A 57349-nucleotide genomic window follows, 5' to 3' on the forward strand; every position below is an offset into this window, starting at 1 on the left:
TAGACCCAGATGCAGGAATTGTTACATATGAGGATACAGATATTCATAAACATCCTGAAATTAAACAAAAAGTTGTATATGTTCCGGATTCTACTAACATACTGAACGGATATACAGTAAAAGAAATTGTGAAGTTTTATAAAGCCGTTTATACAGCGTTTGATGAACAATATTTCTATGAACTATTAGAGCGTTTCAATTTACCAAACAAACGCATTCGTAGTTATTCAAAAGGAATGAAAGCATTACTCGCTATCATTTTAGCTTTTTCAGCTAAAGCAGAATACATCATTTTAGATGAACCGACAAACGGACTTGATCCTATTGTAAAAAGACAAATCTTACAAATTCTCGTTGAAGAAGTAGCAGAGAACGAAATTACAATTTTAATCTCTACCCATCATTTAGATGAAGTTGAAAAAATTGCGGATACGATCATCATTTTAAAAGATCATACAATCAATTCTATTACTGCACTAGACGATGCAAAATCACGCTACGCAAAAATTCAAGTTGCTTATGAACGCTCTCTACCTCAAAAACTAGAAAACTTAAGCAATATTAAAATATTAAATCAAACAGGAAAAGTGTATACGATTTTAATCGAAGAAAATGTTGCTGCAACACTGGAGAAGTTTTATAAAGAGCAACCAATACTCATTGAAGAATTAACAATGTCACTTGAAGATGTCTTCGTTACGACACTGGAGGGGGATGGGTATGTTTCATAAAGCGTTATGGATGTGGAATTGGAAGCGCGGGAAGTATGCTGTGTTACTATTTTTCTTGAGTACCCTTTATTATTTATCTTATAGATACTATAAAGCAGCTCAACAACAACTTGCTAATTATTATAAATTGCAAGAAAAAGGCACGTTCTATTATGATTACGCATTTTGGTCAGGGAATAGTAGTTTTTGGTTAACTATTTTTATCATTTTTTTAGCTTGTCTATTAATAGGATGGGAACGTAGCAACCAATCTAATACCCTACTTATGGCAATGCCGTTTAAAAGAAAAGATGTTTTCTTATCTAAATGGGCTTTCGGTTCATTCTGTATTGTAGGCTCATTCCTTATAAACTGGATTCTTATGTACTTTATTTATAAAACAACAATTCATTTTGATTATCAATCATTTGGGCCATTTCATCGATACTTTCTTTATGCGATTGTTTCATATGTTGCAGTCTATACAGCTGCATTATGTATCGGTACCTTTACTGGAGGCGTTGTTTCACAAGTCGTTTTTTGTATTCCTTGGTTACTAATGGGACTTACATTTATTTCATTACTATACAATTTTACAATAAATCATTTTGATGCTACAAATAATAGAAACTCTCACTTATATGAAAGTCTTTCTGAAATCAATAAAAAAACAAATATTGTTGCACCGATATATAATTTTTCTATTAATTACTACTATAATCCGGAAGGACGTAAAAAAGAACACGATCCAACTACTTTAAGAGATCCAGCACACCATACTTATTATTCACCTAAATCGGTGCTAGTTCCTATTTTCTATACAATATTCTATTTACTACTTGGCACATATTTATACAAACGGTCTCCAAATGAAAATTGTCAAAAGATATTTATTTTCCAAAAACATTTACGAATATGGATATGGGGAACGACAATCTACTTCGCATTACTGGGTGGCTATAAAATAAATCAATTTAGTTTCTTGTTTAATTACTATATCGGTATGCTTTTCGCCGGAATCATCACTTATTTCGTATTATCACGCCTAACAAATTATAAAGTTTTTTAAAGGAGAGATCCTATGTTTCAAAAAGCACTATGGCTCCGAACGTATCAACAAAGTAAATATATGGTCTGGCTATTTTGGCTCGTCAGCTTCTACAATTTGTCATATAAATACTATATGGCTTCTATTGAACAGCAATACTTTCTAAAGGAAAATAAAGAATGGAATTATGTATATCATTACCAGTTTGATTTATCACTTATGGACCCTGTCATATTTCAAAGCGGTGCGCTTATCGTTCTAGCCTGTACTTTAATCGGCTGGGAAAGACAAAATAACTCCATTGATTTTCTTTGGTCTATGCCTTTTAAACGTTCACACATTTTTATGACGAAATGGTTGTTTGGTATTTGTAACATTGTAGCAGCTGTCAGCATAAACTGGGGACTATTTGCTATTATGAAAAAAATGACTTTTCATAATAAATATCAGGTGTTTTCCCCATTTCATCCTTATTTTATATACATGTTAATTGTATTAATTGCTATTTATACACTTGCATTATGTATAGGCACAATTACTGGGAATATTGTCTCACAGGGATTTCTCACTGCCGCTATATTCATGTTCCCATTGTTACTTCCATCTCTTATCTCGGGAGTCATCGCTGTTCATTCAAATATAGATTTTCATGAGAATAATAGTAATATGCACCGTGTTATGGAAAACATACGTATTTCCGGTCCAGCAGAAGATTTTCGTATTAAATTTAATTATGATCCTCAAAGTGCTTATACCGATAATGATGGAGTGCGTCATAATGCACCAAACTTTACAAAAGTCCCTTCAGCAAAATTATTGATTGCACCTATTACACATATAATTATTTTGTTGCCACTTGGTATGTATTTATATGTTCGTTCAGTCAATGAGCGGAATGGTAACTTCTTATTATATCCAAAGCTTCAAAAAATATTTATGGCATGCGCTATTTTCTTTATTGGAATTATTGGCGGTTTAATGATCCCTGGATCTCAATCATTGCTTAATTTTTACATTGGATTTTTTGGAACTAGTTTAATTAGCTATTTTCTTCTACCTAAAATATTGAAATGGAAGTTTTCATGGAATTTCAAATAAGAATAACCTCCTCTCAAAAGGAGGTTATTTCACATTCTCTCTCCTATCCCCATACACCTTCTCTTCCTTCATCCCAAACCCATCACCATTTTGTACAATTTGGTCTGTCGGTGCGACTACACTTTCAGCAATCCTCCACTCCCCACGTTCTTTCACAAATACTTGGAGAAAGTAGTTCATCCCATTTAATTGATATGGATTTTCTTTTTTCACATGATAGCGTACAGCAATGTAGTAAACTTGAATATTTTCTTTTCCCGCTTTTGATACGTATTGTGATAATCTTGGAATGTACATAGATGCTTTCTTAAATGGCAATTGCTTCGCTTTAATAAGCGATGAACTCGTCACATTACGCAATGTGTCTTGATTGCGGATATTATCACTATGATGAAATAATACTGCATTTTGCATGGAGCGAACCCATAATTTTGAATATAATACAGGGTTATCATTTTCAATGTATTTCACTTCTTTTTGTACAACTTGAATAGGTGTATCAGCATACATTAATGTATTAAAGCAGAAGAAACTTCCAACTAGCATGATAAGTGCAAAAAAGTGTTTCATAATTTTTCCTCCGATCTTTTTAATTAAAGTATCGGAGTTTCAAAATATTTTTATTCAAAGAAAAAGGATAGGAAAGCTCTCGCTTCCTATCCTTATTTATTATAATACGCGGCCAAATAGCTCTAATACCATGTCTATCTCTTGGTCGCTCCAATCTTTAAATTTCTCTTTATAGTACTCTTTACGTACAGCCTCAAGTTTTTCAGTCACTTCTTTTCCATGTTCTGTAATTTCTAGATACACAATACGTCGGTCTGAATTAGAACGTTTTCTCGTTACAAAGCCTTTTCGTACAAGACGATCTGTTACAGCAGTAATATGGCTGGATGTTACGTTTACTTCACTTGCAATTTGTGATGCCATTTGTGGACTCTTCAAAAATAATGCACGTAATACAGAGAATTCATTATATGGCATATGTTCTGAAAAACGTGTATTAATATCATTTTGTAATAAACGTATCATCTTTCGAAATGATGCAGATAAATCTAAAATCAGCGCTTCTCTTTTTTCGTTCACTAGCCTCGATCCTTTTTTATCATATTTGTACATATTATAATCTATACATGCCTATGTTGTATATGTTTTCTTTCCTTTCGATTCTCAATTATGTAACTTTTTACATACAATTTTCTCTCTTTTGCTCATATATATATAGAAAGGATGGTGAGCGAGAATGCACGGTGGGATGAATCCATATTTACCTGATATGCGCAGTAGTGGGGGTAAAGAGGCAACAATTACAGTACAAGGTGAAGGAATTATACGGGCAAAACCAAATGTTGTAGTGCTAACAATTGGAATTAGAACCGACAATAAAAATGTAAAGCAAGCACAGGAAGAAAACGCAATACAGTCTAGACAATTACTCGATGCACTCAAGCAGCTAGGGATTGCAGATAAGGATATCGAGACCATTTCCTATACAATTACTCCCCAATACGAATATGTAAATGATAAAGCATTATTACAAGGTTATCGTGTAGAACATTTGTATGAAATTACCGTTTTAAACGTACAAAAAGCAGGGGAAGTATATGATATAGCTGTTACAAATGGTGCGAACGTAGCAAAAGGTTTACGTTTTCGAGTATCTCATCCCACTAAATATTATCAGCAAGCACTCCTGCAAGCCGTACAACATGCAGTAGAAAAAGCTCGTACCATTGCAAGTACATATAATCTAAATATTAATCCCGTCCCGCTCTCACTCATTGAAGAGTCAGCACAATTGCCGCGTGAAGTGATGGCCTACGCTACTTTACACGCACAGGCAGCTCCACCCATTCAATCAGGAGAACTAGAAATTATCTCTTCTATCCGAGCCGTTTTCACTTATTTATAATGGTTTTTTTAAGTAACCGCTATCATTTTTCTTGTTGTAAAAACACTATGTTCTGATATAATAAAGGACGGTGAGCTCTTTACAAAAGGGATATCACGGGTGGGAGAGGGATATGAAAAAGAAGGTTTAACATGAAAGGAATACTTGAAAGAACATTTAAATTAGACCTACACCACACATCACCGAAGCAAGAAATATTGGCTGGAGTGACGTCATTTTTCACAATCGTTTATATCATGATTGTAAATGCGTCAATTTTATCAGATGCCGGTATTCCGCTTGAAGCAGGAATTTTGGCAACTGTTTTCAGTTCATTTGTCGGATGTCTAATGATGGCATTTTGGGCAAATGCACCTGCCATTCTTGTACCTGGTATGGGTGTAAATGCATTCTTCACGTACACTGCTGTTCATACGCTCGGATTAACTTGGCAAGAAGCATTAGCAGCCGTCTTTATTGCTGGTATCATTTTTGCAATTGCCGCGTTTACACCAATTGCTCGCACGCTTTCATTATCAATTCCAAAGTCATTAAAGGAAGCGATTACTGTCGGCATTGGTTTATTCTTAGCTTTCATTGGATTGCAAAAAGGTGGTTTAGTTGTTTCGAATCCGAACACTGCTGTTGCACTAGGAAAATTAAGTAGTCCTGTTGTTCTCGCAACATTGCTTACTCTTATTGTGGCACTTGTTTTATTTATTCGAAATGTACGTGGGAACTTTTTATGGACGATTGCAATTGGAACTGGTATTGCATGGCTATTTGGTCTTGTTGATACAAGCCAAGTAGGAAGTAGCTCATTTTCATTCGCTAACTACGGGGATGTATTTGGAGCTATGTCATTTGGAAAACTCTCTTCCTTACCGTTTTGGATTGCAACATTCTCCTTAAGCATGGTGCTTATCTTTGAGAACATGGGACTTTTACACGGATTATTAGAAGATGATCGTAAATTCCCACGTGCTTATCAAGCAAATGCAATTTCAGCAATGACATGTGGTCTATTTGGTACAAGTCCTACTGTTTCAACAGTAGAAAGTGCCGCAGGTATTACGGCAGGTGGTAAAACAGGTCTGACGTCCATCATTACAGGGATGTTATTCTTTGCGTCACTGTTTGCTCTTCCATTTGTCAAATTAATTCCTAATAGTGCCATTGCGCCAATTTTAATTATTATTGGTGGTCTCATGATTACAAACATTCAGCAAATCCCTCTAAATGATTTTTCAGAAGGATTTCCAGCGTTTTTAATCATCGTTATGATTCCACTCACATATAGCATCGCTGATGGCATTGCGTTCGGATTTATTGCTTATCCTATTTTAAAGATTGCTCTTGGAAAGCATAAAGAAGTCGCACCGTCCATGTATATCATTGCATGCCTATTCTTAGCCATGTTTGTGTTACACGCCATTGGCTAGTAAAAAACGCCGGGAAATTCCCCGGCGTTTTCTTTACTTAAACCAACCTTTTTTATAAAACCACACCATCATTCCTCCGCCAATTAAAACCATAAGAGCTAAACAAATAAAATAGCTATATTTCCCAGCTAGCTCTGGCATATGCGTGAAGTTCATTCCATATACCCCAGCAATAAATGTTAACGGCATGAAGATCGTCGAGAAAACCGTTAATGTTTTCATAATATTGTTCATATGATGTGAGTTCAATGAAAAATAACTGTCCCGAATATCTGCTGTTAATTCTCGGCTAGCTTCAATCATCTCTGTAAGCTTTAGCAAATGATCATGTATATCCTTAAAATAAATTTCATGATCGCTTATCCCGTAAAAACGAGTTGAATTTAAAATACGATATAATAGGTCACGCATCGGTACAATTGTACGTCTAAGCTTAGATAAGTCTGTACGAATATCAAATACCTCTTCTAATACACTTCCTGCTGTCTCACCTGTTAAATTGTCATCAATAGCATTCAAATGATCTTCAATGTAGTAAACAGGCGCAAAGTAATCATCAACAATTTGGTCAATAATTGTATGTGCTACATGTAGAGGGCTCTTCTTAATACGTTTTCTCTCACCAAGCGTTTTCCACACTCTTTCAATCGCATTATTATGTGAGAAATGAAAAGAGACAATATAGCGATCACTAACAAATAAGTCAATTTCGTGCGGTTCTAATCCATCTTCTCCAAATGCATGAAGAACTAAAAAGTTATATCCATCATAGAAATCTACTTTTGGCCTCTGTACATATTCTACGCAATCTTCAATCGCAAGAGGATGGAATTTAAAATGGTCTTGTAAAATATATGTATATTCTTCTTTTGTTGGCTTATATAAATCAAGCCAATACCATATGATATCTTCTCTCTTCGTTTCTTCTAATGAAACATCGTATAACACTTCATCTTCTTTCGTTATTGCACAAATTTTAATCATAACTTCACCCATTATTATTATAAACAAAAAACAACAAAAAAAGCCAAGGAGAAGGCTCCTTAGCTTTTTTACTTTATTTTGTTACGATGCCATGCACTAGTTTCGGTGCATCTACATGCGCTGTCGCTATTTTCATGTTCTCATAAATTTTTGCTTTTACATCTTCTACGTTTTCGCGATTTGCGTAAATTGTAACAAGTGAGTCACCTTTTTTCACGCTATCGCCTACTTTTTTGCGAAGCATAAGTCCAACTGCTAAATCAATTTCAGATTCTTTCGTTGCACGTCCTGCACCTAAAAGCATTGCCGCTGTTCCAATTTCATCTGCAACAATTTCGGATACATATCCGTCTTCTTTTGCTTCTACTTCGATTTTATACTTTGCTTGTGGCAGCTTAGAAGGATCATCAACAACAGAAGCATCTCCGCCTTGTGCCGCTAAGAACATCTTAAATGCTTCTAACGCTTTTCCATTGTTCATTACTTCAATTAGCTTTTCACGCGCATCTTCTAAAGATGAAGCTTGTCCAGCAAGGTACACCATTTGACTTCCAAGCGTTAAACATAACTCTTCTAAATCTTTCGGTCCCTTGCCTTGTAATGTATCGATTGCTTCTTTTACTTCTAATGCATTACCAATTGCCTCGCCAAGCGGTTGACTCATATCGGAAATAACAGCCATCGTTTTACGACCAACGTTATTACCAATGCGTACCATTGCTTCTGCTAAACGCTTTGCATCTTCGTCTGTTTTCATAAATGCGCCTGCACCTGTTTTTACATCAAGTACAATTGCATCTGCACCAGCTGCAATTTTTTTACTCATAATAGAGCTTGCAATAAGCGGAATAGAGTTTACTGTCGCAGTTACATCACGAAGTGCATATAACTTTTTATCAGCAGGTGTTAAGTTTCCACTTTGTCCGATAATCGCAATTTTATTTTGGTTTACAAGACGAATAAATTCAGCATTTTCAATTTCCACATGGAATCCTGGTACTGCTTCTAATTTATCAATTGTACCACCTGTATGTCCTAAACCACGGCCAGACATTTTTGCCACTGGTACATCTAAAGCAGCCACTAATGGACCTAATACAAGCGTAGTTGTATCACCAACACCACCTGTTGAATGCTTATCTACTTTTACGCCTTCAATCGCTGATAAATCAATTGTATCGCCGCTATTTACCATAGCCATTGTTAAATCAGCACGTTCTTGTTCATTCATATCTTGGAAGAAAATTGCCATTGCAAGTGAGCTCATTTGATAATCTGGAATATCACCGTTTGTATAACCCTCAACAATAAAATTAATTTCTTCTGTCGTTAATGCATGTCCGTCACGTTTTTTAGCAATTAGGTCCACCATTCTCATTGTGAATTCATCCCTTCATTTGTTTTACGATTGCTTTTACAAGCGCTAAGAAGTTTGCTTTTACACGCTCTGTTGTTTCAATTACTTCCTCATGATTAAGCGGTTGATCTAAAATACCAGCTGCCATATTTGAAATACAAGAAATACCAAGTACTTTCATCCCAGCATGACGCGCTACAATAACTTCTGGTACAGTTGACATTCCGACAGCATCGCCGCCAACTGTACGGATCATACGAATTTCTGCTGGTGTTTCGTATACTGGACCTGTCATCGCAACATATACGCCTTCTTGTACTTTAATATTTAAATCAGCTGCAACTTGTTTCGCCATTGCACGAAGATCTTTACTATAAGATTCAGACATATCAGGGAAACGTACACCCATTTCAGAATCATTTGGTCCGATTAATGGATTGTATCCCATAAAGTTAATATGATCTGAGATTAACATTAAATCTCCTGGCTCATATGATGTATTTACACCACCAGCTGCGTTTGTAACAACAACTGTTTCTACACCTAATTCTTTCATAACACGAACTGGGAATGTTACTTTTTGCATATCGTATCCTTCATAGTAATGGAAACGACCTTGCATTGCTACAACTGTAACCCCTTGAAGTGTACCGAATACTAATTGGCCAGCATGACCTTCAACTGTAGATACAGGAAATTCAGGAATTTCATTGTAAGGTACTGTTACTGCATTTTCGATTTCGTCTGCTAATACACCTAGTCCAGAACCAAGGATTAGTCCTACTTGTGGCGTTTCTTGGAATTTCTCTTTTAAGTATGAAGCTGATTTTGTAATAAGTTCACGATTCATTTCATTTTCCCCCTTATTTTTTTAAGTCATTTAAGAAACTTGTTCCGTATTCTGGCATTGTTACACCAAAGTTTTCTGCTACAGTTGCACCAATATCAGCAAATGTTTTGCGAAGTGGTAATTCTTGTCCGCCATCTTTCATGCTTGGACTGTATACTAATAATGGTACATATTCACGCGTATGGTCTGTACCATGGTGAATTGGATCATTACCATGATCTGCTGTAATAACTAATAAGTCATCTTCTTTTAGTTTTTCAAATACTTCTGGAAGACGTGCATCATATTCTTGTAGTGCTTCTCCGTATCCTTGAGGATCGCGGCGGTGACCGAACATTGCATCAAAATCAACTAAGTTTACGAAGCTAATACCTGTAAAGTCCATATTTAATGTATCTACAAGCTTGTCCATTCCATCCATATTAGATTTTGTGCGAAGAGATTCTGTTACGCCTTCTCCATCGTAAATATCAGAGATTTTACCAATTGCAATTACATCATAATCGCTATCTTTTAATTCGTTCATTACTGTACGACCAAATGGTTTTAATGCATAGTCATGACGATTTGGTGTACGTGTAAAGTTTCCAGGCTCCCCAACGAATGGACGAGCAATAACGCGACCTACCATATATTTTTCATCCAGTGTTAGTTCACGTGCAATTTTACAAATGTTATATAACTCTTCAAGTGGTACCACTTCTTCATGAGCTGCGATTTGTAATACGCTATCAGCAGAAGTATACACGATTAAAGAACCTGTCTCCATTTGTTCTTGACCAAGCTCATCAAGAATAGCAGTGCCAGAAGCAGGTTTATTACCGATAATTTTACGTCCTGTTTTTTCTTCTAACTCATCAAGTAATTCTTTTGGGAACCCTTCTGGGAACACTTGGAATGGTGTATCAATGTAAAGGCCCATGATTTCCCAGTGACCTGTCATTGTATCTTTCCCAGTAGATTTCTCTTGCATTTTTGTATAATAACCAAGTGGTTTCTCTACTTTAGAAATTCCTTTCATTTCACGGATATTACCAAGACCTAATTTCATCATGTTTGGCATTTGTAATCCGTTCATATGTTCAGCAATATGCCCAAGTGTGTCAGAACCTAAATCACCAAATTTTTCAGCATCCGGTGCTTCTCCAATTCCTACAGAGTCCATTACGACTAGGAAAATACGTTTATATTTATTCATAACTACACCCTCCTATATGTTCAGTTCCACTTCTTGTAGTATGTTCAAAACGCTGTAAAGTGAAACTGCTATTAGTGAGAATTCTCTTTATTTCCCACTAACGAAAAATACTTCTTTTAGTTATTCTTCAACCTTCTTCGCCTTACTTTCAAGCGAAGTGAAAATTTCCTGGTTTTTCTAAGTCAGATGTCAGACATCTGATACAGGTATCATAACATGTTTACGCTTTCTTTTTAATACATTTTCGTAGAAATTCTTATTTTCTTCACACTTTCTATTGTAATCCATTCTGCAGAGAAGCGCTAATAAAATTATGACTTATTTCGTAATATTAAAATAAAAAACAGCTCTAAAGAGCTGCTTTTTATTTTACTTCTACTGTTTCTTCTTTATGTTCGTGAAGTTCGCCTTTTTTCACATGAACTTTTACTTTATAAGTACCAGCTTCTTTAAACGTATGTTTACTTTCATACTCGCCTTTGTTACCTTCTTTAGCTGGAATAAACTCATGCTTTTCAACGCCATCTTTCCAAATTTCAAGCTGTACTTCTGCACCAGTTAACGCTTCCTCTTTTTGTTTCAAATGAACTTTCATTGTTGATTCAGCATTTACTTTTATATCACCAGCCATAAGGTGAATCATTGTATCACTCTTATGATCACCGTGCCCTGCCTCATGACCACTTTCTTTCTTTGTATCCTCAACTTTTGCATTTCCTACAGCAACTTTTACTTCTGGCATCACATGCATTTCACGTGCGTTTGTATGTGCAATGATATGGTATACACCGTCAGATGGGAATGTTTTCTCAACTGCATAAACACCTTTTCCTTTATGTTTACCGTCTAACATTTCATGCTTCTCTTCACCATCTTTCCAAATTTCAAACTTCACATCGTCAGCATCCGTTACTTTTTCTTTTCCTTGTGTAACAAGTGCCTGTACTTCTGTTTTTTCATTTGGCTTAATTTCTTTCGGATTTGTTTGAACTGCTACTTTAACTTCTTCAATCTTGTCTTTTTTCGTTGATTCTTCTTTCTTTGTATTACAGCCAGCCAATGCTAGCATTGCGATAAATAAAGTAATTACAAGTTTTTTCATATTTATTTCCTCCTTCATACTTTACTTAGTATAGAGGAAATGCCTGGCCATATTCTAGCCTTCTGCTGAAAACAATGTACGAAATGTTTGTGAAGTTTTTGTGAAGTGCTCATTTTTATTTTCAAAATGCATTCTATAATTACTATATAAATCCATTNNGAAAAAGGCCCTGACCGCCTGATGCTCTCTCCCACCTAAAAAGAAGGGTTTTATGTCGGTTTTTTAATTGATGGATATATAAATTCGTTTACTAATTAACTCTGGCAATATATATCCATTTTGATTTTCCAACATATAAGTCGCGGCTATGAAGAACAAAAGGGGACCGCTGCTTATTTTCTCTCTTTGTTTTCGTTTGGCATGGAGCAGGGAAAGAAAGGTTTTATATCGTTTTTTCAATTTGTACTTATATAGATAAAAAAATAAAAAGAGCATAATATTTATGCTCTCGGGTGAAACTGTTTATATACATCTTTTAATCTCGTTTTTGAAACATGTGTATAGATTTGTGTTGTGGAAATATCAGCATGTCCAAGCATTTCTTGTACAGCACGCAAATCTGCCCCATTTTCCAATAAATGCGTAGCAAAAGAATGACGCAACGTATGCGGTGTAAGTTCTTTTTCAATATTCGCTTCTTTTGCTAATCGTTTTAAAATTTTCCAAAAACCTTGACGAGATAAACGATTACCATGATGGTTCAAAAAGAGTGCATCCACTGTTTTTTTTCCCATCAACTCTTTTCTTCCTTTTTCAATATAGCGCTGAATTGCCTCTGTAGCTAAACTTCCTAGCGGGATAATTCTTTCTTTATTTCCTTTTCCCATGCAGCGAACAAATCCCATCGTTAAATGAACATCCTCTAAATTTAGTGCGATTAATTCTGAAACACGGAGCCCTGTTGCGTACAATAATTCTAACATTGCCTTATCTCGAACACCGAATGCATTTATCACTTTTGGTGTTTGAAGTAATGCTTCTACCTCACTTACTGATAATACTTTCGGTAATTTCCGTTCTCCTTGTGGTGTTTCAATATGTACAGATGGATCATGCTCAACAATCCGTTCACGAAGTAAAAATTGATGAAATGAACGGATAGATGCAATATGACGTGCTAATGTTTTTGAAGATTTCCCATTTTCTTTTAAATACTGCAAAAAATTAACAATGTGTATCCGCGTCACTTCATGAAATGTTTTTGTTTGCTCCACATTTTGTAAATACTTCACATAACTTTTTAAATCTCGTTCATAGGATACAACTGTATTTTTTGCCAGCCCTTTTTCAACAATCATATAATGAATAAAATCTTTTAATTGATCTTCCAATCTACACTACTCCCCATTTTCATAGAAAAAAATCATTCTATTTACGAAAGCATCCTTTGCTGGTTCCTCATTCCCTGATACTTTTTCTACTGTCTCTTCTTTTGGTTTTTCATAACGGTGGTAACTTTCATATTCTTCATTTATCCATAGTATAGCGAAATAAAACAAAATCGTACAACTTGTAAATAATAAAAATACTTTCACTCCATCATAAGTTAATTTCAAAGCTCGGCGCATTGTAAATTCCTCCAAAGTATATGTTATTACAACATATGCCAAGCTTTCAGTGATTTATACCTCATTCAAATAAAAAACCTCTTCCTAGCTAGATAGGAAAAGGTTATTTTTCATTCGTTTCATTTTCTTGACAATTTTTACAAATCCCATGGAAAGTTAAACGATGATCTTTCACCTTAAAGCTCCAGTCTCGCTCTACTTTTTTCTCCACTTCACCAAGTAAATCTTCTTGTATTTCTTGTACAGCACCGCATTTTGTACAAATTAAATGATGATGGAAACGCTGTGCACCTTCTTGACGTAAGTCATAGCGTGAAACACCGTCTCCGAAGTTAATCTTATCGACAACTTTTAACTCAGATAATAACTCTAAAGTTCGATAGACGGTTGCTAATCCGATCTCTGGCGACTTTTCTTTTACAAGGAGGTAAACATCTTCTGCACTTAAATGATCTTCTTCATTTTCCAGCAGCACACGAACTGTTGCTTCACGTTGTGGTGTCAATTTATAGCTCGCTGCATGCAATTGCTTCTTAATTCGTTCAATTCTCTCTTCCATTCGGTACTACTCCCTCCTCGCCACTCTTACACCATTATATCAAAAGAAGGGCTTCTGTCAAAAGAAAAAATAATCAAAATAAGTTGATAATCATTCTCATATAGTATTTATTTTTTATTGATAACCTCCACGACTTCTTTCATTAAGACTGGCGACGCATATGCTTCAATACTAGAAGCGATCGCTAATATCGCACCAATAATAAGAAAAAAGCAAGTGTAGCGGATTAATAACGGTAGTAGTGGCTCGTTAATTTTTCGAATAAATTGATGCCTAATCATTCGTAAAGAAAAACTTGCAGCAATTGTTGTCATTACAAGAAACGCTGGAATAATGATTAAATTTTGTGGTAATACAGAGACAAATGCTAATAATAATCCATTCCAGCCATGCTGACTTACTAAAAAACCAACTGTAAATCCAACAACGACTCCTTTTAAAAATAATAAAATAAAAATAAGTGGTAATCCAATAATAGAAATCCCTAACAGCCAAATAAATCCAATGTATTTTAATTGTGAAAAGTAACTTTCTCGAAACATTTCACCTGCAATTGCAAACTCGCCTTTGGAAACTTGTCCAAAAAAACGACTTAAGTAAAAGGATAAATCTTGCTTTTGATTCACCTGCAAACTATTTACAAGAATTGCCCCAAATACTACACCCATCAGTAGTAAAACAGAAACAAATATGTAAAGTGAAGAATTTTCTTGTATATGAGAAATTACACGGTCTTGCCAAGTTTTTCGCAACATTTTTCTTCCCTCCGTTCACACTCTTACTAAAATGTATGAAGGAAAGAAAAAAAGTATGATTAATTAAGATTGAAATTCCGCTCCACTTTGCTAAACTTAAAAGTAGAGAATAGGAGGGATTTCGTTTGAAACCATTATTATTAGATTTTCCAACATTATTTCAAACTGAACGTCTGCAAGTACGTAAACCATTTCCAGGTGATGGAACAGAGATGTATGAAGCAATTCAAGCTTCTTTAGAAGACTTACTACCATGGATGCCAATTACATCCGAAACTGAAGAAAGCGCTGAAGAAATCGTTCGAGAAGCTCACGGACAGTTTTTACTTCGTGAAACATTAGCTTTTCACTTATATGATAAAGTGTCTGGTACATTTATCGGAGCCCTTACTCTTCAACCAGAGAACTGGGATATTCCAAAGTTTTCACTTCATTTCTGGTTACATAGCGCTTATACAAAACAAGGATATATGACAGAAGCTGTGAAAGGTGCCGTTCAGTTTGCTTTTGATAAGCTTGGCGCTAGACGAATTGAGATTCGCTGCGATGCTACAAATGCGAATGCATGTGCCTTAGCAGAACGCCTTGAATTTATTTTAGAAGGTACACTTGAAAATGATTTTCTTGCACCTGACGGCAGCTTACGTGATACACGCGTATATGCTAAAATTAATTAAAACACTCGCCTTAGGCGAGTGTTTATTTTTGTAATTGTAAGTATTGCACAGCAAACATTGTCTTTGCGTCATGAATACGTTGATTTTGCATAAGTGAAATCGCTTCTTCTAATGACACTTCCATTAATTCCACAAATTCATCCTCATCTAAAGCTGCTTTATTTTCTTTTTTCTTTAGTCCTGTTGCTTTGTATACATATAAAATTTCATCAGCAAAACCTGGTGATGTGTAAAAAGATGTGATGAATTCCATTTTCTCACATACGTAACCAGTTTCTTCTTCTAATTCACGGACTGCTGTTATTTCTGGTTTTTCTCCAGGCTCTAATTTCCCAGCCGGAATTTCCACAATCTCTTTTTCAAGTGCCTTACGATACTGTTCAACAAGCACAATCTTTCCTTCATCTGTAACAGCAATAATAGCAACTGCACCAGGATGATTTACAATTTCACGTTTACTCACTTCTCCATTTGGTAATACTACTTCATCAACACGAACTTTAATAACTTTCCCATCAAAAATCGGTTCAGTTGCCACAGTTCTCTCTGCAAGATTACTCACACTATTTCATCTCCCTGTTCTATTTCCTAATGGTTCTTCATACATTTTACCACACTGAAAGGAGCGTGATAAAAATGAAAGTATATATTTTACCAAATCGTATCACGTTAGTCGGAAAAGCTTGGCAAATTCGTAATAAGCTAAAACAATATGGAAAAGAATACGAAACGGTACAAGACTGGATTACCGCAAACAAAAAAATAAAGTGAGTTTTAATCAGTAAGTACTTTCTCCATCTCCTGCTAAATTATGAAGCCTCTCAATCGTACTTTTACAAACAGTAAACGTTTGTCAATCTTCTCCCACTTTCGTACAATACAAGCAAGGAGGTTGACCAATGAAAAAACGACAATTAGGAAGTTCAGATTTATATATTACAGAAATGGGCCTCGGTTGTATGTCTCTTGGTACTAATGAAGGTGAAGCAATTCGCATCATCCATGAAGCAATTGATCTAGGAATCAATTTTATTGATACGGCAGATTTATACGATTATGGACTAAATGAAGAATTCGTTGGAAAAGCTCTTAAAGGAAAACGCGACAAAATTGTTCTGACAACGAAAGTGGGAAACCGCTGGACAGAAGAAAAGAACGGTTGGTCTTGGGATCCTTCCAAAACTTATATAAAAGCAGAAGTAAAAGAAAGCTTACGCCGCTTGCAAACAGATTATATTGATTTATACCAATTACACGGCGGGACAATCCAAGATTCTATTGATGAAACGATTGAAGCATTTGAAGAGTTAAAACAAGAAGGTATCATTCGTCATTACGGCATTTCTTCTATTCGCCCAAATGTCATTCGTGAATATGCAAAACGTTCTAACATCGTTAGTGTATTAATGGAGTACAGTCTATTAAATCGTAGACCAGAAGAATGGTTTTCGCTGCTTCAGGAACATCAAATTAGCATAATTGCGCGAGGGCCACTTGCGAAAGGTTTATTAACTGACAACAATGAAAGAAAGATAGAAAAGGTGAAAGAAAAAGATTATCTTTCTTATTCTTATAACGAGTTAATAAAAACATTAGCTACTGTAAAAGAGATTATAAAGGAACGTTCATTAACCGAAACAGCTCTTCGCTATTGTTTACATGACCCAGTTGTTGCTGCTGTTATTCCTGGCGCTAGCTCCATCCAGCAATTGCGAGAAAATGTACAAGCTAACAATCAATCTCCGTTAACGACTGAAGAATATAAACAAATTCAAGCAGCTGTTAAATATGATACATACACATTGCACCGTTAAAAAAACGCTACCATTTTCGGTAGCGTTTTTTTTACATAGTATCGTATTTATCAGGATTTGTTCCAACATGCAAATTACGATTCAGTGTGTCAATTCGCTTCATTTCTTCTTCTGTTAATGAGAAATCAAAAATAGTAAAATTCTCCTTAATACGAGATGGTGTAACGGATTTAGGAATCGTCACTATTCCGCTTTGAATATCCCATCTTAATATAACTTGCGCAGGTGTTTTTTCATACTTGCTAGCGATTTCCTGAATAATTGGATGCTGGAATACTTCGCCCCCTCTCATTAACGGGCTCCAGGCTTCCATTTGAATTTGTTGATTTTGACAAAAATCACGTAATTCAAACTGCGCAAGCATTGGATGAAGTTCCACTTGGTTTACCATTGGCTTCACATTGCAATTCGGCAGGAGCTGCTCTAAATGATGCTGATGAAAATTAGAGACACCAATCGCACGTACTTTTCCCTCTTCATATAACTTCTCTAAAGCACGATATGTATCTACATATTTCCCTCTTATCGGCCAATGAATTAAATATAAATCCACATAATCCATTTGTAATTTCTTCAAACTTTTTTCAAATGCTTGAAGTGTCGTCTCATATCCTTGATCGTCATTCCATACTTTTGTCGTAATAAATAATTCCTCACGTGCAATTCCGGATTCACGAATCGCTTCTCCGACACCGCTTTCATTTTCATATACAGTCGCTGTATCAATAGAACGATATCCAACTTCTAAAGCTGTTTTTACCGCTTGCTTTACTTCTTCACCTTCTTTTGCTTTATAAACACCTAAACCAATCATCGGCATTTTCACACCATTATGAAGTGTAGTTGTTGGAATATACATGATAGTCCGTTCCTCCTTCTGCTCTCCTGCAAATTTTATAGACAAATGCTACGAAATTTTTATAACCATCAACTTTATTTGAACAAGATTCACGAAAAAAGTCAAAAAATATATACAGTTTACATAATAATTTTATAAAGTGGAACTTCTATCAGGCTTTTACTGGCAATTATCCCTACCTCTCTGTATCTTAAGCTTGAAGTCTTACAACCCGCAAATAGCGGAGTCTTATAACTTCTGTAAAAATCCTTCTACTTCAGCTGCAGATTTAAAAATAATAATGTTTTTCTCAGTAGAAACAGCCTGCAATTTTTCTAAAATAGTAGGCCGCTTCACCTTCGGATACGTCCATACCCATTTCAAAAACTCAAAATCTAATTGCTCATCGCATCCTTCTCCCATATCAGGACGCGTTTGATTATGATATTGTATTCTTCTTTTTACTACACGATATAAGCATTGTATTCTTGGAAGATCAATAAAGATGATTGTATCGGCGGCCTCTACTCGTATATCCATTGTAAAACCATAATTTCCATCGATAATCCAGGCATCTTGCGTTACTAAGCCTTTTTGCACTTGTATTTGTTCCTCACGACTTGCTAGCTCCCAGCCCGCTTTCCAATAAAGAGCATCAAGATGATGTACAGGAATTTGTAATTTTTCTCCTAATCGTCGTGAAAAGGTTGATTTCCCGACCCCTCCAGAACCAATAATCATAATCTTTCTCATCTCTTCTCCCCCTTCTACTAAAAATAACGCGTGCTTACTTGCCTGCGTTATTTTCTAGCCATTCTTTTGCTTTCTCATCAATATCACGCACAAAATCATTCTTTCCTTCCGTATACTGATCTCCATCATATGTAAACTTTTCTGCCAACTCTTTCTTTAATGTTGCATAAGCTTCTGCTTCTTCACAGTTCGCCATCATGTAATCACGAAACGCTAAATGACGTGTAATTTCTGAATTTCCTGTTTCAAATACATGTAAATGATAGGAACGTTTTTCTTCCGTTCCATGAATAAAAAAACGGCGACCCGAAATGCCATTTTCACCTTTTACAATATAACCAAGTTCTTCAAAACGCTCATCCCAACTATCAACTCTCTCAATATCTCCTACTTCCATAATCATATCAACAATGGGCTTTGCTGCAAGTCCCGGTACTGATGTACTACCAATATGATGTATTTTCACTGGTTCTGGCATTGCTACTTTTAACCTCTTTGCTTCTATTTGAAACTTCTCAACCCAATGGTTTTCATATGGAACCACTACAATTTTTCTCATCCCAATTCCCCTTTTCTTATCAAATCGTTAAAAAAATCATCAGGACAATACCACTGATGATTTTTTATATTATTTAAAGTCTTTCCAAGTAAGATTACTTTCACTTAATAGTTCTTCAAATGATTTATTCTTTTCACGTTCTCTTTGCTCTTTACGCTTTCTTTCTTGTTCTTCTATTTCTTTTTGCTCTGCTCTTACTTGTAATTCTTTCTTCTTGCTTTTCAATTGATTCATTAGTGATGCATTCAATTGATCACCAATTGTAATGGAATCCTTCTCCGTCTGATTCATTTGCGTTTGTCTTTGTTTCTTTTTCTTCATATCTTGCTCACCTTTTACTTTTTTCTCCATTATAAGGGAAATTCCATATCCTAGACAATAAAAATTCAATTGATCCTAAAATACATTCTAGAGGATATGCACCCAGTATTTTAATTTTCCATAGGATATCTAAGCATAAACTGGGAGGTAAACAAATGGATTCCTATTCAAATGATTACAATTTGATATACAGACAAAATGAAAAGCTAATTCGTGATATTGAAAAAGCCATTAACGGAGAGTATAGTGCAATACATTGCTATGCTAAATTAGCTAATTTAGCTCCACAAGGTAGTGAACGCGATCAAATTCTTGAAATCCGACAAGACGAAATAAAACATTTTCAACAATTTGTACAGATTTATATTCGTTTAACCGGTAGACAACCTCAGCCAAAAATCACTGAACCATGTCCAGATTCTTATGTAAGTGGATTAGAATTTGCAATACAAGATGAGCAACGAACCGTTGATTTTTACTTAAAAATCGCAGATGATACTACAGATCAATACATTAAAGAGGTATTTCGTAGAACGGCAGCCGATGAACAAAATCATGCCGTTTGGTTTCTATATTATTTTGTTAAAACAAAAGGATAAAATAAATCGAGATTTAAACACCGTTTACCCCAACATTTTTTCATTCATACTAGCTAACAAAGAAAGGATACATACTCTGATATCAAGAATTGTATCCTTTCTTTTATTTATCTGGATACGATTCATCACTCACTTCGTATCTTTGTAAAAATTCTTTCAACGCTTCTTCTACAATTCGAGACTTATGAACTCCTTTTGCAACAGATACAATATCTAAACGTTCTAAAACTTCCGTACATATAGAGAAAGTACGTTTCTTCTTTTCTGTACAATTCTCTGGCGTTAAAAGAATACATCCTTCTCTTTTTTGTAACAATTCATAAATACTTTGTAATTGTTCATAAATTAATACTTGATAATCTATTTTTACATATTGAAGCGCTACGGCTTCTTGAAGATATAAATGCCGAGGCTCTTCTCCCTCTCCAATGAATATTCGTTTCTTTTGTTCACCATCATATTCATATCCGAGCATTCTAAGTTTTTTCGACAATGTATACGGGCTCATTTCAAGGCGTTTTGCAATAATAGCGAGTGATTCACGTTTATTTAAGCGATCTATAATTTCTCCAATCGTCACTTTCTTCCCCCTTTCCCGAGCTCGTATGCTTGAAATACAGCTAGTATGTTATGATACAATGATTTTCTAACAGTATATGCAAAATTGAGAGCCTGTGCGATACATACCATTTAAGAAAAGGAGGTTTTTCATATGCTTTTTCGTAGCCGCACTCCACAATTTCACAACGAAAATATGCAACCGATTCCGAATAGCATCGCTACGATAGAAAGCGTTATGATTAACGGTCGTAAACAATCCTTACTTATACGTGGTCAAGACGTGAATCAACCTATTTTATTCTGTTGTCACGGCGGCCCTGGTATGGCACAAATCGGATTCATTCGCCACTTTCAAAAAGACTTAGAAAAACATTTTGTCGTTATCAATTGGGATCAACGTGGAGCAGGAAAATCCTTTTCATTACAAGATATTCAAGCTCCTTTCACAATTGAACAATTCGTTTCAGATACATGTGAAGTCATCCAATACCTTCTTTCTCGCTTTAAAAAGCAGAAATTATTCTTTGCTGGACATTCATGGGGGAGTATTCTCGGCTTAAAAATTGCAAATACATACCCAGAATACATCGAAGCCTACATTGGCATTGGTCAAATTGTACATATGAAACAAAACGAGGAACTATTGTACCAACACTTAATTCATTCCGCAAAAAAACACGGTCACACACGTGCATTAGCTTCACTCACGAAACTAGGGAAACCACCTTTTCTAGATATGAAGCGTCTTATTATTCAAAGAAGATGGCTTAGTACATTTGGAGGTGCAGTTCAAAATGGATCCTCGTTTTCTTTTATTCGCAAAGGCTTACTTTCTTCAGAATATACGTGGCTAGACTGGCTAAAATTTCTCGCAGGAAACATGAAGTCTGGAACATTATGGGAAGAAATGCTTACGGTGGATTTCTTTTCTACCATTTCAAGCCTTTCTGTACCTGTTTATTTCTGTTCTGGACGCTTTGATTATCAAACTCCTTATGCACTTGTCCAGCAATATTGCGATATGATTGAAGCGCCCATAAAAAAAATGATTTGGTTCCCCAATTCCGCTCACTCTCCAAATTTGGAAGAGCCTGAACTGTTCGCAGAATCTTTAAGCTCTATAAAACAAGAGTTATCTTTTTCACATAGATAACAAGCGGTGCTCCTTTTACATTTTATAATGATGCGTCGCAACTTCACTCGGTTAGTGAACAGATCTCTCCGTAAAAGATTGTACAACCAGAATAAAGATTAGGACGCTGTACTCATCGCAATAGCAGTGATGTTACTGCTTAGTTTGTAGCGTGTCCGAGTCACCGTTGCGATTACATGATAAAAAAGGTGCGTTTACTGAACGCACCTTTTTACTTTGTAGATTCTCTCTCAACAAATACAAACTCTGTTTCTAATGCTTCTTGTTGTACGTGTTTCTTTTTTATTTTTCCGACTAACTGCCGTAATGCCAATATCCCTTTCTTTTCACAAGAGCTTTCAATTGTTGTCAATGACGGAGTAACCCATTCCCCTTGTAAACTCCCTTTAAATCCAACAACTTGCAACTGCTTTGGTATATCGATACCAAGAGCAATTGCCGCCCGAATAGCCGAAATTGCGACTATATCACTTGAAGCTACAATTCCATCTATGTAAGGATACTTTCGTAACAGTTCAATGAGCTGATTTTCTTCGCATCCCTTGAGACTTGCTTCTCGATAAGCAAGTTCTTCTTCCCAAACAGTATCTAAAAAACCAGATACATGTTCTTCCATTTCTTCATCTTCTGTCTCTTCTCCAATATAAACAAGAAAATGACAACCCTTTTCTTTTAGCAAAATTACAGCTTTTCTAGCACTTTCGTAATAATCCAAAGGAGATACTCTTTCGTCAAGTACAACAAATGGAATCGATAGTTTTCCCAGGTGCCGAAATACATCGCGCGTCATAATAGCACCAGCAATATCATTTTGCATCAGTATATCTATATATTCATTCTTACTTTCTATATTACAAACAATAATTTGATAGCCTTCTTTATATGCAGCTTCCTCTATTGAACGAAGCAAAGTTATGTATGATGGATCACGTAAATTTGGTACGAGTATAGCAATCATTGTTGAGGACTTTTTAAATAATGCTTTTGCTACCCCATTCGGTCTATAGTGTAATTCCTCAATTGCTTGCTTTACTTGTTTTACTGTATCTTCATGAACATACCCTTTTTCATTAATTACTCGTGAAACGGTTGCGACTGAAACACCAGCCAATTTTGCAACATCACGTATGGTTGCCACATCGTCACCCCTTAATATGGTACTAGCTTACAATTTTAAACTAAAACAAAATATGACATTCGTCAAGTTAATTATTTTATATTTCTGAAAATTGTTACATAAAATAAACTTTTTACAACTTACATTCTAGTTGGATTTCATGCAAGATTTCGATGTTATCATAGCCAACAAATGGAATTTCTTTCTTTATTTTTCGTGCCTCTTTCACAGCATCAATATACAAATTTGTCATTGTAAAATCACGCTTCTGATAAAAACGAAGTGCATTTGTATTGTCATTTGTAGTAATTAACCATACCTTTTTACAACATTGTTCCCGAGCCATCTCAATTACACACTCTACAAGCTTTGTTCCAATTCCTTTCTTTTCTTCAAGGCTATCCAATGATACAATCTCACAAATACTCTCTGTTAATTCGAAGGTTATAATTCCTACTATTCTGTTATTTTCAACTGCAACAAAACCATGTAATTCGTCTAAGCGATGAGCTCTTCCCCTTGAAACCATCAGTGTACTTCCCCAATTCTCACACATAAACAGCCGAATTGTTTCTCTCATTTCTTCTGTAATTTTTTGTATGTAAACCATGCTCTACTTCTCCCCTTTTTCCATCATTGTGATACAATATAAGTGTATCACAATGATGGAAAGGTATTTGGAGGATGAGGTAAGGTATGAAACGTTTTTTCACAGCATTACTCACTATACTAGGTGCGTTAATTGGCATTGGGATTTTCTTTACCAATAAAGTAATGTATTTAAAGAAAAAAACAGAGGAAGAAATTTTAGAGCGTGAAACGAAAAAACATTTTCGTTTAGAAGATTTTAACGCGGTTCCAAAAGAAGAAATTCACATTCCTTCTCAATTTGGATATGATATTCACGGATATTACATTCCTGCTGGTCATTCCAATAAATTTATGATTTTTTGTCACGGTGTAACTGTAAACAAAATAAACTCTGTCAAATATGCAAACTTATTTTTAAGTAGAGGATATAACGTATTTATTTATGATCATCGTCGCCACGGTAAAACAGGTGGTAAAACGACGAGCTATGGTTATTATGAAAAACACGATTTAAAGTCTGTAGTTGACTGGCTAAAAAATCGCTTTGGAAAAGACATTATCTTAGGTATTCATGGCGAGTCGATGGGAGCTGCAACACTTCTTCAATATGCAGGACTCGTAGAAGACGGCGCCGATTTCTATATTGCAGATTGTCCTTTCTCTGATTTTTACGGGCAGCTACAACACCGTTTAAAGGCTGAATTCTATTTACCAAAATGGCCATTATTGCCTTTAGCAAATGCATTTTTAAAAGTTCGTGATGGCTATACGATACGTGAAGTTTCACCAATTGATTGTATAAAGAATATAAACAATCCCGTTCTCTTTATTCATAGTAAAGACGATGATTACATTTTATGCGATATGACAAAAGCACTCTATGAAGCAAAAGAAAACAATAAGCAACTCTATATTGCAGAGCATGGTGCACACGCTTGCTCTTACAATGAAAACAAACAAGAATACGAAGCTGCAATCGATCAATTTTTAGGAACATATGTAAAAGAAACAAAAAACAGGCTTGCATAAGCCTGTTTTTTTCATGTTACTGCGCTAAAACATCTGTAACTTGTTCCATATTTTCCGCAATCCACTTCACTGCCTCATCAAGCGTTGGGAACTCCGTCGTTTGAAAGGTTACCTCGTCTTGAAGCAGCCACACATCTTTCTGTTCTTGTCCCACACCTGCAATCGACCAATGAAGTAAACTGTATGGATGGTTATCATTCAAAAATGATGCCCAAGTGCGCTCATTTGCGATATTTTGTAGTGTAAGTAATTGTTTATCCATGTTTCGTCACCTTACTATAGTCAATTATAAACGTTATTATAACACTCTCCTCTGCTTGAGACAAAGAGAGGTTTTTTTATTGTCAAGTTTCCCCTCCAATTATATGATAGACTTAAGCGTTTGGAAGGAGGGATAAAGTTGGCAAAAGTACAAATTAAAGTGAATGATAATGGCTCGTTTCGCATTACAGGGGATGTGGAATTAGTTGATTCACAAGGGAATGTATTCCCAGCAAAACCTGCATTTTCTTTATGTCGCTGCGGTTTATCAAAAAACATGCCTTATTGCGATGCTTCACATAAGGGGAAATTTGAATCTATCGTTCGCGCTCCAGAAACAAAATAACTATTAAGAAGCATGTACATTCATTTGTGCATGCTTTATATATGTCCCGTAGCGGACAATATTTCCTACTAAATATTGTTTTCCTTCTCTCATCTATCAATGGTTTTTCCGCCCTTCATTTTCATACAATTCTTCACATTCAAATATTTTTTGCTATCCTTTTTTCTTTTTTGTGCTATAATGTGAGCAAACAGCATCCTTCGGGGTCGGGTGAAATTCCCAACCGGCGGTGATGAAGTGCACACTTCTAAGTCCGTGACCCGTTTTCAAATTTGGAAACGGTGGATCTAGTGAAACTCTAGGGCCGACAGTATAGTCTGGATGGGAGAAGGATATGTTTTCTAGTGCTTATATATAGCGAATACACTCTTATTTTGGCATACACATTTTTAAAGATTCTCTTTACTGTATATGTTTTATTTCATATACCTATGTTTTTATGCTGAAATAAAAAGATACGACTAGCGTATGAAAAATTGATAGTTTGCTAGGCTTCTTTCTAATGCAAAAATATCAAGCATCGTTAGGTTTCTTTCCTATACTTTCGTATTCGAACTATATTTCTAGAAATCACGTCTCCCAAACCCCAAGGATAATAATATCCTTGGGGTTTTTTGATTTTTTCTTAGGAGAGGTGAAGAGAATGACAGACCAAGAATATATGAGGATTGCCCTACAGTTAGCACAAAGTACTATGGGGCAAACGAGTCCAAATCCAATGGTCGGTGCTGTTGTTGTAAAAGATGGAAACATCGTCGGAATGGGTGCCCATCTCCGTGCAGGTGAAGAGCATGCAGAGGTTCATGCCCTTCAAATGGCAGGTGATCAGGCGTATGGCGCTACTGTATACGTAACCCTTGAGCCATGCAGTCATTTTGGAAAAACACCGCCATGCTGTGAGTTGCTCATTGAGAAGCAAGTAAAACGTGTTGTAATTGCTTCTCTCGATTCCAATCCACTTGTTTCAGGTAATGGCAAAAAACGGTTACAGGATGCAGGGATCCATATAACGACTGGTGTTCTTGAAGAGGAAGCCCTCTCATTAAACCGATACTTTTTTCACTACATGAAAACAAAACAGCCATTTGTAACAATAAAGACCGCAATGAGTTTGGATGGGAAAATAGCGACCGTTACTGGAGAAAGTAAATGGATTACAGGTGAAAAAGCTCGTAAGGACGTTCATCAATACCGTCATACACACGATGCCATTCTTGTTGGCGTAAATACTGTGATAACCGATAATCCACATTTAACAACCAGGCTTCCAAACGGTGGACAAAATCCGATTCGAATTATTTTAGATACACATTTACGAGTTCCGCATTCCTCTCATGTCATTACTGATGGGTTAGCGCCAACATGGATCATTGTTGGAAAAGATGTAAAAAAAGAAAAAATAGATGCTTATGAATCTCAAAATGTATCTGTATTTCAGATGAAAAAGAGTCAAATTGAAGTACGGGACCTCCTCTCTCTTCTTGGAGAGAAGCAAATTCTTTCACTCTTTATTGAGGGGGGACAATCGGTCCATGCAAGCTTTTTAGAAGCTAAATGCTTCAATGAAATCGTGACCTATATAAGTCCAAAATTAATTGGTGGAAAAGATGCACCAACTTGGTTTGGTGGTACTGGTTTTATAAAACTGCAAGATGCACTTTCCTTAGAAATTCAAGAGATGAAACAAATTGGCGATGATATAAAAATCATTGCAAGTAAGCGAAGTGAGGTGCCTACATGTTTACAGGGATTGTAGAAGAGCTAGGAACTGTTTCGAATATAAAGCAAAGCGGAGAAGCAATGGAACTAACCATCCATGCAAATTCGATTTTATCCGACGTCAAACTAGGTGATAGTATCGCTGTTAACGGAATCTGTTTAACCGTTACTTCTTTTACCGCATCTTCTTTTACTGTTGATGCCATGCCTGAAACAATGAAATCAACGTCACTTTGTATGCTAAAGCCTCTTTCTAAAGCGAATTTAGAACGAGCAATGGCTGCAAACGGACGCTTTGGTGGGCACTTTGTCACAGGTCATATTGATGGAGTCGGTACCATTGTAAGTAAAAAACAGCACTTCAATGCTATATATTACAAAATTGGAATTCCAAATGATTTACTCCGGTATTGTTTACAAAAAGGATCTGTGGCTGTTGATGGTACAAGTTTAACAATATTTGATATAGATGAATCTTCCATTACAATCTCACTCATCCCGCACACAGTAAGCGAATCTATTATTGGCGAAAAGGTAGCTGGAGATATTGTGAACATTGAATGTGACATGATTGGAAAATATATCGAGCATTTTATTTCAAAGCCAGCAAAGCGAGATAGTTCAGTTACAGAAAGTTTTTTACAAGAAAACGGATTTCTATAAGGGGGATACACAATGTTTCATCGGATTGAAGAAGCACTAGAAGATTTAAAACAAGGAAAAGTCGTTATTGTATGTGATGATGAAAACCGCGAAAACGAAGGCGATTTTATTGCTTTAGCAGAGTACATTACACCAGAAACAATTAATTTTATGATTACACATGGCCGTGGTCTCGTCTGTGTACCAATTACGGAGCAATATGCAGAGCGCTTACAACTAGAGCCTATGGTGTCCCATAATACAGATTCTCATCATACTGCGTTCACAGTAAGCATTGATCATATTTCTACAACAACAGGCATTAGTGCCCATGAACGTGCGGCAACTGTGCGCGAATTATTAAATCCAGCATCTAAAGGAAGCGACTTTAATCGCCCTGGGCATATCTTTCCGTTAATTGCAAAAGATGGTGGCGTTCTTCGGCGCGCAGGACATACCGAAGCGGCTGTTGATTTAGCGAAATTGTGCGGTGCAGAACCGGCGGGTGTCATTTGTGAAATCATAAATGAAGACGGTACAATGGCGCGTGTTGCTGATCTGTTCCAAGTTGCAAAACAATTTGATATTAAAATGATTACCATTGAAGATTTAATCGCCTATCGCCGCCATCATGAAACGCTCGTAACAAGAGAGGTTGAAATTACATTACCAACAGATTTCGGTACGTTTCATGCAATCGGCTACTCTAATTCATTAGATCAAAAAGAACATATCGCTCTTGTAAAAGGAGAGATTTCAACAGATGAACCCGTTCTCGTACGCGTTCATTCCGAATGCTTAACTGGCGATGTTTTCGGCTCATGCCGCTGCGATTGTGGCCCACAACTTCATGCTGCTCTTGCTCAAATTGAACGTGAAGGAAAAGGTGTTCTTCTTTATATGAGGCAAGAAGGCCGCGGAATTGGGCTACTCAATAAACTCCGTGCATACAAGTTACAAGAAAAAGGACTAGATACTGTGGAGGCAAATGAAAAGCTAGGTTTTCCAGCAGATCTTCGCGATTACGGCATTGGTGCACAAATTTTAAAGGAGCTAGGTTTACAAAAGCTGCGACTATTAACGAATAATCCAAGAAAAATTGCTGGCTTGCAAGGTTATGAATTAGAAGTTGTTGAACGCGTACCATTGCAAATGCCCACAAAAGAAGAAAACAAAACATATTTACAAACAAAAGTAAAAAAATTAGGTCACTTATTAAACCTATAATCTATTCATTATAATTAAAGGAGAGATATCTTATGGTATTCGAAGGTCATTTAGTTGGTACAGGATTAAAAGTCGGAGTTGTTGTTGGACGTTTTAATGAATTTATTACGAGTAAACTATTAGGCGGTGCATTAGATGGATTAAAGCGCCATGGTGTAGAAGAAAACGACATTGATATCGCATGGGTTCCAGGTGCATTTGAAATTCCATTAATCGCTAAAAAGATGGCAAATAGCGGCAAATACGATGCAGTCATTACACTTGGTACAGTAATTCGTGGTGCTACATCGCATTATGATTATGTTTGTAATGAAGTAGCAAAAGGTGTTGCATCTCTATCACTGCAAACAGGAATTCCGGTTATCTTTGGTGTATTAACAACTGAGACAATTGAACAAGCGATCGAACGTGCAGGTACAAAAGCAGGAAATAAAGGATACGAATCTGCAGTTGCCGCTATTGAAATGGCACATTTATCAAAACAATGGGCTTAAAGTGAAACTTTAATCAGTCTCGATTTCTTCATTCTCACTGATTATTAGTCCTCATCAATCGAGCTTTACGGGTCGTTCATCCCCCACCTAGCCTTTACTTTCACTAAATGTTATTGTGGGGGTATGACTGCCCATAAATTGTTATTTCTTCACTTTTTTCCGCACATCTTTTATCAATTCATCCATCGTTTTACCCTCTGTTTTAATACGAAGATTTTGGGCGATTTTCCAAACATTTTCTCTCTTCTTTTCTTCCTCTACAATATGAATTTCTTTCCGCACTTCCTTTAAGTCTTTTCCCTCAGTCTCAATACCAAAATGTTCCGCTTTTGTTCGAAAATGTTGTTCTATTCTTTGTTGCATTTCTTTCTGTTCAGGATTTTTTGCTGCTTTCACTGGATCAGCACTAATTGCTTTTAATAAAATAAGAAGAGTCATAATAGCTAGTATATATTTATGCATGTAAGATCCTCCAACCCAATATGAATTACACTTTTACTATGTACAATTACAGGTTGGAAAATTCGTCCACACATTTTATATTTTTTAGGAAAACTCGCTTCCATAAAGGCTTCTAAGCATTTTATTACAGTTTATTTACAAAAAAACAAGCCCGGCAAGGAGCTTGTTTTTCACATTTTATAATGCACATTCCTCAATTTCAAATCCTAAATCTTCAATCATACCCCAGTCTGCTGTTGGCTCTTGACCAGCTGTTGTTAAATAATCACCAACAAAGATTGAATTTGCTGCGAATAAACCAAGAGGCTGTGCAGAACGCAAATTAATTTCGCGACCACCAGAAATTCGAATTTCTTTTGACGGATTCACAAAGCGCATCATCGCTAACACTTTTAAGCATTCTACTGGCGTTAATTCCTTCTGTCCTTCAAGCGGCGTCCCTTTTACAGCAACAAGGAAGTTGCATGGAATAGAATCCGCATCTAAACGTTGTAATTCAAATGCAATTTCAACACGCTGTTCTGGCGTTTCTCCCATTCCAAAGATTGCACCAGAACATGGAGAAATACCAGCTTGCTTCGCTTTTTCTACTGTATCCACGCGATCACCATACGTATGTGTTGAACAAATGCTATCGTAATTGTTTGCATGTGTGTTTAAGTTATGGTTATAACGATGAACACCTGCTTCTGCTAAGCGTCCTGCTTGATCCTCATTTAAAAATCCTAAGCAGCAGCAAATTTTTAAATCTGTTGTTTCCCTGATTTCTTTTACTGCTCCAATCACATGATTTACTTCTTTATCCGTTGGACGACGTCCGGATGCAACAATGCAATAAGTGCCCGCCTTACGACGAACTGCTTCGTGTGCTCCTTCAACAATTTTTTCTTGTGTTAACCATGCATACTTATCGATTGGAGCTTCTGAAACGATAGACTGCGAACAGTACCCACAATCTTCTGGACATAATCCAGATTTCGTATTAATAATCATATTTAATTTCACTTTTTTACCAAAATGGTGATGGCGAATGATATAAGCTGCATTCATAATTTCTAATACTTCTGTATCATCGGTTTCTAAAATCGCTATCGCTTCCTCTTTCGTTATATGTCTACCCTCTACTACTTCAGATGCAATTTGTTTCCAATCTGTTCTTGTTTGTACTTGTTTCATTCTTTCTCTTCCCCTCTTTTTCAATATAGGCAAATAAAGCATGATACGTTGCCACAATCTCCCCTTCTTCCGTGAAATCTCTTTCGTATATACGAATCATTGTTCGAAAGATAGAAGGACTTTGACAATAAGATTCTTCATTGCTATTCGTCGCGCCTACTTTCCGAATGGACTGCAGAAACTCCCGAACTTCAGCAAATTTTTCTATGTAACATGTTTCAGAAACATGAACATCCCCTGTTCCAATCTCACATACATCTTGCAACTGTTCTGTTGTTAAAAAGCGTTGTCCAACAGAGACACTGTTTTGTATATTTCTTTCTTCTTTAGCACGTTGAAATGCTGCATGAAGCTCTTGAAACGTTTGATTTCCAAACGTTGAAAACAATAGCAAACCACCATTGGACAAATAACGATATAAATTTTCGAGCGTTGCTTGTAAATCATTTAACCATTGAAATGTTGCATTTGAAATAATGACATCATACGATTCATCTACTATAAGATTTTCAATGTCTTCACACCGAAATGTAACAGCATCCACATGACGTCTTGTTTTTGCAACAGCAATCATACTTTCAGCGAAATCAATAGCTGTAATATGAGCTTTTGGAAATGAAATCGCTAGCTGTTCTGTTACATACCCTGTCCCGCATCCCAGCTCTAAAATACGGATTGAAGACATCTCGTTATACTGTTCCTTTAGCCTAGAGAGTAAGTAATGAGCCATCTTTTTTTGGACATTTGCATGTTGATCATAGGATACAGCTGCTCCATTAAATCGTTTCTGTAGTAACGTTTTGTTGATCATTTTGTATCCCCTCTACAAACTTGTTAATTTCATTTGCGCAATATTCAAAATTCGTTATGCAAAGTGCATGCCCCGCTCCATCTATGACTCTGAGTGTTGCATTCGTATTCTCTTGTATATAATAAGCGGCGGAAAGTGGACATATCGTATCCTTTTCTCCATGAAGAAGTAATAGCGGCCTCTTTAGGTGCTCCAATTGACTTCTCATATCCGTCTCTATTAAATAATCAAGCCCAAGCTGCAAAGATTCGGTGGAATCGCCTAGAAAACGCTCTGCAATACTTTCAAATTTTTCTCTATCACGCATCTCTTGCTTTGCAAACATACTTGTATAGAAGCGCTTCAATGTATCATCTTTTCGCTTTGTCAAATTTCTTTTCATTCGTTCTACAAAAGAACTGTTCCATCCACTCGTATAGTCTTCAGCTACTGTAAACTTAGCTGTACCACCTATTAAAACCATTCCTTTCGTTCGTACTTGTTTGCAAGCTTGAAGAACAGCCAATGCGCCGAGTGACCAGCCAACTAAAACCACCTCTTGTCCAGCTGCCCCCTCTATCACTCGCTCTACAAAATCGCGATCTGTTTTCATATTACGCCATGAAATAACTTGAACAGAATAGTCTTGAAAGTATGAGAATAACGCAGCATATACCTCTTCTTCCATGCCCCATCCAGGAATAAAAATAAGCTTCAGCTGTTTCATACCAAGATCCCCTCTTCTTTACCAATTCGAGTAATCTGCTCAATAGCCCATTCCAAATCAGACTTTAAGTGCTGAGAGGTAACAGCAAATCGAATTCGCGAACTATTTTGCGGAACTGTTGGTGGCCGAATTGCAATCGCTGCAATACCGACTTCCTGTAATTTCTCACTAAAACGCATCACAGTTTCATTCGATCTCGCAATAACAGGGATGATATGTGTTGAACTATCACCAATGTTAAAGCCTGCTTCTTGCAAAGCATTGCGGAAATATGTTCCGTTTTCTAAAAGTTGAAATCGTATCTTCTCATCTTCTTTAACAATTTCAATTGCCCTCTTCATTGCACCGAGTGTTCCTGGTGGTAAAGCGGTGGTAAAAATAAAGCTTCTCATCATATTCTTCATATAATCCATACAAATGGCATCTCCTGCCAAATATGCACCATAACACCCTAATGCCTTACTAAACGTTCCCATATGAATGTCAATTCCCTCAGAAAGCCCTTGTTCCATATGTGCTAAACCAGCGCCCTCTTTCCCGTATATTCCACCTGCATGTGCTTCATCAACCATGAGAAGTGCTCCATACTTTTCTTTTAGCATGATTAACTCCTTCAGGTGTGCAACGTCACCATCCATGCTAAAAATTGTGTCTGTTACAATTAATTTTCGTTTTGTAAGTGGTGCGATTCGTAATAATTTCTCTAAATGTTCCAAATCATTATGACGATACCTTTTATGTTCTGCGCCACTAAGTACAATCCCATCAACAATACTTGCATGATTCAACTTATCACTAAAAACAATGTCGTGACGACCCACTAAAGAAGAAATTGCCCCAACATTTGCAGTATATCCACTATTCACAATTATTGCTTTTTCAGTTTCTTTCCAATTACATATACTCGTTTCAACCTCTGCATATAATGGATGATTCCCTACGACAAGACGTGATGCCGTTGCTCCAGTGCCATATCGATTTGTCGCTATAATAGCGGCCTCTTTTAACCTTTCATCTCCTGCTAACCCTAAATAATTATTCGATGCTAAATTCAACATCTTTTGACCATTTCGAATCAGCCATGTTTCTTCGGACTGCTCCGTTACATATAAACGACGATACTGTGCTCGTTCCTTTAGATTCTCTATTTTAGATTGAAGATGTGCGCGCCACGTTTGATCCATTTTGGATGAACTCCTCTAATTTTGAAATCATAATATGGTCTTTCGCTGCTTCTAATAATTCCTCGCGCGTAAACCCTTCTCTAAGCTCTGGCAGTAATCCAAGAACTGGCACACCACTTAATTCTTCAATCATCTCTTTATTTTCCTGCACTCGTTCCATCTCACATTCTTTGCAACCAGATAAAATAACACCAATAACTGTTAAACCATGTGCTTTCGCATAGGAAATCGTTAAAACAGTATGATTCACAGTCCCCAATGTCGGACGTGCCACAATAATAAGTGGTAGTTTTAATTCCTTTGCAAAATCAACAACTAAAGCATCTTCTGTGAATGGAACTGCAAGACCACCTGCTCCTTCTACAAATAAACTATCAAATTCTTCTATCAATTCATTATAATGAGATGTAATTTGTGCCAACGTTACAGTTTTTCCCGCTCGTTTCATGGCAAGTCTTGGTGCAAGAGGTTCTTCAATAGAATAAGGACAAATTCTATTAGTCTCTGTCACTACTCCTGACGCAGCTTTCAATCTAGCTGCGTCACCTTCTGGATTGGAGGCAATATGTCCACTTTGCAATGGCTTATATACTCCTATGTTATATCCACGATTTCTAAGTACTCCTGCTAAAGCACCTGTAACAACGGTTTTCCCAACTTCCGTATCCGTTGCTGTTATAAAAAAGCCGCTCATTATTCTCCCTCCGTAACATCTGCAATTGCTTGATATAAAATGCGCAACATTTCATCAATCTCATCTATCTTAGATGCTAACGGTGGCATAAATACAATTGTGTTACCGAGCGGACGTAAAATCATTCCTAGTTCTCTTGAGCGTTTACAAACTTCCATACCTACTCGCTCATTCCAATCAAATGGCTGTTTCGTTTCCTTATTTTTCACCAATTCAATACCAATCATCAATCCACACTGACGAATATCTCCAACATGCTTGTATTCATACAGTCCTTCCAATTTTTTTGCTACATGGTCCGCTTTATATGCAACATCTTTTACTAGATTTGTTTTTTCATAAAGTTCTAAATTCGCAATCGCCACAGCGCACCCTAATGGATTACCTGTATAACTATGACCATGGAAAAATGTTTTTTGCTCTTCATAGTCACCTAAAAAAGCATTATAAATTTCATCTGTTGTCACAGTAATAGCCAATGGCAAATAACCACCTGTTAATCCTTTTCCAGCTGTTAAAATGTCAGGTGTAACCCCTTCATGTTCACAAGCAAACATTTTCCCTGTACGGCCAAATCCTGTCGCTACTTCATCTGTAATGAATAAAACATTATATGTTGTACATAGATCGCGAAGGCCTTTCAAATATCCTTTTGGCATTGTAATCATGCCACCAGCACCTTGCATTAATGGCTCTACAATGATTGCTGCAATCTCTTCATGCTTTTCTTTCAATAGTGCTTCCATTTCTTCCAAATGCTTTTGAACAATTTGTTCTTTGTCATCTCCATAAGGAGAACGATATGTATATGGATAAGGCATTTTTATCGCATCGAATAAGAGCGAACTATACACTTGATGAAACAAATCAATCGCTCCTACTGAAACCGCCCCAATTGTATCTCCGTGGTATGCTTCTTTTAATGTAACAAACTTTTGTTTTTCAGGTTTCCCTTTATGCTGCCAATATTGAAAAGCCATCTTAATCGCAATTTCAACAGCTGTAGAACCAGAATCTGAATAGAATACTTTTTTCAAACCTTCTGGAACAACATCAATGATCTTTTCTGCAAGTAAAATAGATGGTACATTAGCAAGTCCTAACATAGTAGAATGGGCAACCTTATTTAATTGTTCACGGATTGCCTCATCTAATTCTGGAACATGATGGCCATGAACATTGAGCCAAATCGATGAAACGCCATCCCAATAACCATTGCCATTTACATCATATAGTTTACGTCCTTCTCCTCGTTCAATAATAACGGGATCTTCCGCTAAGTAATCTTTCATTTGTGTAAATGGATGCCATACATACGCTTTATTCTTTTCTGCTAAATCTTCATATGTATAAGTTACTCTTTTACTTGTATTACTACTAACAGTCACAATTGTCACCCCTAATGTTAACTTTAATATAAATATAGTTAACATTAAAACCGGAACACTGTCAATTATTTTAAATTATTTAGTTCTTAAAAAAGAACAACTTATCATAAGATAAGTTGTTCTACTCTCCATGTTGAATCTTTCCGATTTCCAAAATAATTTCCTCATCTTTCTTTCCTTCTGTATCAATTCCAAGTTGCTTTGCATGTTCTATTAACAATTCGTGACGCTTCTCAAACCTCGCTGTATTTAACTCTTTTTGAATCTCTTTCTCTGTTTTCCCTTCAAGAGAAACCCCTAATTTAGCCGCTGTTTTCTCCTTATTCTGTTCTTCCTTTACCTTTTCTAATTCCTTTGTTTCTGCTTTCTGCACATCTTTTTGTTTCGATTGATCTGGTGATGCTGCAAGTGCTGTATAAATCCCCGCGCTGCCACCAAGAATAAGTAAGGTTGTAAAAAGAAGTACTTTTTTCTTCATTCACTTCCCCCCTTTTTATTTTCATTATAACGCACAAATGAGGTAGTTAAAAAACATTCTCCCATTATTTTCTTTAAAAAAACAATAAATATATTTGTTGACATATGAGATAGATATGTGATAAAAATTTAACTAACATCATATGAATCGGCGATGATAGGATTTAGTAGTATTTCGTTTCCTGATTTCAGAGAGCTGGTGGTTGGTGCGAACCAGTACAGAACGAATTATGAATTACCCCCTGGAGCTTCTTTTACGAAACGTTTGGAGTAGTAAAAGACGGTTATGGACCGTTATTTCTACAGAGTGGTGAAATGAAACTGTTTCACAATTTAGGGTGGTACCGCGATTTTTTTCGTCCCTGCATGTATATGCAGGGGCGTTTTTTATTTTTATAATGTTAAACAATTACCGGTAATTTGTCAAAAAATTCTAAATTTTAAAAGGAAATATACAATATTGGCGAATTTTATATAAAAAAGAACTATTTTAGTTTATTAGGAGGGACAAACAATGGTTTCAAAAATTGAATCTATTCTTTTAACAGTGTTCATCTTTTTCTGTATCGGCTTTAGCGTTATTAAATTAGAAACATCACCACATATTCCTATTTTATTTGGCATTATTGTATTGTTGACCTTTGGATTTATTAAAAAAATCTCTTGGTCTGATATGGAAAAAGGAATGATAAGTAGTATTTCAGCTGGTATTCCATCTATTTTTATTTTCTTACTTGTTGGTGTATTAATTAGCGTCTGGATTGCAGCTGGGACTATTCCAACACTAATGGTATACGGCTTCCAACTTGTATCACCAAAAATTTTCGTTCCGACAGTCTTTGTTGTTTGTTCAATTGTTGGTACAAGTATTGGTAGTGCCTTTACAACAGCAGCAACAGTAGGGCTTGCTTTTATGGGAATGGGTACTGCTCTTGGATACGATCCAGCCCTTATTGCCGGGGCAATTATTTCCGGGGCTTTCTTTGGAGATAAAATGTCTCCTTTATCCGATACAACAAACTTAGCTCCAGCTGTAACAGGTGTAGATTTATTTGAACATATTCGAAACATGCTTTGGACAACGATTCCTGCTTTCATTATTGCCTTTATTGCTTTTTTCATTTTGGGAAGTGGATCTTCAGGAAATGTTGATTTCTCTACTTTTACAAATACATTAGAAAAGAATGCAACTATCTCAATTGTTACACTCACACCGATTCTATTACTGTTTTTATTCGCTTTCAAAAAGGCCCCAGCTGTTCCAACACTACTTGCTGGAATCGTAGCTGGCATTATCATCCTCTTTATTTTCAAGCCAAGTACTTCACTTGCCGATTTAATGAAAATTATGCAAGACGGCTATGTGTCTAATACAGGTGTAAAAGATATTGATAGTTTATTATCACGTGGTGGTTTACAGAGTATGATGATGTCAATTGCACTTATTTTCCTTGCTCTTTGTATGGGCGGATTACTACAAGGAATGGGTATTATCACACAGCTTATGAACATCATTTCTAATTTTGTTAAGACGAGTACACGTTTAATTATTTCTACTGCTTCAACAGCAATTGGTGTTAACTTCTTGCTTGGTGAACAATACCTATCCATCGTTTTAACAGGACAAGCATTTGCTAATAAGTACGATGAAGTTGGTTTAAAACGACGTAATTTATCACGAGTACTAGAAGATGCTGGTACAGTTATTAATCCGCTTGTACCATGGGGTGTAAGTGGCGTCTTCTTGGCAAACGTACTAAGCGTCCCAACAGTTGATTATGTTCCATACTCAATCTTCTGCTTAGCTTGTCCGGTCGTTACAATTATTGTTGGATTCACAGGATTCGGGCTTTCATGGAAGAAAGAACAATCTGTTACCGTTTCTTAATTGAACTACCCCTACCTTCACTTCGTTTAGAGGAAGGGGGCTTCTCGGTTAAAATGATAAAATTATAAAGAAAAAGAGGATTACCACCAGGAATCCTCTTTTTCTTTATTCTGCTCTTTACATGCCGTATTATCTATTTGCTTTTTTTCTTCTAAATAGCATGAACATACCTGCTCCCACAAATGCAAGTCCTGCTCCAATTGTAGAAAAGACGTTTGCTCCTGTTTTTGGCAAGTCACGATCTACTTTGTTTGTTTTTTGATCTTCACTTACTTTTGCTGGTTCTGTTTTATCTTTATTTCCTGTTTCACCAGTTGTCTCTGTTCCAGTTTGATTTCCATCTTGTTTTTGTTCATTTGAATTATTGCCTTCACCTGTCGTTGGTGGTGTTGAGCTATCCCCACCGTTCTCTTCACCTGTTGCTTGATCAGTATCATTCTTTTTCGTTAGATCAATAGCATATTTCGCAAACTCATTTTCAGATGGACCAACATAAGAGATTTTTCCGTCTTTCGGAATATACTTTTGTGCATTTGGTGAAGAATCAAATGTAGTATTTAATTTTTCAGCAGCAATTGATTTAAATGTCCAGTTTTGATCTGCTGTCGGATTAATAACAGGTGTTTCTTGCATATACTTCACAATAACTTGACGTGTTTCATCTTGAGATTGATATACCACTTCACCTTTACTTACACCAGGGAATGTTTGGCTACTACCACGATAGTTGTTTGTTGCAACAATAAATTCTTGATCATCAGTTATCGGTTTTCCATCGTACGTTACATTCACAATACGATTTGCATTTTGATTTACTACTTTTCCATCTTTATCATATTTTGCTGGCTGTGTAACATCAATTTCATATTTCACACCATCTAAAATATCAAAGTTATATGTAGGATAGTTTATATTCACTAATGGCTGTTCTTCTGATTTAGCTGGATCAATTTGATTAAACTGGCCTGCAGACATTTCAAGCCATTCTTTTACTTGTGCACCATTTACTTTTACAGCATATAAAGTATTCGGATATACATATAAATCAGCAACGTTTTTAATCGCTAAAGTTCCTGCTGGAATATCCGTATAATAAGTTGCACCATTTCGTCCACCTGCTTTAAACGGTGCTCCTGCAGATAATACTGGGATTCCCTTATATTTGCTGTACTCTCCATTTTCGGCAAATAGCTTTTCTACATACCATTTTTGTGCATTTGTCACAAGTTGTACAGATGGATCATCTTGTACAAGTGAAAAATAACTATTAATCGGTGCTGTTGTTGTACCAACAGGTGTATTTACATATTTAATTGTCGCTTCATGATCATCTTTGATTTCATCAACTAATCTTTGATCAGACTCTACTAATGCATTTCCTTTACTATCAGCAATCGCACGAACTGTTGGAACCGATTTATCTTTTTGCACTTCCCACTTGCCGTCTACTTTTTTCAATTGCATATCAATAATACCTAAGTTACTACCGAAAACCCCTGGCATTACAACTGGAACACCATTAAACGTATCTGTTACTACAGTATGCGAATGTCCCATCAATACTGCATCAACACCTGGAACTTCTGTTAAATAAAACGATGCATTTTCCATCCCGATATTGTAACCGCTTTTATCAACACCAGAGTGTGCTAATGCAACAATAATATCCGCACCCTCTGCTTTCATTTTCGGAACCATTTTCTTAGCCGTTTGGACAATATCCTTCGCTTTTACTTTTCCTTCTAAATTCGCTTTATCCCACCCCATAACTTGTGGTGGTACAAAACCCATTACACCAATTTTCACCTTTTGTTTTTGACCAGCTTCATCTTCTACTTCTTTTTCCAAAATATGATATGGTTTAAAATAATTTTCATCATTCTCTTCATTATTATCATGATCGTCTTTGTAGACGTTCGAGTTAATAACTGGGAACTCTGTTTTGCTAATTGCCTTATTTAAGTAGTCTAAACCATAGTTAAATTCATGGTTTCCAAGAGAGATGACGTCATACTTCATTAAGTTCATTAAACGATATAGTGGATGTACGTAGTTTCCATCCAAGCCTTTTTGCGCCACATAATCCCCAAGCGGCGTTCCTTGTATCGCATCCCCATCATCAAATAGCACAGAGTTCTTCGATTCTTCACGTGCTTTGTTAACAAGAGTAGCAGTTTGAACAAGACCGACTTTATTATCTTTTTTCGTTTGATAATAGTCATAGTTCATTAAGTTAACATGAATATCTGATGTTTCTAGAATTCGTAAGTTAACTGTACTCTCCTCTGCTTGTCCTTCTGCATAGGCAGCTGTTGGCAATACTTGCGGAGCCATAACGCCTAATGCCAGAGTTGCTCCTGCTAACACTTTCTTTGACTTTTTCACAAAAAATCCCCCTTATAAAATTGTCCCTAATAAAATAAGTTCTCATCAAACTCTAATAAGGTATTCTCTATATTATTACTCTCTTCTTTCTCCACATTAGAGCGATACATCGTCACTTATCTGACATTATCATATCGAACATACTTTCATAACGTCAATATTTTTTGACATCCTTCTACAAATTTTCTGTAAAGTTATTGTAAACTTTTCATAAAGATATAATATGCCCTTCCATTGCTTATACTGCTGAATATGATACAATTACCAATTACAAGGAGGATAAATTTATGAAAAAAGTCATCTTAACTATTGTATGTCTCCTCCTTCTGATCATTTCTTATTCATCTTTTGAAAAGAACGATGAGACAAAACAAAAAGAAAGCGGAGAAAAAACAGCAAAAACAGCTACTGCTCATTGGATTGATAATCAAACAAATGATTCTTTTTATCATCTTGTGCTAGGCGATTCACTCGCAAAAGGATACGGTTCTACACAAGGGGGATATGCTGAGTTAGCATCAAAGCAAATAGAAGAACAAATTCATAAACCCATTAAAGTAGAAAATCTCGGTGTAAATGGCTTAACAACAGATCGGCTCGTTGAAAAGATTCAATCAGAAGAAGTACAACAAAAAATTAAAGAGGCAAATTTAATTACTATTAATATAGGAGGAAATAATTTATTTCGCTTAAACCGTAATGTAGGGGTTGTAGATGGAATTAAAATGTTAAATAAAGAAAAAACTCATTTTGAAACAGATGTAAAAAACATTGTATCAACAATTCGAACTCTCAATCCAAATGCCTTACTTATTCTATCTGAGCTTTATAATCCTTTACAACTTGATGATTCAATCGCTTCCTATGCAGATATGTTTTTAGATGGCTGGAATGACTCAATTTATTCTATTTCCAAAGCAAATCCTCCATCTATTGTTTTGCCCATTCGGAAGTTAATATCCAATGATAAAAAAGAATTACTGTATGATCAAGTACATCCAAACGATAAAGGCTATGCGATTATTGCTAATGCATTTACAGAGCAAGTATTATCCTATAAAGTGAAACTTTAATCAGTGGGTGCTTTATCTCCTACTAATTATTAACCCTCATCAATCGGTGTTTTACGCGATAAATATGAAGGCTAAGCTAAACAATTCTATTTTTATACAATACTTTTTTTGTTACAATGATAATGGAAGGGGGCCTTTATATGGAATCACGCGAGTGGGAACGTATTGTTGATCATCTTCTTTCGTTAGTGCCTCTTTTTTATCGCAAATTTATGCTTCCTGGAGAGTTTTCTTCTCAAAGGCACATGCCACCATCGCATACACAGGTGTTACTGCTATTGCATGAACGTGGCATATTAGCAGTGTCAGAAATCGGAAAGCGGTTAGCGATTTCAAGGCCCAACATGACACCTCTATTAAATAAATTGATTCAAGAAGAACTTATAGAGCGTCATTATAGCGAAAAAGATCGACGGGTCATTTTAATTTCTCTTACAGCTGAAGGGAAGTTGCTAGTAGGGCAATATCAGCAATTCATTTTAAACAAACTTAAAGAAAATTTTCAAACATTATCATTTGAAGAGCGCGAACAACTCATCCACTCTCTTCAAACGATTCAAAATTTAATTTTGAAAACAAATGTGTAAAGCTGCTTCAAAAAGAAGCAGCTTTACGATTCATAATAGTTTCCATAGTATACATTTGAATACGGCCATGTTGTTAAGTATGGTTTTCGCTCCTGAGAAGGCTGCGCTTGCTGGTATGCTTCAAACTGTTGCCTTGCATACGGAACATGATAATAATTCACATATGGATATACTTGAGGTACATAGTAATAATACATTCATTCTCTCCTCCTTCTTTCTTAAGCATATTCAAGGCAGAAAATGAATGTGACATTCTTTATATTTGTACGAGTGGTTCTCTCACACGTTTTTTTCTTTTTTTCAAACGTAACTTACGGTTCTTTTCATATAAATAATATACGACAAAATAAGATATTACCCCAAACACAGCTCCTAAAATCGTCATTCCAATTAATACATATACTTCACTCTGTAATAAACTCTTTAACATAGTAAAAATATTGCTCGAGAACAGATCGGATATCGTATACGGTTTATGATGAATGATCTTTACTTCAAACGGATATAAAAATTTTCCTAATGCATATCCAACCGGAAACAAAAATACCGGAAGAAATGATATCTTTCCAATAAGATTGCCAATAACTGCTGCTGGAAAAGACCCTTTCGCTAAGCGTACAATTGGATAAAACATAAGATACACGAGCGATGCCGTATAAATGACTAACATTTCCAGCCCAAATCCAATTGCAAATCCCAATGACACTTTCCTCGCTCCTTCTGGTGAACGGAGCAAGTTATAATAATAAAATTTCAGTACTCTCCAGATTCGCTGAAAAAACGAATATGTTTTTTTATTTGTGTGCACAATTATCATCTCTTTAATCGTATTTTCTCTTCCTAGTATGCTCTTACCTATTACTAGAAAACAAACTTATTCATCTTTTCCTTATTATAAAGGATATAAAGGTGATTCACCAAGTATACATCAGACATTTCATCACAAAAAAACCTCCCCCATTAGGAAGGTTTTTTGATATTTTGGAACAAACTTACTAATAACGCTTTTTGAGCATGTAATCGATTGTGAGCCTGCTCAAAAACAACAGAATGAGAGCCATCTATAATTTCACCCGTCACTTCTTCTTCACGGTGGGCAGGTAAGCAATGCAAGAAACGATACGTTGTCTTAGCATGCTGAACGAGATTCTCGTTTACTTGAAACGGTTGAAATAATGCGTACTTCTCTTCTGCTCCTTCTTGGCCCATACTCATCCAAACATCAGTATAAATAAAGTCTGCCTCTTTCACTGCCAGCTCAGGATCATGCAAAATTTCAATCTTTGCACCCGTCTCATTTGCAATTTCTAACGCATTTTTTATAATTTGCTCATTCGGTTCATAGCCTGGTGGAGTCGCCACTGTCATATTCATACCGACTTTTGCACTCGCTAGCAGTAAAGAATGACATACATTATTTCCATCCCCTATATACGCGAGTTTAACCCCTTTAAATGTATGAACTTCTTCATAAATTGTCATCAAATCTGCTAATGCCTGACACGGATGATGATCATCTGTTAGTCCATTGATAACAGGAATACTCGCTTCTTTCGCAAGCTCTTCTACATCCGCATGCGAGAATGTACGTATCATAATTCCATCAATATAATGAGATAATACTTTTGCTGTATCTGAAACACTTTCTCCTCTTCCAAGTTGCATTTCTTTTCCATTTAAGAACATTCCATGCCCACCGAGTTGTACCATCCCCGCTTCAAAAGAAACACGTGTACGAGTTGAATGTTTATCAAAAATTAATCCTAATATTTTTCCTTCTAATAGCGGTTCATGCTTACCCTTTTTTAAATATATCGCAAATTCAATCAATGAAAGGATTTCTTCCTGCGTCAGTTCTTCTAATGTTAAAAGATCTTTCGTTTGTAATTTTGGCACTTGTACAGTTGACATAAAATTTCCTCCTTATACACTCGATAATTTTTTTGTACAAATCACTTTTTTTATCATACATACTGCTTGCTCTAGTTCTTCATTCGTTACAATAAGCGGTGGTAAAAGCCGCACAACATTTGGCCCTGCTTGTAATACAAGAAGTCCCTCTTTTTCTAACTGTTCTATAAAAGGTGTAACATCACCCTTACAAGAGATTCCTATCATAAGTCCTCTCCCGCGAATATCATGAATCCATTCAACATCCAATAATTCTTGTTTTAATTTTCGGAGTACATACTCTCCCTTTTCTTTTACTTCTTGTAAAAATGAAGACTGTTTTATCATTTGTAGCACTTCTTTTGCCGCAGTCATCGCAATGTAATTTCCACCAAATGTTGAACCATGTGTCCCCGCTGTAAAAGAAGGGAGAAGTTTTTTCTTACCAATCATCGCCCCAACTGGAATACCATTTCCAAGCGCTTTTGCCACTGTCACGATATCTGGAGATATTCCGGTCTGTTCATAAGCAAACAATGTTCCCGTCCTCCCTATTCCTGTTTGCACCTCATCGATTACGTAAAGAGCACCATACTCTTTACATAGCTGCTCAATTTCTTGTAAAAAGGAAAGATCAGCTGGTAATACTCCGCCTTCTCCTTGGATGATTTCCACCATAACTGCAGCGACCTCTTCACTCATTGCCGCTCTGAGTGCTTCTATGTCATTAAAAGGAGTATGTAAAAAGGATGGAAGAAGCGGTCCAAATCCTTTTTTCACTTTCTCTTGTCCTGTTGCGCTCATCGTACCAAATGTTCTACCGTGGAAGGATTGCTGAAATGTTAAAACAAGCGACTTTCCAGTATACTTACGTGCAAGCTTCAAAGCCGCCTCATTCGCTTCAGCTCCGCTATTACAGAAAAACACATAATCTAATTCACTCCCCTCTGTTAGGAGTGCTGCTACCTCTTCTTGAATTGAATGAGGAAAGAGATTTGATATATGCCACATTTCCCCTAGTTGCTTTGCTACTTTTTCTACAAGTACAGGATGACAATGCCCTAAATTGCATACTGCAATGCCGGAAGTAAAATCTAAATATTGCTTACCGCTACTATCTATAACTTTTGTTCCACTTCCCTTTACAATCTCGATTCCTCGTCTTCCGTATGTCGGAAAAATATGACTTTTCATACAATGATCACTCCTTTTGTTACCGTGGTTCCAATCCACTCTCCCGTTACTCCAGCAAAATTCTTTGTACCATTCACAATGCTGGCATTCTGCACCCCCATCCTTAATGATGTGAGTGCCGCTTGTACTTTCGGAATCATTCCACCTGTAATCACACCTGTTTCTATCAAATGAAGAATCTCCATTTCATTCGTTTTCATTAACAACTCTTCTTCACACATTACCCCATCTACATCTGTTATAAAGATGAGTTCTTTTGCTCCAAGTGCAGCTGCAATTCCAGCTGCAGCAGTATCTGCATTTATGTTATAAACATGTTCCCCCTGTATCCCAATCGGAGCGATAACCGGAATATAATTCAAATCTAACAATCCTTTTAGTAATGACGTTTCTACACGACTAACTTCTCCAACGTATCCAATATCCGTATTAAGTGGCTGAACTTGAAGTAAATTCCCATCACACCCAGAAATTCCAATTGCATGTAAGCCATGATTATGAAAATTCATCACTAATTTCTTATTTGTACTCCCGCATAAAACCATCTGAACAACATCCATAACTTCTTTTGGCGTTACACGTAGTCCATGTTTCTTTTCTATCGGAATATGAAACTCCTTTAACTTTTCATCAATATCTGGGCCGCCGCCATGAACGACAACAACTTGGTAGTTTTTCTTCAGTTGCTCTATGCATGTAAAAAACACACTGTCTAAACGCTCTAACATACTCCCGCCACATTTTACTACGATATACTCACTCATCTCTTTCGCTCCTTATGTACGATAACAGGCATTTATCTTCACATAGTCATAACTTAAGTCACAACCCCAAGCAGTTCCTTTCTCGGCCCCGAGATGTACATTCACATCGATTATAATTTCAGGCTGCTTTAACTTTTGCTTCATTTCCTCTGCAGAAAACGTTTTTGGCTCACTGCTTTGTAACACAACGATAGATTGAACAGCAATATCAACAGTATGGGGCGCAATTGTCACTTCACTTTGACCAATCGCACTAATAATGCGGCCCCAGTTTGGATCTTCACCATACATTGCTGTTTTCACAAGACTTGAACCAATAATTTGCTTGGCAATCTTATTTCCCTCTTCAATAGTGCGAGCGCCGTGCACGTTTACTTCTACTAATTTCGTAGCGCCTTCACCATCTTTTGCAATTTGTTTTGCTAAATCTTCACATACCTTTTGCAAAGCGATGATAAACTTTTCCCATTCTGCATGATTTGCGTTAATAGCAGTCGTTTCTGATAATCCACTTGCCATCACAACGACCATATCATTTGTAGACGTATCTCCATCCACTGTAATTTGGTTGAATGTATGATTCGTAACCTGTGATAATGCTCTTTGCAATGCTTCTTGCTCTATATTTACGTCAGTTGTAATAAAACTAAGCATCGTTGCCATGTTAGGATGAATCATTCCAGATCCTTTGGCAGCTCCTGCGATGGTCACTTCTTTCCCTTCAATCATTAGCTGATAGCACGATTGTTTTGTCATAAGATCCGTTGTTAATATCGCTTTATAAAAAGAGTCTGCTTTCTCTTTTTCTTTTGTTGGTACAAGAGATGGGATTCCAGCTCGAATCACCTCCATCGGCAAAGGTACTCCAATGACACCTGTTGAAGCAACCGCTATATGATGCTCTTTTATAGAAAATTGCTTTGCTGCTAACGCTCGTATTTCATACGCATCCTGTAATCCTTTCGTTCCTGTACAAGCATTTGCATTTCCACTATTTACGACTATTGCTTGTAACCTCCCTTCCACTGCGATACTTTCTTTTGTCACTTGTACTGGCGCAGCTTGAAATTGATTTGTTGTATACACAGCCCCGCAATTAGCTGGAACTTCACAAACAATCGCTCCCATATCTTTTTTTCCTTTTTTCAATCCTACCTCAGTCCCAATTGCCGTAAAACCTTTCGGCGATACAATTGAGCCGCTCTCTACTTTTATAATAAAATCTGTTTTAATCATCCTTCTCTCCCCCTTATGGATACAGTGGTATATACTCTAATCCGGTTGTTTCTTCTAATCCTGCTAATAGATTTGCATTTTGGATTGCTTGCCCTGCTGCTCCCTTCATCATATTGTCAATAACAGCAACCACTATAATTCTTCTCGTTCGCTCATCATAAGATGTTCCAATATCACAATAATTTGAGCCCCTTACTTCTTTTGGACTTGGAAATTCCCCTTTAGAACGAACCCGAACAAAAGGAGAGTCTTCATATTCTTTTTCATATAAATGCTGAAGCTGTGTCACCGGAACATTTCGCTTTACTTTCGCATAGAGAGTAACCATAATTCCTCTCGATACTGGTATTAAATGTGTACTGAATGTAATTGGTTTTGTCCGCTCATTCCACTCAGTTAACATTTGTTCAATCTCTGGAATATGCTGATGTTCATTTACTTTATAAATATGAAAATTATCATATAGCTCTGGAAAATGAGTCATTGTTGTCGGTGTTTTCCCCGCTCCTGATACACCAGATTTTGCATCAATAATCAACGAATCTTCCTCAATCATTCCATTTCGCATTAATGGTGCTGCCGCTAGCAATGCTGCTGTGGCAAAACACCCTGGATTGGCAATCAATTGAGCATTTTGAATCGCCGCCCTTTTCCATTCACTTAATCCATATACTGCTTTTTGAAGAGTTTCCTCATTTGCGGCAGGCTTTTTATACCACATTTCATATGTAGCAGGATTCAACATACGAAAATCACCAGATAAATCAATCACTTTTAAACCAGCTGCTAGAAGCTGAGGCGTCAGCTCTGCCGAAACCCCTGCTGGTGTCGCTAAAAATACAATATCCGCTTCTTTCCCTATTACATCCACATCAATCTCTTGCAATGTATGAACAAGAAAATTTCGCAAATGTGGATACGCATTTGTTATGTGTTCTCCTACTCGTGAAAAAGAGTGAAGGGATGTGATTGAAAAGTATGGATGTTGATGTAACAACCTAATTAATTCAATTCCTCCATAACCTGTGGCTCCAATAATCGCGACTTTCATATGTTCCTCCTTATATCGATTCTGTAAATTAAGTATGATTATAATATTGTATATTTATAAAGTCAATTAAATATTTATTAATTTCAAAAAGTTAAAAATCCTTAATTTTACTAGAAAAATAATATAATAACATGATTATTTATACAAGAATAATGTATGCTAGCATTTTCTCTATCCTTCAAGTACAATAAAAACAATACATTTATACATGTGAGCGAGGAAAAACATGAATAAAAAACTAATTGAGAAGATGATGATAAAAAGTTTTAGGCAATACCAATGTACACCTGTTTCAAAAGAGGATCAGGAAGTTTTAATTCAAAGTATCCAAACAATGATTGGTTCAGACCCTGATGTTGATGTGTATGAGACAATTGAAGATATCGTTTATGAATATGTTACAGGTAAATAAAAAATAGGAGATTTCCAAATGGAAACCTCCTATTTTTTACTTAATGATTTACCGGCTATACGTTCAAATAACCCTGGACATAGCGCAAAAAGCTTCGGTCCTATACTCATCCATTTCGGCAAGTTCACTTCACGCTTTTTCGTTTGCATCGCTTTAACAATTTGCTCTGCTACATATGTTGGCTTTAACATATAACGCCCCATATTTTTTACATATGTACCCGATTGATCGGCAAGTTCAAAAAAGTTTGTATCAATTGGTCCTGGATTAATTGCTGTTACATGAATGTTTGTATTTGAGAGCTCCATACGTAAACTATTCGTAAATCCTAATACCGCATGTTTCGTTGCAGCATAGGCACTAGATTTTGGCGTCGCAATCTTCCCGGCTAACGAAGCAATATTAATAATATGCCCCTTATTTCGCTCTACCATATGAGATAATACAGCCTTCGTACAAGCGACTAATCCAAATACATTGACCTGAAACATATCTTTCACTTCTGTCATAGATGCTTCCTCAAACATTTTGAAAATACCAAATCCCGCATTATTTACCAATATATCAATATGCCCTACATCTTGTAATACCTCTGAAAAAACAGCTTCTACTTCAGCCTCTTTACTTACATCTAATACATAATAATAGCAAGGCGTATTATAAGTCGTTTTAATCGTTTGTGTTAATGTTCGTAATTTTTTCCCCGTTCGAGCCATTAATACCGGGATCGCGCCTTGTGCTGCAACTTGCATCGCAACTTGTTCTCCAATTCCACTAGAAGCACCTGTAATGACGATTACTTTTTCTTGTAAACGTCCTGTCATTGTTGTCACCTACTTTGCATAATAAATCAATTGTGGTGACGATTCATCAATCATCACTTGATGATTATATGCTAAATAGTCCAATTGTCCAACTGTTTCTGAAATCGTAAGTGGCAATTGTTCTTTATATAGTACAGGAAATAACTTTACACATACTTCAAAAGCTGTCATCGGTTTTTCCTTTAGTAACTCCAATACTTTAAATGCACGGGTTTCTTGCTTTTGTAACCTTCCCTCTATTAGCACGTTCACATTTATAATGTCTTCTCCATGACCGGATAAGACACGCGAAATATTCATTTCACTTAAACGTTTCAATGTTTGATTATATTGTAGTAAGGGCCGTGCTCGTTCCGTCTGTCCTTCATATGGTGGCTCTAGTATTGGATTTGAAGAAACATGGCTAATTAAAGCATCCCCACCAATTAATAATCCGTCACGCTCTCTGTATAATGAAATATGAGTGGAAGCATGACCAGGCGTTTCAATAACTGTAAATTCCGGTAACGATTCAATTTCATCTCCCTCTCGTACAGTATGAGTTAACGATCTATTACAGGAATATTTAAGTGTTTGCGTCATAAGTAATGCTTCATCATTCAAACATGCTTCTGGAACGCCAAACTGCAATGAAGCCTCTTTAAAAAATTGTTGATACCGTTGTAAAAATTGAGGATTTTTTGTAATCCATGGCTCATTCCAAGGATGCCCAACAATATTTGTATTCTCGGAAAATACATTCAAAAGTCCACAATGATCAGCATGATGATGTGTAATCACTACTGTTTCAATATCTTCTATTTTATGTCCTAAAGCCCCTAATTGACTTTCTAATGCCTTCTTAGCCTCTTCTGTATTTGTCCCTGTATCAATTAATGTTAATGTCTCCCCCTCAACTAAAAACACATTCACTGTCTCAACTGCAAATGGAACAGGAATCTCCATTCGATGAATTGTCACCATGTTTATACCCCCTGTCTCTCTTCTCCGGTTCAAAAATGAATTCCTCTTCAGTTTACAACTTCCATGAAAATTTGTCATTATTTTCAGATAAAAAGGAGGTGTTTTCTATTTAAAAACGAATGTATGTACATTTATAAGTTTTTTTACAAAAAATAAAGGAGGAACATCATGTCTATTCAAAATATTTCCTTTCTCGGTGCAGGATCTATCGCCGAAGCAATTATTGCTGGTTTATTAGATGCAAACGTCGTAAAGAGTGAACAAATTACAGTAAGCAATCGCGCAAATGAAACAAGATTACAGGAGTTACATACAAAATATGGTGTCAAAGGAACTCATAACAAACAAGAATTACTTGCTCATGCAGATGTAATTTTTCTAGCAATGAAGCCAAAGGATATTGCGGAAGCAATTGTACCTCTTAAAGACTATATAACGAGTAAGCAACTCGTTATCTCATTATTAGCAGGCGTCTCTACTCATTCTATTACGAACTTGCTTCAAAAAAATGTTCCGATTATCCGGGCAATGCCAAATACATCTGCTGCTATTTTAAAGTCTGCTACCGCTATATCTCCATCCTTACATGCAACAGAACAACATATTCGCATTGCTAAATCTTTATTTGAAACAATCGGCCTCGTTTCTATAGTAGCTGAAGACGATATGCACGCTGTTACTGCACTATCTGGAAGCGGTCCGGCATACATATATTACGTCGTTGAAGCAATGGAAGAAGCTGCAAAACAAATCGGCTTAGAAGAATCTGTAGCGAAATCACTTATTTTACAAACAATGATTGGTGCAGCTGAAATGCTTAAAGCCAATACAAAACACCCTTCTATCTTACGAAAAGAAATTACTTCTCCTGGGGGAACAACAGAGGCAGGCATCGAGGTTCTGCAAAGCTTTGATTTTCAACAAGCGCTCATATCATGTATTACAGAAGCTACAAAACGATCATATGACCTTGGAAAAACATTAGAACAATTAACAAAAGAAAAATAAAAAACGGAGCTCAGAAAATGAATCTGAGCTCCGCTTTTTATCATAATATTATTTCTTTATTTGCTACTCTTTCCAAAAATCTCTTCTTGTAGGCGACGTCCTGTCGGTGTTGCCGCTAGTCCACCTTCCGCTGTTTCACGAAGAGCAACTGGCATTGTTTGCCCAATTCTAAACATAGCTTCAATAACTTCATCACATGGAATCGTACTTGTTACGCCAGCTAATGATAAATCCGCTGCAATCATCGCATTTGAAGCACCCGCAGCATTACGTTTTACACAAGGCACTTCTACAAGTCCAGCAACAGGATCACATACTAATCCTAGCATATTCTTTAACGCAATTGCCATTGCTGTAGCTGCTTGCTCTGGCGTTCCACCAGCCATTTCAACAGCAGCTGCCGCTGCCATTCCACTTGCTGAACCAACCTCAGCTTGACATCCTCCAGCTGCACCGGAAATACAAGCATTGTTGGCAACAACCATACCAAATGCTCCTGCTGTAAATAAGAATTCAATCATTTCTTCACGTGTTGGCTGTAATTTTTCTTTAAGTGCAAACAATACACCCGGTACCGTCCCAGCTGATCCAGCTGTTGGTGTTGCACAAATGATTCCCATTGCTGCATTTACTTCATTTGTTGCAACCGCTTTGCTCACTGCGTCCAAAATAGTGTGGCCAGATAAGCCTTTCCCACTTTTCATATACTCTTGCACTTTCACAGCATCTCCGCCCGTTAAACCCGTCGGTGATTTCACACCGCGAATACCACGTTCTACTGCTTGTTCCATCACGACTAAATTCTTTTCCATTCCGGCAAGTACTTCTTCACGAGAGATACTTCTTGTTTTCATTTCACATTGAATCATAATTTCTGCAATTTTTACATTCTGTTCTTTAGCTTGTGCCACTAGTTCCGCTGCGTTCCGAAACATGGTGTTTCCCCCCTGCAATTAATCCATAATAGTTACTTGACAAATATTTGATTGTCCTTCTATTTCTTCAATCACTTCTTCAGCCAATAATTCATCTGTTTCAATGACCATAAGCGCTTTTCTGCCTTTTTCCTTACGAGAAACACTCATTGTACTAATGTTAATTTCATGTTTGGCAAGTATAGAAGCTACAGATGCAATTGCCCCAAAGCGATCATTATTCACGATGAGAAGTGCTGGACTTGTTCCTGATAGTTGTAAATCAAATCCATTTAACTCCACCACTTCGATCTTTCCACCACCAATTGAGCAAGCAACGACTTCGATTTCTTCCTCTCCTTTATACAAACGAATTCTCGCTGTATTCGGATGAGGAGCATTTGCTTCTTCTTCAATAAAATTCACTTCAATCCCACGCTCTTTTGCAATCTCTAGCGCACTTGGTATACGTGTATCATCTGTTTCAAATCCTAATATTCCACCGACCAATGCTACGTCTGTACCGTGACCACGATATGTTTTCGCGAACGATCCATATAACGAAATCGTAACTCTTTCCGGTTCATGACGGAACAATTGACGAGCAACTTGCCCCATTCTTGCCGCACCTGCTGTATGTGAACTTGATGGACCAATCATAACTGGACCAATAATATCAAATACTGAGCGATATTTCATCATAATTCCCCCTAAAATTACTTACTACTATTCTATTAAGCTACCGCATCTGTTGCTTTCCCAACCGTACCACGAATTTGCTCAGCTGTACGAATTGGATAGTTTTTGAATACAAGTGAGCCAATATATCCTGAAACAAGACCAGATACTTCTGGTACACGTTTTTCAATTTGTTTTACTAAAAACGATATAAGATAACCAGCAATAAATCCTGGTAGCAATCCAAAGTTTAACACAGAAGCCCCTACAAGGATAGCATAAACAGGTGATACACCCATAGCTAATGCAACAAGAGTCGCACCAGCAACCCCGCCTAGGCTACCAGCTGACTTCCCAACCTCTTTTAAAAAGTCTATGCCAATTAAATCTCCACCAACGTATAACTGGAATGCTTCCACTAAGAAACTTGCAACTGCTGCACTAGCTAAAGCTCCCATTGCCTTCATACCATTTGGTGCTTTAAAACTAAAGAGTGAAAAAAGACTTAATACAACTAATCATAGTACAGTTCCCTTAATAATCTCTATGTTGCCCTCTCCCTTTTAGTCAATTTCGTTTCGTTACGAAAAATGGCTAAAATACACGCTGTAACTCACGAGGAATTGTAATGTGCCCTCATTATAGCTTGTTTTTTGTAAAACGCTTACTTTTGGTGAATTTTAAAATTTCTGATTTCAAATTCATTTATCTTTCTTGTATCAATAATATATAAATTTGCTTATATAACAGTTTTTCAAAACAACCGATATTTTATATTTTCTTACTGTATGTTCAAAAACTTTAAAATCTCTGTATCATATCATAAAGATATTAAATGATAACAGTTATATCTATATGATAGAGAAAAATTTTCTATAAAAAATAAAACAATGGCAAACCTACGTTGCCATTGTTTGTGAAATATTACCGTTCTACTGGAAAACATTTTAAATCCATCGCTATTTCAGTATTCGTAAACAGCGACTGTGCTTCTTGTACCAATTCTTTATATGTATCTCCTTGATAGCGAGAACTAATGTGAGTCAATATTAACCGTTTCACATTCGCCTGCAGCGCAATACGAGCTGCCTGTTCTGTTGTCGAATGAAAATAATCATGTGCCTGCTCTTCATCTGCTGCTGCAAATGTCGCCTCATGTACAAGTACATCTGCATCTTGCGCAAGGCTTTTACTCGCCTCACAATAACGCGTATCCCCTAAAATTGTAATGATTCTTCCTTTTTGAGGTGGGCCGATAAAGTCTTTTCCGTTTAGAAGCCTTCCATCATCTAATTCAACTACCTCACCGTCTTTTAAGCGTTTAAAGATTGGCCCTGGTTTCACTCCTGCTTCTAGCAGTTTCTCAACAAGAAGATGTCCTTGTATATCTTTCTCAACAATTCGGTATCCAAAGCACTCAATTCCATGTGACAACCTCTTCGTTTCTACATAAAATTGTTCGTCTTCAAAAACAATACCTTCCTCAGTAATTTCCACAATTTCAAGCGGGTATTTCACATGTGTTGTACTCACTGATAATGCTACTTCAATAAATTGCTTAATCCCTTTTGGACCATACACCGTTAATGATGTTGTCCCACCTTGAAAAGAACGACTTCCTAATAAACCAGGTAGACCAAAAATATGATCACCGTGTAAATGCGTAATAAATATTTTTGCAATGCGACGCGGACGTACAGATGTATGTAAAATTTGATGTTGCGTTGCTTCACCGCAGTCAAATAACCACGTTTCACTTCGTTCTTCTAACAACTGCAAAGCAATTGCCGAGACATTTCTTCCTTTTGAAGGAACGCCTGCACCAGTTCCTAAAAACACAAATTCCACTTTCTTTCCTCCAGCTCTTTATAGAATCTATCTTTCATCTTACGGAATGTTATTTCAAATGGCAAATCAAATTTCCTTAACCGCCCACCGCCCATCTGGATAACTATATATAACGAACGTTACAAATAAAAAATTTAGTAATCGTTCGTGCCTTGTAGTAAAATGATTGTATCATAAATAAAGGGAGCATTTAACCATGAAAGAAGTATTTCGTTTACAAACTGATTTTTCATCTTCATTTGACCGCTGGGTAAGTTCCTTCGTTTCTGATCACCCAGCGCAACTAAAATGGACGACTTTAAAAGAGTTAATCCATGAGTACACAGCATTGCATACAAATCAAACGTTGCCGGAATACATTTCTTCTTCTATCACATATTATGCACAACGTATTTCAACAGCAAACCATTCAGAGATTGTAATTTATGAAAATCCTGCTATTTTATAATCTATAGAGTGGAACTTTAATCATTGGGTCTTACTGCCCGCAAATAGCGAGATAAAAATTAAAAAAAGCATCGAAAATCGGTGCTTTTTTGCTTTTATAAATTTGATTTTCGGTCGGTATCTCTTCTTCGTCTCCATTTGCTTTCTTATCGCGTAAATCATTCACATAATAATCTAAGATCTCTTCTAACTCTTTGATACTTTCCTCAGAATCATTTGAAATTTTGTCGTAATCTTTTGCATATTCAATAGCTATATTACAAAGATCTTGTATCCTATGACTCAGATTACTTTGCTCCACGCCATGCTCCCTCCCAAACTTACTTGATAAACATTACATCACCCTATTTTCACGATGCATAATAAATAAACAACTGGTCATTTTAAAAACATAGTATCATAAAGGAGGAATATCATTGAAAAAACTAAAGACTCTTTCAATCATTTCTTTGGCAACTATTTCATTGTTTGGATGTGCAGGAAATCAAAAAAATAAAGCATTGGATAATCGGCCAAACAATAACGTACAAAATGTTACATATGAGGAGAATAATACGAATACTCAAAGAGTAAGAACTAATCCAAACGATGTCACGAACAATGAAACACGACTACGTGTAGCAAATGAAGCGGCAGATCGAATCGTTGAACTAGAAGAAATAGACAAAGCAAATGTAATCGTCACAAATCGAAATGCCTATGTTGCAGTTGTTTTACGTGAAAACGTAAAAGGCGAAGTCACAAAGCAATTGGAAAAGAAAGTTGCCGATCAAGTTAGAGCTACCGATCCAAATATTCGTCATGTGTTTGTATCTTCAAATCCTGATTTTGTAAACCGCATGAGAGACTATACGGTCAAAATTAACCAAGGCAAACCCGTAACAGGACTATTTGAAGAATTTACCGAAACCGTTCGAAGAGTATTCCCTAATGCTCGATAATAAAGCAACACATTCCTATTTAAGTTATTAAAAAATAAAAAGTGTCATAGGTGTTAAATTACCATGACACTTTTTACATAAATTTATTCTCTAATTTCTGCTGAAAAGATTTCTCCTGCTTTCGAAATAATTGACTCCCTCTTTGCAAAATAGGGGTTCCATATTTATCATTAATCTGGTCAATAACAGCTAATAATGGCTCTTCTTTCGCATCTTCTTCAAATGAAAATAAATCTAGTTGCTTAATTGATTCTGTCTTCCACTCTAGTTCAGTAGCTGTAACACCAAGCAATCGAATCGGATCTCCATCCCAATGCCCTTTCCATAAACGTGAGGCCGCTTGAAAAATATCACGTTCTTCCCAAATTGCATTTTTTAATTGCTTACTCCGCGTTACTGTACGCCGATCGTAGTATTTGATCATAATTTGGATGTTATAGCTGACCAGGGTACGTTTTTGTAGCCTTTTGCTAACTGATTTCGATAATTGCTCTAACATATCAAGCAATTCCTTCTCTTCATCCATATCCTTCGAAAACGTCGTTGAGTTTCCAATGCTTTTATGCTGCCCCATTTGATTTGGATCGACTTCCCTATCATCCATACCTTTTGCTCTTTTTTGTAAATCAACACCATGCTTTCCTATTTTCGCACGAATCACATGCTCTTCTCCATTTGCTAACTGACCAATTGTATGTATATGAATTTCTTTTAGTTTTTCCGCTGTTTTCTCACCAATTCCATGCATTGCTTCAACAGGACGCGGCCAAAGTAGCTCCTGAATATCTCGTTTCCGGAACACGGTAATACCAAGCGGTTTTTTCATATCTGACGCTGTTTTTGCGAGAAAAAGATTAGGAGCTATTCCAATACTACACGGTAGTTGTAGCTCCGTTAATAACGCTTGCTGAATCATCTTAGCAATCTCAAGGGGAGATCCTAATCCATAACAATCTGTTATATCTAAATAACCCTCATCTATAGAAACAGGCTGTATCTTCTCAGTAAAACGTGAAAGAATTTGAAACATCTCAAATGACGCCTCGCGATATAATTTGAAATTTGGGTGCTTCACAATTAAT

Annotated in this window: 65 protein-coding genes, 2 pseudogenes, 1 riboswitch and 1 other annotated feature (2 of these 69 only partly in view); of the genes and pseudogenes, 23 read left to right on the top strand and 44 right to left on the bottom strand. The window is 36.4% G+C overall.

Translation table 11 applies throughout. The annotated features are described in order from the left end of the window. The 3 genes in view from COO03_RS08380 to COO03_RS08390 are tightly spaced (at most 12 nt apart) and all read left to right on the top strand, a layout consistent with a single transcriptional unit that may run on beyond the window. On the top strand, window positions 1-731 hold the 3' portion of the coding sequence (locus COO03_RS08380) for an ABC transporter ATP-binding protein (protein WP_097896735.1). It extends 151 nt beyond the left edge of the window; the window shows 731 of its 882 coding nt (coding positions 152-882); the start codon falls outside the window, past its left edge; it ends in the stop codon at window positions 729-731. Further along, window positions 721-1779 carry an ABC transporter permease subunit gene (locus tag COO03_RS08385; RefSeq protein ID WP_097896737.1) on the top strand — a complete coding sequence of 353 codons (1059 nt, stop codon included), beginning with the start codon at window positions 721-723 and terminating at the stop codon, window positions 1777-1779. The genes COO03_RS08380 and COO03_RS08385 overlap by 11 nt, the downstream gene beginning before the upstream one ends. A gap of 12 nt (window positions 1780-1791) precedes the next feature. Beyond that, window positions 1792-2856, top strand: coding sequence for an ABC transporter permease subunit (locus COO03_RS08390; protein WP_097896738.1), 1065 nt, complete (start codon window positions 1792-1794; stop codon window positions 2854-2856). Window positions 2857-2880: 24 nt separating this feature from the next. Here COO03_RS08390 and COO03_RS08395 read toward each other — a convergent pair whose 3' ends face one another. Together COO03_RS08395 and COO03_RS08400 are read right to left on the bottom strand one after the other, a co-directional pair. Beyond that, entirely contained in the window at window positions 2881-3426 is a 546-nt protein-coding gene (locus COO03_RS08395) for a hypothetical protein (RefSeq protein WP_097896739.1), read from the bottom strand. Window positions 3427-3525: 99 nt separating this feature from the next. Next, on the bottom strand, window positions 3526-3945 hold the full coding sequence (locus COO03_RS08400; RefSeq protein WP_141523169.1) for a MarR family winged helix-turn-helix transcriptional regulator: 420 nt from the start codon (window positions 3943-3945) through the stop codon (window positions 3526-3528). Window positions 3946-4102: 157 nt separating this feature from the next. On the opposite strand from COO03_RS08400, the gene COO03_RS08405 reads away from it, so the two are divergent. Beyond that, window positions 4103-4771 (top strand): SIMPL domain-containing protein, encoded by a 669-nt coding sequence (locus tag COO03_RS08405; protein ID WP_097896741.1) that lies wholly within the window; start codon window positions 4103-4105, stop codon window positions 4769-4771. 131 nt (window positions 4772-4902) lie between these two features. After that, window positions 4903-6192 carry an NCS2 family permease gene (locus tag COO03_RS08410; protein ID WP_097896742.1) on the top strand — a complete coding sequence of 430 codons (1290 nt, stop codon included), beginning with the start codon at window positions 4903-4905 and terminating at the stop codon, window positions 6190-6192. Window positions 6193-6225: 33 nt separating this feature from the next. On the opposite strand, the gene corA is transcribed toward COO03_RS08410, so the two are convergent. From corA to spoIIM, 9 genes are all read right to left on the bottom strand, one after another. Beyond that, on the bottom strand, window positions 6226-7188 hold the full coding sequence (corA, locus tag COO03_RS08415) for a magnesium/cobalt transporter CorA (RefSeq protein ID WP_141523170.1): 963 nt from the start codon (window positions 7186-7188) through the stop codon (window positions 6226-6228). 61 nt (window positions 7189-7249) lie between these two features. Next, complete coding sequence (locus COO03_RS08420) at window positions 7250-8554, bottom strand: pyrimidine-nucleoside phosphorylase (protein WP_097896744.1); 1305 nt, start codon at window positions 8552-8554, stop codon at window positions 7250-7252. A 7-nt stretch (window positions 8555-8561) separates the two neighbouring features. Further along, complete coding sequence (locus COO03_RS08425) at window positions 8562-9383, bottom strand: purine-nucleoside phosphorylase (protein WP_097896745.1); 822 nt, start codon at window positions 9381-9383, stop codon at window positions 8562-8564. A gap of 13 nt (window positions 9384-9396) precedes the next feature. Continuing rightward, window positions 9397-10581, bottom strand: coding sequence for a phosphopentomutase (gene deoB / locus COO03_RS08430; protein WP_097896746.1), 1185 nt, complete (start codon window positions 10579-10581; stop codon window positions 9397-9399). A gap of 364 nt (window positions 10582-10945) precedes the next feature. Further along, window positions 10946-11683 (bottom strand): FixH family protein, encoded by a 738-nt coding sequence (locus COO03_RS08435; protein ID WP_141523171.1) that lies wholly within the window; start codon window positions 11681-11683, stop codon window positions 10946-10948. 440 nt (window positions 11684-12123) lie between these two features. Then, a complete protein-coding gene (gene xerD, locus COO03_RS08445) occupies window positions 12124-13014 on the bottom strand; it encodes a site-specific tyrosine recombinase XerD (protein ID WP_097896748.1) in 891 nt (296 codons plus the stop codon). 6 nt (window positions 13015-13020) lie between these two features. Next, a complete protein-coding gene (locus COO03_RS08450; RefSeq protein WP_141523172.1) occupies window positions 13021-13251 on the bottom strand; it encodes a YqzK family protein in 231 nt (76 codons plus the stop codon). Window positions 13252-13354: 103 nt separating this feature from the next. Beyond that, complete coding sequence (gene fur / locus COO03_RS08455; RefSeq protein ID WP_097896750.1) at window positions 13355-13810, bottom strand: ferric iron uptake transcriptional regulator; 456 nt, start codon at window positions 13808-13810, stop codon at window positions 13355-13357. Window positions 13811-13917: 107 nt separating this feature from the next. Further along, on the bottom strand, window positions 13918-14565 hold the full coding sequence (gene spoIIM / locus COO03_RS08460) for a stage II sporulation protein M (protein WP_097896751.1): 648 nt from the start codon (window positions 14563-14565) through the stop codon (window positions 13918-13920). 125 nt (window positions 14566-14690) lie between these two features. Between spoIIM and COO03_RS08465 the strand changes: the two genes are divergently transcribed. Then, entirely contained in the window at window positions 14691-15242 is a 552-nt protein-coding gene (locus COO03_RS08465) for a GNAT family N-acetyltransferase (protein WP_097896752.1), read from the top strand. Between the two features lie 22 nt (window positions 15243-15264). Here the strand turns inward: COO03_RS08465 and COO03_RS08470 are convergent, their stop codons facing one another. Continuing rightward, complete coding sequence (locus tag COO03_RS08470; RefSeq protein ID WP_097896753.1) at window positions 15265-15804, bottom strand: NUDIX hydrolase; 540 nt, start codon at window positions 15802-15804, stop codon at window positions 15265-15267. A gap of 74 nt (window positions 15805-15878) precedes the next feature. Here COO03_RS08470 and mciZ point away from each other — a divergent pair, with 74 nt between their 5' ends. Both mciZ and COO03_RS08480 read left to right on the top strand, forming a co-directional pair. Continuing rightward, entirely contained in the window at window positions 15879-16013 is a 135-nt protein-coding gene (gene mciZ, locus COO03_RS08475) for a Z-ring formation inhibitor MciZ (protein ID WP_097896754.1), read from the top strand. 128 nt (window positions 16014-16141) lie between these two features. Next, window positions 16142-17056: an aldo/keto reductase gene (locus COO03_RS08480; protein WP_097896755.1), complete on the top strand. Its 915-nt coding sequence runs from the start codon at window positions 16142-16144 to the stop codon at window positions 17054-17056. 31 nt (window positions 17057-17087) lie between these two features. Here COO03_RS08480 and COO03_RS08485 read toward each other — a convergent pair whose 3' ends face one another. The 4 genes from COO03_RS08485 to COO03_RS08500 all read right to left on the bottom strand — a co-directional run bounded on the left by COO03_RS08485 (window position 17088) and on the right by COO03_RS08500 (window position 19527). Then, on the bottom strand, window positions 17088-17915 hold the full coding sequence (locus COO03_RS08485; RefSeq protein WP_097896756.1) for an aldo/keto reductase: 828 nt from the start codon (window positions 17913-17915) through the stop codon (window positions 17088-17090). A 228-nt stretch (window positions 17916-18143) separates the two neighbouring features. Continuing rightward, window positions 18144-18647, bottom strand: a complete 504-nt coding sequence (locus COO03_RS08490; protein ID WP_097896757.1) for a DNA topology modulation protein — start codon at window positions 18645-18647, stop codon at window positions 18144-18146. 34 nt (window positions 18648-18681) lie between these two features. Continuing rightward, window positions 18682-19206 carry a GrpB family protein gene (locus COO03_RS08495; protein ID WP_097896758.1) on the bottom strand — a complete coding sequence of 175 codons (525 nt, stop codon included), beginning with the start codon at window positions 19204-19206 and terminating at the stop codon, window positions 18682-18684. Window positions 19207-19275: 69 nt separating this feature from the next. After that, complete coding sequence (locus COO03_RS08500; RefSeq protein WP_097897053.1) at window positions 19276-19527, bottom strand: YqkE family protein; 252 nt, start codon at window positions 19525-19527, stop codon at window positions 19276-19278. 155 nt (window positions 19528-19682) lie between these two features. Here COO03_RS08500 and COO03_RS08505 point away from each other — a divergent pair, with 155 nt between their 5' ends. Beyond that, window positions 19683-20126: a ferritin-like domain-containing protein gene (locus COO03_RS08505; protein WP_097896759.1), complete on the top strand. Its 444-nt coding sequence runs from the start codon at window positions 19683-19685 to the stop codon at window positions 20124-20126. Window positions 20127-20229: 103 nt separating this feature from the next. Here the strand turns inward: COO03_RS08505 and COO03_RS08510 are convergent, their stop codons facing one another. Then, entirely contained in the window at window positions 20230-20706 is a 477-nt protein-coding gene (locus COO03_RS08510; RefSeq protein ID WP_097896760.1) for a ribbon-helix-helix domain-containing protein, read from the bottom strand. Window positions 20707-20838: 132 nt separating this feature from the next. On the opposite strand from COO03_RS08510, the gene COO03_RS08515 reads away from it, so the two are divergent. After that, window positions 20839-21840, top strand: a complete 1002-nt coding sequence (locus COO03_RS08515) for an alpha/beta fold hydrolase (RefSeq protein ID WP_097896761.1) — start codon at window positions 20839-20841, stop codon at window positions 21838-21840. A gap of 211 nt (window positions 21841-22051) precedes the next feature. On the opposite strand, the gene COO03_RS08520 is transcribed toward COO03_RS08515, so the two are convergent. Then, on the bottom strand, window positions 22052-22978 hold the full coding sequence (locus COO03_RS08520) for a LacI family DNA-binding transcriptional regulator (protein WP_097896762.1): 927 nt from the start codon (window positions 22976-22978) through the stop codon (window positions 22052-22054). Between the two features lie 112 nt (window positions 22979-23090). Next, entirely contained in the window at window positions 23091-23567 is a 477-nt protein-coding gene (locus COO03_RS08525; RefSeq protein ID WP_097896763.1) for a GNAT family N-acetyltransferase, read from the bottom strand. Window positions 23568-23653: 86 nt separating this feature from the next. Between COO03_RS08525 and COO03_RS08530 the strand changes: the two genes are divergently transcribed. Then, window positions 23654-24577 carry an alpha/beta hydrolase gene (locus COO03_RS08530; protein WP_097896764.1) on the top strand — a complete coding sequence of 308 codons (924 nt, stop codon included), beginning with the start codon at window positions 23654-23656 and terminating at the stop codon, window positions 24575-24577. Between the two features lie 16 nt (window positions 24578-24593). Here COO03_RS08530 and COO03_RS08535 read toward each other — a convergent pair whose 3' ends face one another. Continuing rightward, the gene (locus COO03_RS08535; protein ID WP_097896765.1) at window positions 24594-24839 is read right to left on the bottom strand and encodes a DUF2552 family protein; all 246 of its coding nucleotides are present in this window, start codon (window positions 24837-24839) and stop codon (window positions 24594-24596) included. A gap of 103 nt (window positions 24840-24942) precedes the next feature. Here COO03_RS08535 and COO03_RS08540 point away from each other — a divergent pair. The 5 genes and pseudogenes from COO03_RS08540 to ribH all read left to right on the top strand — a co-directional run bounded on the left by COO03_RS08540 (window position 24943) and on the right by ribH (window position 29266). Continuing rightward, window positions 24943-25184: pseudogene (locus COO03_RS08540) on the top strand (CDGSH iron-sulfur domain-containing protein). Between the two features lie 192 nt (window positions 25185-25376). Then, a riboswitch (FMN riboswitch) is annotated at window positions 25377-25521 on the top strand. 306 nt (window positions 25522-25827) lie between these two features. Beyond that, the gene (gene ribD, locus COO03_RS08545) at window positions 25828-26940 is read left to right on the top strand and encodes a bifunctional diaminohydroxyphosphoribosylaminopyrimidine deaminase/5-amino-6-(5-phosphoribosylamino)uracil reductase RibD (RefSeq protein WP_097896766.1); all 1113 of its coding nucleotides are present in this window, start codon (window positions 25828-25830) and stop codon (window positions 26938-26940) included. Beyond that, window positions 26922-27566: a riboflavin synthase gene (ribE, locus tag COO03_RS08550; protein WP_097896767.1), complete on the top strand. Its 645-nt coding sequence runs from the start codon at window positions 26922-26924 to the stop codon at window positions 27564-27566. Before ribD ends, ribE begins: the two co-directional genes overlap by 19 nt. 12 nt (window positions 27567-27578) lie before the next feature. Then, window positions 27579-28772, top strand: a complete 1194-nt coding sequence (locus tag COO03_RS08555; RefSeq protein WP_097896768.1) for a bifunctional 3,4-dihydroxy-2-butanone-4-phosphate synthase/GTP cyclohydrolase II — start codon at window positions 27579-27581, stop codon at window positions 28770-28772. 32 nt (window positions 28773-28804) lie between these two features. Further along, window positions 28805-29266, top strand: coding sequence for a 6,7-dimethyl-8-ribityllumazine synthase (ribH, locus tag COO03_RS08560; protein ID WP_097896769.1), 462 nt, complete (start codon window positions 28805-28807; stop codon window positions 29264-29266). A gap of 141 nt (window positions 29267-29407) precedes the next feature. On the opposite strand, the gene COO03_RS08565 is transcribed toward ribH, so the two are convergent. From COO03_RS08565 to COO03_RS08600, 8 genes are all read right to left on the bottom strand, one after another. Further along, complete coding sequence (locus tag COO03_RS08565) at window positions 29408-29728, bottom strand: hypothetical protein (RefSeq protein ID WP_097896770.1); 321 nt, start codon at window positions 29726-29728, stop codon at window positions 29408-29410. 177 nt (window positions 29729-29905) lie between these two features. After that, window positions 29906-30904: a biotin synthase BioB gene (gene bioB / locus COO03_RS08570; protein ID WP_097896771.1), complete on the bottom strand. Its 999-nt coding sequence runs from the start codon at window positions 30902-30904 to the stop codon at window positions 29906-29908. Next, a complete protein-coding gene (bioC, locus tag COO03_RS08575; RefSeq protein ID WP_097896772.1) occupies window positions 30858-31715 on the bottom strand; it encodes a malonyl-ACP O-methyltransferase BioC in 858 nt (285 codons plus the stop codon). The genes bioB and bioC overlap by 47 nt, the downstream gene beginning before the upstream one ends. Then, window positions 31681-32421 (bottom strand): alpha/beta fold hydrolase, encoded by a 741-nt coding sequence (locus COO03_RS08580; RefSeq protein WP_097896773.1) that lies wholly within the window; start codon window positions 32419-32421, stop codon window positions 31681-31683. The genes bioC and COO03_RS08580 overlap by 35 nt, the downstream gene beginning before the upstream one ends. Beyond that, a complete protein-coding gene (bioF, locus tag COO03_RS08585) occupies window positions 32418-33605 on the bottom strand; it encodes an 8-amino-7-oxononanoate synthase (RefSeq protein WP_097896774.1) in 1188 nt (395 codons plus the stop codon). Before bioF ends, COO03_RS08580 begins: the two co-directional genes overlap by 4 nt. Then, the gene (gene bioD / locus COO03_RS08590) at window positions 33571-34299 is read right to left on the bottom strand and encodes a dethiobiotin synthase (protein ID WP_097896775.1); all 729 of its coding nucleotides are present in this window, start codon (window positions 34297-34299) and stop codon (window positions 33571-33573) included. The genes bioF and bioD overlap by 35 nt, the downstream gene beginning before the upstream one ends. Then, window positions 34299-35732: an adenosylmethionine--8-amino-7-oxononanoate transaminase gene (gene bioA / locus COO03_RS08595; RefSeq protein WP_141523174.1), complete on the bottom strand. Its 1434-nt coding sequence runs from the start codon at window positions 35730-35732 to the stop codon at window positions 34299-34301. Before bioA ends, bioD begins: the two co-directional genes overlap by 1 nt. Before the next feature lie 76 nt (window positions 35733-35808). Further along, window positions 35809-36165 (bottom strand): hypothetical protein, encoded by a 357-nt coding sequence (locus COO03_RS08600; protein ID WP_097896777.1) that lies wholly within the window; start codon window positions 36163-36165, stop codon window positions 35809-35811. Window positions 36166-36309: 144 nt separating this feature from the next. Continuing rightward, window positions 36310-36531 (top strand) — a binding site (T-box leader). 147 nt (window positions 36532-36678) lie between these two features. Between COO03_RS08600 and nhaC the strand changes: the two genes are divergently transcribed. Then, entirely contained in the window at window positions 36679-38052 is a 1374-nt protein-coding gene (gene nhaC, locus COO03_RS08605) for a Na+/H+ antiporter NhaC (RefSeq protein ID WP_097896778.1), read from the top strand. A 129-nt stretch (window positions 38053-38181) separates the two neighbouring features. Here the strand turns inward: nhaC and cpdB are convergent, their stop codons facing one another. Then, the gene (gene cpdB, locus COO03_RS08610) at window positions 38182-40437 is read right to left on the bottom strand and encodes a bifunctional 2',3'-cyclic-nucleotide 2'-phosphodiesterase/3'-nucleotidase (protein ID WP_097896779.1); all 2256 of its coding nucleotides are present in this window, start codon (window positions 40435-40437) and stop codon (window positions 38182-38184) included. A 287-nt stretch (window positions 40438-40724) separates the two neighbouring features. On the opposite strand from cpdB, the gene COO03_RS08615 reads away from it, so the two are divergent. Continuing rightward, a complete protein-coding gene (locus tag COO03_RS08615) occupies window positions 40725-41510 on the top strand; it encodes a GDSL-type esterase/lipase family protein (protein WP_097896780.1) in 786 nt (261 codons plus the stop codon). Window positions 41511-41650: 140 nt separating this feature from the next. Continuing rightward, window positions 41651-42097, top strand: coding sequence for a MarR family winged helix-turn-helix transcriptional regulator (locus COO03_RS08620; protein WP_097896781.1), 447 nt, complete (start codon window positions 41651-41653; stop codon window positions 42095-42097). Between the two features lie 23 nt (window positions 42098-42120). Here the strand turns inward: COO03_RS08620 and COO03_RS26945 are convergent, their stop codons facing one another. The 7 genes from COO03_RS26945 to argC form a co-directional block, all read right to left on the bottom strand. Beyond that, on the bottom strand, window positions 42121-42294 hold the full coding sequence (locus COO03_RS26945) for a hypothetical protein (protein ID WP_170958150.1): 174 nt from the start codon (window positions 42292-42294) through the stop codon (window positions 42121-42123). A gap of 59 nt (window positions 42295-42353) precedes the next feature. Then, window positions 42354-42905 carry a DUF2062 domain-containing protein gene (locus tag COO03_RS08625; RefSeq protein ID WP_097896782.1) on the bottom strand — a complete coding sequence of 184 codons (552 nt, stop codon included), beginning with the start codon at window positions 42903-42905 and terminating at the stop codon, window positions 42354-42356. Between the two features lie 152 nt (window positions 42906-43057). After that, window positions 43058-44008 carry an ornithine carbamoyltransferase gene (argF, locus tag COO03_RS08630; RefSeq protein ID WP_097896783.1) on the bottom strand — a complete coding sequence of 317 codons (951 nt, stop codon included), beginning with the start codon at window positions 44006-44008 and terminating at the stop codon, window positions 43058-43060. A gap of 12 nt (window positions 44009-44020) precedes the next feature. Beyond that, on the bottom strand, window positions 44021-45181 hold the full coding sequence (locus COO03_RS08635; protein ID WP_097896784.1) for an acetylornithine transaminase: 1161 nt from the start codon (window positions 45179-45181) through the stop codon (window positions 44021-44023). Continuing rightward, window positions 45178-45945: an acetylglutamate kinase gene (gene argB, locus COO03_RS08640; protein ID WP_097896785.1), complete on the bottom strand. Its 768-nt coding sequence runs from the start codon at window positions 45943-45945 to the stop codon at window positions 45178-45180. Before argB ends, COO03_RS08635 begins: the two co-directional genes overlap by 4 nt. 12 nt (window positions 45946-45957) lie before the next feature. Then, on the bottom strand, window positions 45958-47181 hold the full coding sequence (gene argJ, locus COO03_RS08645; protein WP_097896786.1) for a bifunctional glutamate N-acetyltransferase/amino-acid acetyltransferase ArgJ: 1224 nt from the start codon (window positions 47179-47181) through the stop codon (window positions 45958-45960). Window positions 47182-47194: 13 nt separating this feature from the next. Next, window positions 47195-48232 (bottom strand): N-acetyl-gamma-glutamyl-phosphate reductase, encoded by a 1038-nt coding sequence (gene argC / locus COO03_RS08650; protein WP_097896787.1) that lies wholly within the window; start codon window positions 48230-48232, stop codon window positions 47195-47197. Window positions 48233-48458: 226 nt separating this feature from the next. Here argC and COO03_RS08655 point away from each other — a divergent pair, with 226 nt between their 5' ends. Next, the gene (locus tag COO03_RS08655; protein ID WP_097896788.1) at window positions 48459-48644 is read left to right on the top strand and encodes a YqzH family protein; all 186 of its coding nucleotides are present in this window, start codon (window positions 48459-48461) and stop codon (window positions 48642-48644) included. A 29-nt stretch (window positions 48645-48673) separates the two neighbouring features. Here the strand turns inward: COO03_RS08655 and COO03_RS08660 are convergent, their stop codons facing one another. Both COO03_RS08660 and COO03_RS08665 read right to left on the bottom strand, forming a co-directional pair. Continuing rightward, window positions 48674-49468: an SDR family NAD(P)-dependent oxidoreductase gene (locus COO03_RS08660; RefSeq protein WP_097896789.1), complete on the bottom strand. Its 795-nt coding sequence runs from the start codon at window positions 49466-49468 to the stop codon at window positions 48674-48676. A gap of 9 nt (window positions 49469-49477) precedes the next feature. Next, entirely contained in the window at window positions 49478-50431 is a 954-nt protein-coding gene (locus COO03_RS08665; RefSeq protein WP_097896790.1) for an MBL fold metallo-hydrolase, read from the bottom strand. 168 nt (window positions 50432-50599) lie between these two features. On the opposite strand from COO03_RS08665, the gene proI reads away from it, so the two are divergent. Beyond that, window positions 50600-51439 carry a pyrroline-5-carboxylate reductase ProI gene (gene proI, locus COO03_RS08670; protein ID WP_097896791.1) on the top strand — a complete coding sequence of 280 codons (840 nt, stop codon included), beginning with the start codon at window positions 50600-50602 and terminating at the stop codon, window positions 51437-51439. Window positions 51440-51495: 56 nt separating this feature from the next. Here the strand turns inward: proI and sdaAA are convergent, their stop codons facing one another. The 4 genes and pseudogenes from sdaAA to rnz all read right to left on the bottom strand — a co-directional run bounded on the left by sdaAA (window position 51496) and on the right by rnz (window position 54879). Then, on the bottom strand, window positions 51496-52374 hold the full coding sequence (gene sdaAA / locus COO03_RS08675; RefSeq protein ID WP_097896792.1) for an L-serine ammonia-lyase, iron-sulfur-dependent, subunit alpha: 879 nt from the start codon (window positions 52372-52374) through the stop codon (window positions 51496-51498). A gap of 18 nt (window positions 52375-52392) precedes the next feature. Further along, window positions 52393-53052, bottom strand: coding sequence for an L-serine ammonia-lyase, iron-sulfur-dependent subunit beta (gene sdaAB / locus COO03_RS08680; protein ID WP_097896793.1), 660 nt, complete (start codon window positions 53050-53052; stop codon window positions 52393-52395). Window positions 53053-53183: 131 nt separating this feature from the next. Beyond that, window positions 53184-53579: pseudogene (locus tag COO03_RS08685) on the bottom strand (PTS sugar transporter subunit IIC); the annotation flags it as partial. A gap of 376 nt (window positions 53580-53955) precedes the next feature. Then, window positions 53956-54879, bottom strand: coding sequence for a ribonuclease Z (rnz, locus tag COO03_RS08690; RefSeq protein WP_097896794.1), 924 nt, complete (start codon window positions 54877-54879; stop codon window positions 53956-53958). 196 nt (window positions 54880-55075) lie between these two features. On the opposite strand from rnz, the gene COO03_RS08695 reads away from it, so the two are divergent. Then, complete coding sequence (locus tag COO03_RS08695; RefSeq protein ID WP_097896795.1) at window positions 55076-55327, top strand: DUF3932 family protein; 252 nt, start codon at window positions 55076-55078, stop codon at window positions 55325-55327. Window positions 55328-55357: 30 nt separating this feature from the next. Here the strand turns inward: COO03_RS08695 and COO03_RS08700 are convergent, their stop codons facing one another. Next, entirely contained in the window at window positions 55358-55627 is a 270-nt protein-coding gene (locus COO03_RS08700; RefSeq protein ID WP_097896796.1) for a hypothetical protein, read from the bottom strand. Between the two features lie 115 nt (window positions 55628-55742). On the opposite strand from COO03_RS08700, the gene COO03_RS08705 reads away from it, so the two are divergent. Then, window positions 55743-56267, top strand: a complete 525-nt coding sequence (locus COO03_RS08705; protein ID WP_097896797.1) for a YhcN/YlaJ family sporulation lipoprotein — start codon at window positions 55743-55745, stop codon at window positions 56265-56267. Between the two features lie 73 nt (window positions 56268-56340). Here the strand turns inward: COO03_RS08705 and COO03_RS08710 are convergent, their stop codons facing one another. Beyond that, window positions 56341-57349: the 3' portion of a DNA polymerase IV gene (locus COO03_RS08710; RefSeq protein WP_097896798.1), read on the bottom strand. Its footprint extends 230 nt past the window's final position; only the last 1009 of its 1239 coding nucleotides appear in the window; its start codon lies beyond the right edge, outside the window; it ends in the stop codon at window positions 56341-56343.

It is taken from the genome of Bacillus sp. AFS098217 (genome assembly GCF_002551815.1).
Lineage (GTDB): Bacteria > Bacillota > Bacilli > Bacillales > Bacillaceae_G > Bacillus_A.

What these genes read in the sequence shown, in the direction of transcription:
- COO03_RS08600 (WP_097896777.1), bottom strand. Translation starts at nt 36,165, where the DNA reads ATGAAGAAAAAAGTACTTCTTTTTACAACCTTACTTATTCTTGGTGGC.
- bioD (WP_097896775.1), bottom strand. Translation starts at nt 34,299, where the DNA reads ATGAGCGGCTTTTTTATAACAGCAACGGATACGGAAGTTGGGAAAACC.
- COO03_RS08530 (WP_097896764.1), top strand. Translation starts at nt 23,654, where the DNA reads ATGAAACGTTTTTTCACAGCATTACTCACTATACTAGGTGCGTTAATT.
- argB (WP_097896785.1), bottom strand. Translation starts at nt 45,945, where the DNA reads ATGAGTGAGTATATCGTAGTAAAATGTGGCGGGAGTATGTTAGAGCGT.
- ribE (WP_097896767.1), top strand. Translation starts at nt 26,922, where the DNA reads ATGTTTACAGGGATTGTAGAAGAGCTAGGAACTGTTTCGAATATAAAG.
- COO03_RS08450 (WP_141523172.1), bottom strand. Translation starts at nt 13,251, where the DNA reads ATGCGCCGAGCTTTGAAATTAACTTATGATGGAGTGAAAGTATTTTTA.
- proI (WP_097896791.1), top strand. Translation starts at nt 50,600, where the DNA reads ATGTCTATTCAAAATATTTCCTTTCTCGGTGCAGGATCTATCGCCGAA.
- spoIIM (WP_097896751.1), bottom strand. Translation starts at nt 14,565, where the DNA reads ATGTTGCGAAAAACTTGGCAAGACCGTGTAATTTCTCATATACAAGAA.
- COO03_RS08395 (WP_097896739.1), bottom strand. Translation starts at nt 3,426, where the DNA reads ATGAAACACTTTTTTGCACTTATCATGCTAGTTGGAAGTTTCTTCTGC.
- COO03_RS08555 (WP_097896768.1), top strand. Translation starts at nt 27,579, where the DNA reads ATGTTTCATCGGATTGAAGAAGCACTAGAAGATTTAAAACAAGGAAAA.
- COO03_RS08485 (WP_097896756.1), bottom strand. Translation starts at nt 17,915, where the DNA reads ATGTATATTCCAACAACTACACTTCATAATGGTGTGAAAATGCCGATG.
- deoB (WP_097896746.1), bottom strand. Translation starts at nt 10,581, where the DNA reads ATGAATAAATATAAACGTATTTTCCTAGTCGTAATGGACTCTGTAGGA.
- COO03_RS08480 (WP_097896755.1), top strand. Translation starts at nt 16,142, where the DNA reads ATGAAAAAACGACAATTAGGAAGTTCAGATTTATATATTACAGAAATG.
- COO03_RS08495 (WP_097896758.1), bottom strand. Translation starts at nt 19,206, where the DNA reads ATGAGAAAAATTGTAGTGGTTCCATATGAAAACCATTGGGTTGAGAAG.
- COO03_RS08635 (WP_097896784.1), bottom strand. Translation starts at nt 45,181, where the DNA reads ATGAAAAGTCATATTTTTCCGACATACGGAAGACGAGGAATCGAGATT.
- COO03_RS08695 (WP_097896795.1), top strand. Translation starts at nt 55,076, where the DNA reads ATGAAAGAAGTATTTCGTTTACAAACTGATTTTTCATCTTCATTTGAC.
- ribH (WP_097896769.1), top strand. Translation starts at nt 28,805, where the DNA reads ATGGTATTCGAAGGTCATTTAGTTGGTACAGGATTAAAAGTCGGAGTT.
- COO03_RS08435 (WP_141523171.1), bottom strand. Translation starts at nt 11,683, where the DNA reads ATGAAAAAACTTGTAATTACTTTATTTATCGCAATGCTAGCATTGGCT.
- COO03_RS08665 (WP_097896790.1), bottom strand. Translation starts at nt 50,431, where the DNA reads ATGGTGACAATTCATCGAATGGAGATTCCTGTTCCATTTGCAGTTGAG.
- argC (WP_097896787.1), bottom strand. Translation starts at nt 48,232, where the DNA reads ATGAAAGTCGCGATTATTGGAGCCACAGGTTATGGAGGAATTGAATTA.
- corA (WP_141523170.1), bottom strand. Translation starts at nt 7,188, where the DNA reads ATGGGTGAAGTTATGATTAAAATTTGTGCAATAACGAAAGAAGATGAA.
- COO03_RS08620 (WP_097896781.1), top strand. Translation starts at nt 41,651, where the DNA reads ATGGAATCACGCGAGTGGGAACGTATTGTTGATCATCTTCTTTCGTTA.
- bioA (WP_141523174.1), bottom strand. Translation starts at nt 35,732, where the DNA reads ATGTTAACTATATTTATATTAAAGTTAACATTAGGGGTGACAATTGTG.
- COO03_RS08615 (WP_097896780.1), top strand. Translation starts at nt 40,725, where the DNA reads ATGAAAAAAGTCATCTTAACTATTGTATGTCTCCTCCTTCTGATCATT.
- COO03_RS08535 (WP_097896765.1), bottom strand. Translation starts at nt 24,839, where the DNA reads ATGGATAAACAATTACTTACACTACAAAATATCGCAAATGAGCGCACT.
- COO03_RS08425 (WP_097896745.1), bottom strand. Translation starts at nt 9,383, where the DNA reads ATGAATCGTGAACTTATTACAAAATCAGCTTCATACTTAAAAGAGAAA.
- COO03_RS08515 (WP_097896761.1), top strand. Translation starts at nt 20,839, where the DNA reads ATGCTTTTTCGTAGCCGCACTCCACAATTTCACAACGAAAATATGCAA.
- COO03_RS08490 (WP_097896757.1), bottom strand. Translation starts at nt 18,647, where the DNA reads ATGAGAAAGATTATGATTATTGGTTCTGGAGGGGTCGGGAAATCAACC.
- COO03_RS08500 (WP_097897053.1), bottom strand. Translation starts at nt 19,527, where the DNA reads ATGAAGAAAAAGAAACAAAGACAAACGCAAATGAATCAGACGGAGAAG.
- COO03_RS08565 (WP_097896770.1), bottom strand. Translation starts at nt 29,728, where the DNA reads ATGCATAAATATATACTAGCTATTATGACTCTTCTTATTTTATTAAAA.
- nhaC (WP_097896778.1), top strand. Translation starts at nt 36,679, where the DNA reads ATGGTTTCAAAAATTGAATCTATTCTTTTAACAGTGTTCATCTTTTTC.
- argJ (WP_097896786.1), bottom strand. Translation starts at nt 47,181, where the DNA reads ATGATTAAAACAGATTTTATTATAAAAGTAGAGAGCGGCTCAATTGTA.
- bioC (WP_097896772.1), bottom strand. Translation starts at nt 31,715, where the DNA reads ATGATCAACAAAACGTTACTACAGAAACGATTTAATGGAGCAGCTGTA.
- COO03_RS08410 (WP_097896742.1), top strand. Translation starts at nt 4,903, where the DNA reads ATGAAAGGAATACTTGAAAGAACATTTAAATTAGACCTACACCACACA.
- COO03_RS08660 (WP_097896789.1), bottom strand. Translation starts at nt 49,468, where the DNA reads ATGACAGGACGTTTACAAGAAAAAGTAATCGTCATTACAGGTGCTTCT.
- argF (WP_097896783.1), bottom strand. Translation starts at nt 44,008, where the DNA reads ATGTCAACTGTACAAGTGCCAAAATTACAAACGAAAGATCTTTTAACA.
- sdaAA (WP_097896792.1), bottom strand. Translation starts at nt 52,374, where the DNA reads ATGTTTCGGAACGCAGCGGAACTAGTGGCACAAGCTAAAGAACAGAAT.
- COO03_RS08390 (WP_097896738.1), top strand. Translation starts at nt 1,792, where the DNA reads ATGTTTCAAAAAGCACTATGGCTCCGAACGTATCAACAAAGTAAATAT.
- COO03_RS08385 (WP_097896737.1), top strand. Translation starts at nt 721, where the DNA reads ATGTTTCATAAAGCGTTATGGATGTGGAATTGGAAGCGCGGGAAGTAT.
- ribD (WP_097896766.1), top strand. Translation starts at nt 25,828, where the DNA reads ATGACAGACCAAGAATATATGAGGATTGCCCTACAGTTAGCACAAAGT.
- COO03_RS08525 (WP_097896763.1), bottom strand. Translation starts at nt 23,567, where the DNA reads ATGGTTTACATACAAAAAATTACAGAAGAAATGAGAGAAACAATTCGG.
- COO03_RS08655 (WP_097896788.1), top strand. Translation starts at nt 48,459, where the DNA reads ATGAATAAAAAACTAATTGAGAAGATGATGATAAAAAGTTTTAGGCAA.
- COO03_RS26945 (WP_170958150.1), bottom strand. Translation starts at nt 42,294, where the DNA reads ATGTATTATTACTATGTACCTCAAGTATATCCATATGTGAATTATTAT.
- bioF (WP_097896774.1), bottom strand. Translation starts at nt 33,605, where the DNA reads ATGGATCAAACGTGGCGCGCACATCTTCAATCTAAAATAGAGAATCTA.
- bioB (WP_097896771.1), bottom strand. Translation starts at nt 30,904, where the DNA reads ATGAAACAAGTACAAACAAGAACAGATTGGAAACAAATTGCATCTGAA.
- sdaAB (WP_097896793.1), bottom strand. Translation starts at nt 53,052, where the DNA reads ATGAAATATCGCTCAGTATTTGATATTATTGGTCCAGTTATGATTGGT.
- COO03_RS08420 (WP_097896744.1), bottom strand. Translation starts at nt 8,554, where the DNA reads ATGAGAATGGTGGACCTAATTGCTAAAAAACGTGACGGACATGCATTA.
- COO03_RS08505 (WP_097896759.1), top strand. Translation starts at nt 19,683, where the DNA reads ATGGATTCCTATTCAAATGATTACAATTTGATATACAGACAAAATGAA.
- COO03_RS08580 (WP_097896773.1), bottom strand. Translation starts at nt 32,421, where the DNA reads ATGAAACAGCTGAAGCTTATTTTTATTCCTGGATGGGGCATGGAAGAA.
- COO03_RS08405 (WP_097896741.1), top strand. Translation starts at nt 4,103, where the DNA reads ATGCACGGTGGGATGAATCCATATTTACCTGATATGCGCAGTAGTGGG.
- mciZ (WP_097896754.1), top strand. Translation starts at nt 15,879, where the DNA reads ATGAAAGTATATATTTTACCAAATCGTATCACGTTAGTCGGAAAAGCT.
- fur (WP_097896750.1), bottom strand. Translation starts at nt 13,810, where the DNA reads ATGGAAGAGAGAATTGAACGAATTAAGAAGCAATTGCATGCAGCGAGC.